This is a genomic window from Prevotella aurantiaca (assembly GCF_015262605.1).
Lineage (GTDB): Bacteria > Bacteroidota > Bacteroidia > Bacteroidales > Bacteroidaceae > Prevotella > Prevotella aurantiaca.
Map to the genome: position 1 here is coordinate 1 of NZ_JABZSJ010000013.1, position 46,738 is coordinate 46,738.

At 38.7% G+C, this 46,738-nt stretch carries 37 protein-coding genes, 1 tRNA gene and 2 pseudogenes; 19 read left to right on the plus strand and 21 right to left on the minus strand.

Annotation, left to right across the window (positions count from 1 at the left end; all coding sequences use genetic code 11):
• Window positions 1–76 precede the first annotated feature (76 nt).
• Together glsB and glsA are read right to left on the minus strand one after the other, a co-directional pair.
• On the minus strand, window positions 77–1,075 hold the full coding sequence (gene glsB / locus HXN26_RS03815; RefSeq protein ID WP_025000608.1) for a glycine N(alpha)-acyltransferase GlsB: 999 nt from the start codon (window positions 1,073–1,075) through the stop codon (window positions 77–79).
• Window positions 1,076–1,132: 57 nt separating this feature from the next.
• The gene (glsA, locus tag HXN26_RS03820) at window positions 1,133–1,948 is read right to left on the minus strand and encodes a lyso-glycine lipid O-acyltransferase GlsA (protein ID WP_273158837.1); all 816 of its coding nucleotides are present in this window, start codon (window positions 1,946–1,948) and stop codon (window positions 1,133–1,135) included.
• Window positions 1,949–2,239: 291 nt separating this feature from the next.
• Between glsA and mraZ the strand changes: the two genes are divergently transcribed.
• The 14 genes from mraZ to HXN26_RS03890 all read left to right on the plus strand — a co-directional run bounded on the left by mraZ (window position 2,240) and on the right by HXN26_RS03890 (window position 20,198).
• A complete protein-coding gene (gene mraZ, locus HXN26_RS03825; protein ID WP_025000609.1) occupies window positions 2,240–2,713 on the plus strand; it encodes a division/cell wall cluster transcriptional repressor MraZ in 474 nt (157 codons plus the stop codon).
• 14 nt (window positions 2,714–2,727) lie between these two features.
• Window positions 2,728–3,663 (plus strand): 16S rRNA (cytosine(1402)-N(4))-methyltransferase RsmH, encoded by a 936-nt coding sequence (gene rsmH, locus HXN26_RS03830; protein WP_025000610.1) that lies wholly within the window; start codon window positions 2,728–2,730, stop codon window positions 3,661–3,663.
• Window positions 3,664–4,332, plus strand: coding sequence for an FtsL-like putative cell division protein (locus HXN26_RS03835; protein ID WP_273158839.1), 669 nt, complete (start codon window positions 3,664–3,666; stop codon window positions 4,330–4,332). It begins immediately after the preceding gene.
• Window positions 4,333–4,337: 5 nt separating this feature from the next.
• Window positions 4,338–6,491, plus strand: coding sequence for a penicillin-binding protein (locus HXN26_RS03840; protein ID WP_273158841.1), 2,154 nt, complete (start codon window positions 4,338–4,340; stop codon window positions 6,489–6,491).
• 53 nt (window positions 6,492–6,544) lie between these two features.
• Window positions 6,545–8,005, plus strand: a complete 1,461-nt coding sequence (locus HXN26_RS03845; protein WP_025000612.1) for a UDP-N-acetylmuramoyl-L-alanyl-D-glutamate--2,6-diaminopimelate ligase — start codon at window positions 6,545–6,547, stop codon at window positions 8,003–8,005.
• A 53-nt stretch (window positions 8,006–8,058) separates the two neighbouring features.
• Complete coding sequence (locus tag HXN26_RS03850) at window positions 8,059–9,330, plus strand: phospho-N-acetylmuramoyl-pentapeptide-transferase (RefSeq protein ID WP_025000613.1); 1,272 nt, start codon at window positions 8,059–8,061, stop codon at window positions 9,328–9,330.
• Between the two features lie 77 nt (window positions 9,331–9,407).
• Window positions 9,408–10,739, plus strand: coding sequence for a UDP-N-acetylmuramoyl-L-alanine--D-glutamate ligase (murD, locus tag HXN26_RS03855; protein WP_273158843.1), 1,332 nt, complete (start codon window positions 9,408–9,410; stop codon window positions 10,737–10,739).
• A gap of 60 nt (window positions 10,740–10,799) precedes the next feature.
• Window positions 10,800–12,080 carry an FtsW/RodA/SpoVE family cell cycle protein gene (locus HXN26_RS03860; protein WP_273158845.1) on the plus strand — a complete coding sequence of 427 codons (1,281 nt, stop codon included), beginning with the start codon at window positions 10,800–10,802 and terminating at the stop codon, window positions 12,078–12,080.
• A 430-nt stretch (window positions 12,081–12,510) separates the two neighbouring features.
• Entirely contained in the window at window positions 12,511–13,614 is a 1,104-nt protein-coding gene (gene murG, locus HXN26_RS03865; RefSeq protein ID WP_273158847.1) for an undecaprenyldiphospho-muramoylpentapeptide beta-N-acetylglucosaminyltransferase, read from the plus strand.
• A gap of 56 nt (window positions 13,615–13,670) precedes the next feature.
• Window positions 13,671–15,056 carry a UDP-N-acetylmuramate--L-alanine ligase gene (gene murC / locus HXN26_RS03870; RefSeq protein WP_273158848.1) on the plus strand — a complete coding sequence of 462 codons (1,386 nt, stop codon included), beginning with the start codon at window positions 13,671–13,673 and terminating at the stop codon, window positions 15,054–15,056.
• Between the two features lie 4 nt (window positions 15,057–15,060).
• On the plus strand, window positions 15,061–15,921 hold the full coding sequence (locus HXN26_RS03875) for a hypothetical protein (protein WP_025000617.1): 861 nt from the start codon (window positions 15,061–15,063) through the stop codon (window positions 15,919–15,921).
• Window positions 15,922–15,954: 33 nt separating this feature from the next.
• Window positions 15,955–17,403 carry a cell division protein FtsA gene (gene ftsA, locus HXN26_RS03880; RefSeq protein ID WP_273158851.1) on the plus strand — a complete coding sequence of 483 codons (1,449 nt, stop codon included), beginning with the start codon at window positions 15,955–15,957 and terminating at the stop codon, window positions 17,401–17,403.
• An 86-nt stretch (window positions 17,404–17,489) separates the two neighbouring features.
• Window positions 17,490–18,800: a cell division protein FtsZ gene (gene ftsZ / locus HXN26_RS03885; protein WP_273158853.1), complete on the plus strand. Its 1,311-nt coding sequence runs from the start codon at window positions 17,490–17,492 to the stop codon at window positions 18,798–18,800.
• Between the two features lie 30 nt (window positions 18,801–18,830).
• On the plus strand, window positions 18,831–20,198 hold the full coding sequence (locus tag HXN26_RS03890; protein ID WP_273158855.1) for an Ig-like domain-containing protein: 1,368 nt from the start codon (window positions 18,831–18,833) through the stop codon (window positions 20,196–20,198).
• Window positions 20,199–20,545: 347 nt separating this feature from the next.
• Here the strand turns inward: HXN26_RS03890 and HXN26_RS03895 are convergent, their stop codons facing one another.
• The 4 genes from HXN26_RS03895 to HXN26_RS03910 form a co-directional block, all read right to left on the minus strand.
• Window positions 20,546–21,415 (minus strand): helix-turn-helix domain-containing protein, encoded by an 870-nt coding sequence (locus HXN26_RS03895; RefSeq protein WP_273158857.1) that lies wholly within the window; start codon window positions 21,413–21,415, stop codon window positions 20,546–20,548.
• Window positions 21,416–21,511: 96 nt separating this feature from the next.
• The gene (gyrB, locus tag HXN26_RS03900) at window positions 21,512–23,482 is read right to left on the minus strand and encodes a DNA topoisomerase (ATP-hydrolyzing) subunit B (RefSeq protein ID WP_025000621.1); all 1,971 of its coding nucleotides are present in this window, start codon (window positions 23,480–23,482) and stop codon (window positions 21,512–21,514) included.
• A 291-nt stretch (window positions 23,483–23,773) separates the two neighbouring features.
• On the minus strand, window positions 23,774–24,028 hold the full coding sequence (gene rpsT / locus HXN26_RS03905) for a 30S ribosomal protein S20 (RefSeq protein ID WP_025000622.1): 255 nt from the start codon (window positions 24,026–24,028) through the stop codon (window positions 23,774–23,776).
• 20 nt (window positions 24,029–24,048) lie between these two features.
• A tRNA-Glu gene (locus HXN26_RS03910) sits at window positions 24,049–24,123 on the minus strand.
• A gap of 114 nt (window positions 24,124–24,237) precedes the next feature.
• Between HXN26_RS03910 and recO the strand changes: the two genes are divergently transcribed.
• The gene (gene recO, locus HXN26_RS03915) at window positions 24,238–24,963 is read left to right on the plus strand and encodes a DNA repair protein RecO (protein WP_025000623.1); all 726 of its coding nucleotides are present in this window, start codon (window positions 24,238–24,240) and stop codon (window positions 24,961–24,963) included.
• Window positions 24,964–25,238: 275 nt separating this feature from the next.
• On the plus strand, window positions 25,239–25,679 hold the full coding sequence (locus HXN26_RS03920; RefSeq protein ID WP_025000624.1) for a hypothetical protein: 441 nt from the start codon (window positions 25,239–25,241) through the stop codon (window positions 25,677–25,679).
• Between the two features lie 208 nt (window positions 25,680–25,887).
• On the opposite strand, the gene HXN26_RS03925 is transcribed toward HXN26_RS03920, so the two are convergent.
• The 7 genes from HXN26_RS03925 to HXN26_RS03955 all read right to left on the minus strand — a co-directional run bounded on the left by HXN26_RS03925 (window position 25,888) and on the right by HXN26_RS03955 (window position 32,923).
• Window positions 25,888–26,484 (minus strand): DUF3109 family protein, encoded by a 597-nt coding sequence (locus HXN26_RS03925; RefSeq protein ID WP_273158861.1) that lies wholly within the window; start codon window positions 26,482–26,484, stop codon window positions 25,888–25,890.
• A gap of 31 nt (window positions 26,485–26,515) precedes the next feature.
• Complete coding sequence (ung, locus tag HXN26_RS03930; protein WP_273158863.1) at window positions 26,516–27,178, minus strand: uracil-DNA glycosylase; 663 nt, start codon at window positions 27,176–27,178, stop codon at window positions 26,516–26,518.
• Window positions 27,179–27,249: 71 nt separating this feature from the next.
• Window positions 27,250–28,770: a 2,3-bisphosphoglycerate-independent phosphoglycerate mutase gene (gpmI, locus tag HXN26_RS03935; protein ID WP_273158865.1), complete on the minus strand. Its 1,521-nt coding sequence runs from the start codon at window positions 28,768–28,770 to the stop codon at window positions 27,250–27,252.
• Between the two features lie 118 nt (window positions 28,771–28,888).
• Entirely contained in the window at window positions 28,889–30,061 is a 1,173-nt protein-coding gene (locus HXN26_RS03940; RefSeq protein ID WP_273158866.1) for a nucleoside recognition domain-containing protein, read from the minus strand.
• Window positions 30,062–30,626: 565 nt separating this feature from the next.
• Window positions 30,627–30,827, minus strand: coding sequence for a DUF4250 domain-containing protein (locus tag HXN26_RS03945; protein ID WP_025000629.1), 201 nt, complete (start codon window positions 30,825–30,827; stop codon window positions 30,627–30,629).
• A gap of 136 nt (window positions 30,828–30,963) precedes the next feature.
• Window positions 30,964–31,443 (minus strand): cytidine deaminase, encoded by a 480-nt coding sequence (gene cdd, locus HXN26_RS03950; RefSeq protein ID WP_273158869.1) that lies wholly within the window; start codon window positions 31,441–31,443, stop codon window positions 30,964–30,966.
• A gap of 22 nt (window positions 31,444–31,465) precedes the next feature.
• Window positions 31,466–32,923: a right-handed parallel beta-helix repeat-containing protein gene (locus HXN26_RS03955; protein WP_273158871.1), complete on the minus strand. Its 1,458-nt coding sequence runs from the start codon at window positions 32,921–32,923 to the stop codon at window positions 31,466–31,468.
• Window positions 32,924–33,182: 259 nt separating this feature from the next.
• On the opposite strand from HXN26_RS03955, the gene HXN26_RS03960 reads away from it, so the two are divergent.
• Both HXN26_RS03960 and HXN26_RS03965 read left to right on the plus strand, forming a co-directional pair.
• Complete coding sequence (locus tag HXN26_RS03960; protein WP_273158873.1) at window positions 33,183–35,969, plus strand: peptidase associated domain and porin domain-containing protein; 2,787 nt, start codon at window positions 33,183–33,185, stop codon at window positions 35,967–35,969.
• 147 nt (window positions 35,970–36,116) lie between these two features.
• Window positions 36,117–36,362, plus strand: coding sequence for a hypothetical protein (locus HXN26_RS03965; protein WP_273158875.1), 246 nt, complete (start codon window positions 36,117–36,119; stop codon window positions 36,360–36,362).
• A 184-nt stretch (window positions 36,363–36,546) separates the two neighbouring features.
• Here the strand turns inward: HXN26_RS03965 and hemG are convergent, their stop codons facing one another.
• The 5 genes and pseudogenes from hemG to HXN26_RS03990 form a co-directional block, all read right to left on the minus strand.
• Window positions 36,547–37,947, minus strand: coding sequence for a protoporphyrinogen oxidase (gene hemG / locus HXN26_RS03970; protein WP_273158876.1), 1,401 nt, complete (start codon window positions 37,945–37,947; stop codon window positions 36,547–36,549).
• A gap of 19 nt (window positions 37,948–37,966) precedes the next feature.
• Window positions 37,967–39,331, minus strand: coding sequence for an oxygen-independent coproporphyrinogen III oxidase (hemN, locus tag HXN26_RS03975; RefSeq protein WP_273158877.1), 1,365 nt, complete (start codon window positions 39,329–39,331; stop codon window positions 37,967–37,969).
• A 2-nt stretch (window positions 39,332–39,333) separates the two neighbouring features.
• Entirely contained in the window at window positions 39,334–40,557 is a 1,224-nt protein-coding gene (locus HXN26_RS03980) for an MFS transporter (protein ID WP_273158878.1), read from the minus strand.
• 20 nt (window positions 40,558–40,577) lie between these two features.
• Entirely contained in the window at window positions 40,578–42,650 is a 2,073-nt protein-coding gene (locus HXN26_RS03985; RefSeq protein WP_273158880.1) for a TonB-dependent receptor, read from the minus strand.
• Between the two features lie 270 nt (window positions 42,651–42,920).
• Window positions 42,921–43,181: pseudogene (locus tag HXN26_RS03990) on the minus strand (transposase); the annotation flags it as partial.
• A 20-nt stretch (window positions 43,182–43,201) separates the two neighbouring features.
• Between HXN26_RS03990 and HXN26_RS03995 the strand changes: the two are divergent.
• Window positions 43,202–43,501: an integrase core domain-containing protein gene (locus tag HXN26_RS03995; RefSeq protein WP_276655789.1), complete on the plus strand. Its 300-nt coding sequence runs from the start codon at window positions 43,202–43,204 to the stop codon at window positions 43,499–43,501.
• Window positions 43,502–44,228: 727 nt separating this feature from the next.
• On the opposite strand, the pseudogene HXN26_RS04000 reads toward HXN26_RS03995, so the two are convergent.
• From HXN26_RS04000 to HXN26_RS04010, 3 genes and pseudogenes are all read right to left on the minus strand, one after another.
• Window positions 44,229–44,927 (minus strand): annotated as a pseudogene (locus tag HXN26_RS04000) (transposase); the annotation flags it as partial.
• Between the two features lie 403 nt (window positions 44,928–45,330).
• On the minus strand, window positions 45,331–46,170 hold the full coding sequence (locus HXN26_RS04005; RefSeq protein ID WP_273158884.1) for a DUF5991 domain-containing protein: 840 nt from the start codon (window positions 46,168–46,170) through the stop codon (window positions 45,331–45,333).
• Window positions 46,171–46,307: 137 nt separating this feature from the next.
• Window positions 46,308–46,738: integrase core domain-containing protein (locus HXN26_RS04010; RefSeq protein WP_337954475.1), on the minus strand; the 431-nt coding region annotated here is incomplete at its 5' end.

A 46,738-nucleotide genomic window follows, 5' to 3' on the forward strand; every position in this document is an offset into this window, starting at 1 on the left:
AAATAATTTACAGGATAATATACTATGAATCAGAGGAATATTAGGTTTTTAAGGGAGGACTATTTAGTTATGTTCCTTAGTTTTCTTTCTCTTCGTAAATCAAGTTATTAGCGCCACTGGTAATATTCAGAGCCTCTGGATGGTCGTTTACAAAGCTTTCTATATGACGAATACGCTTTTCTTCGAATATTTCGTCCACAGCAATGAGGATTCCAGTTTCCTCTACATCGCCAAAACCATTATTAATACCCGTTCCGAAGAGTTTCATTGTTGGAGAAAGATTCATATAAGCATTCACTAATGGTGGAATATTGTATCCTAACTTGCGAATCTCTCTATTTAAAATACGATAGTTTTCTTTAAATGAAGCAGCATTGAACAACGACTCAAACTCAGAAGCTGGAGTATCAATTTTAAGCGGTTTAATCGGTATAATCAAGTTTTCCTTATCATCAAAGAACTTCTTAAGAAAATAAAGGATCATATCACGGCCACGACGAATATACGAAGGATACATTGTTACCTTACCAAAGAAGTATTTGCAGCTTGGATTTAACACTGTGAGAGCACCCAAACCATCCCAAAGATTATCCAACGCAAATATGCTTTTTGAGTTTTCACGAACATTTTGGTATCCCAAAGATACAAATGAACGTCCTAACTCAACGGTATAGGGTGCATATTCCTTCAAGAACTTATCAGAGAAATGGAACATATGACTTGTGGCCAATATAGGTTGTCCATTGCTACCTAACTTCCAATCGTCGCCAAACACATAACGATAGCCTCCTATAATCTCTTCACTATCAGGATTCCAAACTATCAACTGCTTGCAACAATTTGGCATAAGGTCGAACTCATCAATATCCTTTGCCTTTCCCGTGCCACCACCTGCGCTGCGAAAAGCCTCCTCGCGCAGTCGTCCAATCTCATCCATCAAATGCGGAGCCTCATTTGCTGAGAATACATAGATATCATTATGACTCTTATTTGTACCTCTCAGCAACCTATCGGGAGTAAGTTCGCTTCTTAAAAGTTCTTTACTGACTGGTTGAATTATCTCTTCTTCCTTCATATTATAGCTTTTTGTCGCATCGCATTGTTTCGCATTACCTCATAAATCTAAGACTTTCTAAAGTTCATACACCTTATTTTGGACGAATTCAGCCCATTCCATCGGTGTTTTACTATTATCAAATGTCTGCCACGGAATAGGTTTTCCAAAGCTAACACGAAAGGTTTTACCAACATTCTTGTACATTTCATCAACTAAGAAGAACATCGCAAGATTTACTTTCTTCATATATTTATCGCTGAAATGGGCAATTCTGTAAAACCATTCCGAATTTTGCCCGCTGAAATGAATGGGAACAACATCACGTTGATACTCCACACTCTTCGTAATAAAAGTCTTTTTCCAAGCTAAATCGCGAATTATTCCATTTTGCTTTCTGCTATTCAAACCTGCAGGAAACATCAGCATATGGTTATCACTGCTAAATCCTGCCTCCACCATACGGGGAAAATCTCGACTCTGTTTACCAGTTTTGTTAATTCCAATGCTTACAGGCGCTAAACCTGGTAAGTTCAACAACAAGTCGTTTACAAGATAACGAAACTTTCCATCATAATGTTTGCCTATGATGGAACCTAACGCAACACCATCTTGACCGCCGAGTGGGTGATTAGAAACAAATGTGTAAAGTTTACCATCGTTTTTATCTGGCAAGTTTTCCAAGCCCTCTATCTCAAGTGTCATACGCAGATACTTGACACATTCAGAGAGCCATTCCGTTCCTGTTTTATCACGACTTTCCCACAAGAACTTGTTAACCTCATCTTCGTGAATAATACTTCTAATCCAATTAATCACAAAACGAGGGACAAACTTTGTTTTCAAGCCCATCTTACCGTACAGTATCCTTTGGATATCAATGGTCTTCTCCATGTTGCTTTGTGCTATTTCGTTCTAATTTTTCCAAGTTCTCAAATTAGAGTGCAAATGTAATTAAAGCTTTTGAAATATTCAACTGTTTTATAAAAAAATTGCTCAATTATTGTCGTTTTACATACGGAAGATAGCAAAAAAAAATCTTTGTCACTCCTCCTCACCCTCCCATCTTACGTTAAATATATTAAAAAAGCAAGAAGAATGCAAACTTTGTGGAGAAAAGAGGTGAAATGTGGGGAATTTTCCTTAACTTTGAAGCGAAATTTCAATTATAAAAAAGAAGTACGCATGCGATTTTTAGGAAGCATAGAAGCCAAGACTGACGTTAAAGGAAGGGCCTTTTTCCCTGCCACATTCCGCAAGATATTAAATACATCTGGCGAGGAATCACTTATCATGAAAAAGGATGTTTTCCAACCTTGCTTGGTTATTTACCCTTTATTTGTGTGGAACAAAATGCTTGATAATCTTCGCAATCATCTCAATCGATGGAATAAACGTGACCAAATGGTCTATCGACAGTTTGTTTCAGACGTCGAAACCATAGTACTCGATGGAAATGGACGTTTCTTAATACCAAAGCGATACTTAAAGATGGCTAACATTGACCAGCAAATAAAGTTTATTGGTATGGACGATTGCATTGAGATTTGGAACAACGAGAACGAGGACGCATATCTTGACCCAGACGACTTCAGTGAAACACTAGAGGCTATAATGGGAAAATCAGGAGATACGAAAGCACTCACCACAGACATATAACCCAGGTAGAAGTTATGGTTAAAACCGTAGAAACATATCATGTTCCGGTATTACTTCGCGAGAGTGTAGATGGCTTGAACATTGACCCCAACGGAATTTATGTAGACGTTACCTTTGGTGGTGGCGGACATAGCAAAGAGATTTTTTCACGTCTCAGTAATAAAGGGCACTTATATAGTTTTGACCAAGATGCCGATGCAGAACAAAACATATATGAATTTGGCACCAATGGAAACAAACTGAAGAACTTTACGTTCGTACGTTCTAACTTCAGATACTTATTGAATTGGATGCGTTACTATGGTGTAGAGCAAATTGACGGACTATTAGGTGATTTAGGAGTAAGCAGTCATCATTTCGATGATGAACAAAGAGGATTCTCTTTTCGCTTCGATGCTCCGCTTGATATGCGTATGAATAAACGAGCAGGTAAAACTGCTGCGGCTATTTTACATGAATATGACGAAGAGCAACTTGCTAATATATTCTATCTTTACGGAGAATTAAAGAACTCGCGCAAAATTGCCGCTGCCATTGTTAATAGCAGAGCCAAGGCGCCGATACTTACAACGAAAGGCTTTCAAAATGTAGTAGAGTCACTTTTCAAGCGAGAACGCGAGAAAAAAGAAATGGCAAAGCTTTTTCAAGCTCTACGCATAGAAGTAAATCAAGAGATGGCTGCGCTAAAAGAATTACTAAATAGTGCTTCTAAAATATTGAAGCCAGGTGGTAGGCTATCTATAATTACTTACCATTCTTTAGAAGACCGAATCGTCAAGAATATAATGAAATCAGGTAATATTGAAGGAAAAGTTGAACAAGACTTCTTTGGACGAATCAATTCCCCTTTTAAGTTGATAAACAACAAGGTAATTGTACCAAACAGCAACGAACAGGAAAACAATCCAAGAAGTCGCAGCGCAAAACTTAGAATAGCAGAAAAGAAATAAATGGACGACAAGCTTACAGAAAACGAAGAAGTACATGAAGTAGTAGCGAAACCCATTTTCAATGTAAGGGAACGTGAAATTAAGGAGACTGGAGAGATAGCTAGCTTATCAGATCAGTCTACTGATTCTGTAGCTATGGGCGGTACAGAGGTAGAATTAGAAGTAGAAAAGCCTCAGTTTACTAAAAACATACAAGACTCTAAACAAAGAAAGGAAGAAGGAAAGGAGGAAAAAAATAATAAACGACATGTAGAAGAAGCAAGTACAATTGAACAAACAGAAGAAGAACAGGCACTGAGAAATGCAATTGAAGAACAAGCGCGAGAAGATGAACAACCATTTTCAAGCAACTTCACATTAAAGAAAATACTCGGAGGAGATATTTTCTCAGCACATTTTTTGAGAAACAACGTTGGGCTTATTCTACTCATCGTAGGCTTCATTATTATATATATATCGAATCGTTATAGTGTTCAAAAAGACTTGATTGAAATTGATAAACTTGAAACAGAACTATCAGATGCAAAATACAGAGCTTTATCAAGCAGCAGTCAACTAACTGAACGCTCAAGAGAAAGCCACGTATTAGAAATTCTGAAAACAAATAAAGATAGTGTATTAAAGATTTCTTCACGTCCTCCTTTCATCATCAATCTGCCGTCTAAATAAGAATTATGAGTAAATTCAATAGTAAAAATATCATGCCGCGCTATTCGCTCATAGCGCTTATTATGAGCCTTATAGCTATTGCTGTCGTTGCGAAATCGGCTTATATAATGATTGCGCAAAAGGATTATTGGTTGGAGGTTGCTGCAAAACAAAAAAAAGATAATGTCCCTATCCTACCTGCACGTGGCAATATTCTAAGCTCAGATGGTGAACTAATGGCAAGTTCGTTACCCGAGTTTAAGGTTTATATAGATTTCAAAACGCTCAAGGAAACAGGTAAAGATACAGCTTTTATTGATAGTATTGACTACATCTGCAAAGGGTTAAATGAGCTATTCCCCGAAAAAACAGCAGGTGAATTTAAACGATACTTATTAAATGGATTAAAAGAAGAGAAACGTCATTTCCCAATTTGGAAGAACCGCATAGACTACAATACATATAAAGAGGTAAAGAAACTGCCGATTTTCAAATATGCCAAATTTAAGAGTGGCTTCCATGAAGAAGAGTTTAACGCGCGCCGCCGTCCGTTCGGTTCTCTAGCACAACGCACCGTTGGCGATTTATATGGTGCTAAAGACGTTGCTCGATGTGGCTTAGAATTGTCATTTGATAGCATTTTGCGAGGCACAAATGGTATTGAGAATCGCCGAAAAATCCGCGATAAATATCTCAGCATTACCGAAATACCTCCTATTGATGGTTCCGATATCGTTACAACAATAGATGTTAGTATGCAAGACCTTGCCGAAAGAGCCTTACTTGAAGAATTGCAAGAGATCAATGGCAACGTTGGCGTGGCCATTGTTATGGAAGTTACAACAGGAGATATTAAAGCTATTGTAAACCTTGACAAGTGCGAAGACGGTCAATATCGCGAAATAAAGAACCATGCGGTAAGTGATTTACTCGAACCAGGTTCTGTTTTCAAGACAGCATCTATGATGGTTGCACTCGATGACAATGTTGTTGACACTATGTATACCATTGCCACAGGTGGTGGTGTATGGAATATGTATGGCCGAGATATGAAGGATCATAACTGGCGACGTGGAGGTTACGGAAACCTAACATTACCTTGGTGTCTCAAATATAGTTCGAATATTGGCATTAGTCGCATTGTTGACAACTTCTATCACAAGAATCCAGAAAAGTTTGTCCAAGGAATCTACAACTTAGGTTTAGCCGATGACCTTCAAATCCCTATCACAGGTTATTCTCCTGCGAAGATTCGTATGCCTAAAAGAAACAAGAGAGGTCAATATACAAACTGGAGTAATACTGCTTTAGCATGGATGAGTATTGGTTACGAGACACAAGTACCACCTATTTCAACATTAACATTTTACAATGCAATTGCAAATGGTGGAAAAATGATGCGACCACGCTTTGTTAAGAAGATTGTAAAGAATGGAACTGTATTAGCAGAATACCCTCCTATTGTCCAACGTGAGCAGATTGCAAAAGAGTCCACCATAACTCAGATGCGACGCATTCTTACAGAAGTAGTATCAGAAGGATTAGGGAAAAAAGCTGGTTCTGATAAATTTTTAGTTGCAGGTAAGACAGGTACAGCTCAGATGTCAAAAGGTGTTGCTGGTTATAAAACAGGCGTTACAGACTATTTATTGAGCTTTGCAGGCTTCTTCCCTGCCGACGCGCCAAGATATAGCTGTATTGTCTGTATACAAAAATCTGGATTACCAGCATCAGGTGGTGGCATGAGTGGCGTTGTTTTCCACCAAATTGCAGAAGGAATTATGGCACAAAACCTTAAACTTAGTGTTACTGATGCAAAGGATTCTACCAAGCCACTTGTTCCTATGGTGAAGAATGGAAACCTTTTGGCGACTGATTACGTGCTCTCTGCTCTCGGTTTCAACGTTAAAAATGGCTGGAACGGGGCTTATCCATTTGGAAATAACGTCTGGGGAACTGTTGAAACGAATAAGAGAGACATTACATTCTCGGAGAAAAAGAATATTAACAAGCAGCTCGTACCTGACGTACACAATATGGGAGCACGCGACGCAATCTACCTATTAGAGAATTGCGGGATTAAAGTTGTCATGTTTGGACGTGGAAAAGTTGTAGAACAATCGCTTGCACCAGGCGAAAGAATTAAGCAAGGAATGGTTTGTAAACTACGATTTGCATAACTCCCTTTACCGAGAATTCCGACAAGAATAAATAATTAAGGAAGAAGCAAGATATGAAATTAAACGATTTGCTTAAAAATGTGAAGCCTTTAAACATAGAAGGCGATGCGGATAAAGATATTAAAGGCATTAACATTGACAGCCGTAAAATTGAATTGGGACATTTGTTTATTGCCATAAAAGGTACACAAACAGATGGTCATAAATATATTGAAAAGGCAATAGAATTAGGTGCTACGGCAATTTTATTGGAAGAAATGCCAACAGAACCCATCAATAAATGCATTACTTATATACAAGTTAAATCTACAGAAGAGGCTGTTGGTAACGTTGCAACAACTTTCTATGGCAACCCCTCACACCATTTAAAACTTGTTGGAGTAACAGGAACAAATGGCAAAACGACTGTAGCCACCTTATTATATAATATGTTTCGAAAGTTTGGACATAAAGTTGGCTTGCTTTCTACAGTCTGCAATTATATTGATGATGAAGTTATTCCAGCTGACCACACAACCCCAGATCCAATAGCATTAAACGAATTACTCGCAAAGATGGTAGCAGAAGGCTGCGAATATGCCTTCATGGAATGTTCAAGCCACGCCATTCAACAACGTCGTATTGGTGGTTTGAAGTTTGCAGGAGGTTTATTCACAAACCTCACACGCGACCACTTAGACTACCATAAGACCTTTGATAATTATCGTAATGCGAAGAAAATGTTCTTTGACGATTTGGATAAAGACGCTTTCGCCATTATCAATGCTGACGATAAAAATGGAATGGTAATGGTTCAAAACTGTAAAGCACAGATAAAAACCTATTCCATCAAACGCATGGCTGACTTCCGTGCACGCATTTTGGAATGTCATTTTGAAGGAATGTACCTTGAAATAGATGGTAAAGAAGTGGGTGTTCAATTTATTGGTAAGTTCAATGTAAGCAATTTATTAGCAGTTTATGGCACAGCTATTATGCTTGGCAAGAAGTCTGAAGATATTTTAGTAGCACTCAGCACGCTGAAGAGTGTAAACGGACGTTTGGAGCCAATCACTTCTCCAGAAGGTTATACTGCCATTGTAGATTATGCTCACACACCAGATGCACTTGAAAATGTTTTGATGGCAATACATGAAGTACTTGATGGAAAGGGCGGACATGTGTTCACTGTATGTGGAGCAGGTGGTAATCGTGATAAAGGCAAACGTCCGCTTATGGCTATTGAAGCCGTAAAGCGTAGCGACAAAGTTATACTTACCAGCGATAATCCTCGCAACGAGGAGCCTCAAGCTATTATAGACGATATGTTAGCAGGACTAGACACTACTCAAAAGAAAAAAGTTCTTTCTATATCTGATCGAAAAGAAGCAATTCGTACTGCTTGTATGATGGCACAGAAAGGCGATGTTATTCTGATTGCAGGTAAAGGACACGAAACCTATCAAGAAATAAATGGCATTAAACATCACTTTGACGACCATGAAGTGGTACGTGAAATCTTTGGATTGAAGTAAAGAAAATCATAAGAAGTAGAGATATTAAAAGCCGGTTATAAAATAAAGACATTATGTTATATTACATCTTCCGTTGGCTTGATCAGTTTGGCATTAGTGGCTCACACTTATGGGGCTACATTAGTTTCCGAGCCATTATGGCAATGATTCTTGCATTGATAATTTCTGCTTGGTTCGGCGAAAAGTTTATAAAATACCTTAAGAAGAAGCAAATTACTGAGGTGCAGCGTGATGCAAGCATCGACCCGTTCGGTGTTAAGAAGATTGGTGTACCATCTATGGGCGGCATCATTATTATCGTTGCACTGCTTATACCTATATTATTATTAGGCCGTTTGCGCAATATCTATCTCATCTTAATGATCATTACCACTATTTGGCTCGGATTTCTCGGTGGAATGGACGATTTTATTAAGATATTCAAACATAATAAAGACGGATTAAAAGGTAAATATAAGATTGTTGGACAGTTCACCATTGGGCTTATTGTAGGTTTAGTTTTATGGGCATCACCCGATGTTAAGTCAAACATTAACTTGGAAATGCATAACGAAAATGGGAAAGAAATTGTGGTGAAACATGGCAAAGAAGCTGAGAAAACTCTCAAAACAACAATCCCATTTATAAAGAATCACAATCTCGACTACTCTGAAATCATGTCCTTCTGTGGTAAATATAAAACAGCAGCAGGTTGGATCTTGTTTGTCATTATGACAATCATAGTTGTTACAGCAGTCTCAAATGGTGCTAATTTGAACGATGGAATGGATGGAATGTGTGCTGGAAACTCCGCCATTATAGGTGTAGCACTAGGCATTTTAGCCTATGTTAGTAGTCATATCGAATATGCAGCCTATCTAAACATCATGTATATTCCAGGTTCTGAAGAACTTGTAGTTTTCTTTATGGCCTTCATTGGTGCGCTGATAGGTTTCCTTTGGTACAACGCTTACCCTGCACAAGTCTTTATGGGCGACACAGGCAGTCTCACGATTGGTGGTATTATCGCTGTCGGTGCGATTATCATCCACAAAGAATTGTTGCTTCCTATCTTGTGTGGAATATTCTTTGTTGAGAGCTTAAGTGTAATTTTGCAAGTCTACTACTTCAAGTTGGGCAAGCGCAAAGGCATAAAACAACGTATCTTCAAGCGTGCACCAATCCACGATAGCTTCCGAACACAAGATAGCCAGTTAGAGGTTGATTGTAAATATCTCATCAAAACACCCCACACTCCAGTACACGAAAGCAAGATCACAATTCGTTTTTGGATTGTAACCATTATTTTGGTGGCACTGACTATCATTACGTTGAAGATTAGATAAAACGAAAAAAGCAATTTCAGAACAAAATAAACGCAGGGAAGTAACCTTGCAAAAACGACGATAAAAGACAAATAAAGATGAAAAGAATTGTAATATTGGGAGCAGGCGAAAGCGGTGCAGGAGCAGCCGTATTGGCAAAAGCAAAAGGCTTCGACGTGTTTGTTTCGGATATGTCTGCTATCAAAGATAAGTACAAAAAGCTACTCAACGACCACAACATAGAGTGGGAAGAGGGTCAACACACAGAGGAAAAGATTCTGAATGCCGATGAAATCATAAAAAGTCCAGGCATTCCGAAGGAGGCACCGATGGTTAAAAAACTTATCGAACAGGGCACACACATCATCAACGAAATAGAGTTTGCTGGCCGATATACCAATTCTAAAATGGTTTGCATTACAGGAAGTAACGGCAAGACCACTACTACAAGCCTCATCTACCATATTTTTAAAGATGCTGGATACGATGTTGGTTTGGCTGGAAACATCGGTAAAAGTCTTGCTTTGCAGATTGCTGAAGAGCCACACGAGTACTACGTAATTGAACTAAGTAGTTTTCAACTTGACGATATGTACGATTTCCGTGCAAATATTGCTATCTTGCTGAACATTACACCCGATCATTTAGACCGTTACGACTATCAGTTTGAGAAGTATGCTGACTCTAAAATGCGCATTATTCAGAACCAAACGCACGAAGATAGCTTTATATACTGGAACGACGATCCCGTTATTAAGAAAGAATTGGAGAAGTTTGATGTAAAGGCAGTGCAATATCCATTCTCTGAACTCAAGGAGAAGGGCAGCATCGGTTACATAGAAGAAGGACATTATACCCTTGAACAGCCTACCCCATTCAATATGGAGCAAGAAGATTTGTCGCTTACAGGCAAACATAACATATACAATTCTTTAGCAGCAGGGCTTGCATCGAATATCAGCGGTATCAAGAAAGAAAATATTCGTAAAAGTTTGAGCGATTTTCCAGGAGTGGAACACCGTTTAGAAAAGGTTTGCAAGGTAGCTGGTGTGCAATATATCAACGACTCAAAGGCAACGAATGTAGACGCTTGTTGGTATGCTTTAGAAAGTATGCGTACGCCAACTATACTTATTATTGGCGGTAAGGATAAAGGTAACGACTACAATGCCATTAAAGAACTGGTAAAAGAGAAGTGTGTAGGCTTAGTTTATCTGGGAGCAGACAACAAGAAATTGCACGAAAACTTCGATGAATTGGGCATTCCTGTACGCGATACTCATTCTATGAAAGAGTGCATTGAAGCATGCTACGCTATGGCAAAGCCAGGAGATACCGTACTTTTAAGTCCATGTTGTGCAAGTTTTGACCTGTTTAAAAACATGGAAGATCGTGGTGAACAATTCAAGACACTTGTGCGTGCGTTATAAAATCAAGAGACAAAAGAACAATTTAACATTTACATTCTTTAAACTTCTAAACGACAAAAAATGAGCCTAAAGTCTCTTAACAACATATTCAAAGGCGACAAAGTAATTTGGATGGTCTTCTTTATTCTTTGTATGATTAGCATTGTAGAAGTATATTCGGCATCGAGCACACTTTCGTACAAGGGAGGAAACTATTGGGCACCACTTGTAAAACATAGTGGAATGCTATTTATAGGCTTCATACTTATGATTGTCGTTATGAATATAAAATGCCGCTATTTTAAGATTGCGACACTGCCAGCACTGGTAGGTTCGTTTCTATTACTGATTGTAGTACTACTTACTGGTGGTGTTACCAATGGTGCGAGTCGTTGGATTGAGGTGATGGGTATTCAATTTCAGCCTTCCGAATTTGGTAAAGGTGCATTAGTTTTGGCAGTTGCACAGATTCTAAGCGCTATGCAAACAGAAACAGGCGCAGCCAAAAAAGCATTCAAATACATCCTTATTTTATCAGCATTTATCATTCTTCCGATAAGTTTTGAAAACCTTTCTACAGCATTATTGGCAAGTTTAACAGTATTGTTAATGATGATTGTCGGACGTGTTTCTTCAAAACAAATAGGTAAGCTTTTGGGTGTGGTCGCTCTAATGGTGGTCTTCGCCCTTGTGTTGGTTATGGCTGTAGGACACGATAAGGAAGAGAATACAACCAAACAGAGCCTCACGGAGCAAACTGCTTCATCTGAAGAAGAAACTGAGTCTAGTTATATTGGAAAAATATTCCACCGTGCCGATACATGGAAAGCGCGTATCAATAAGTTCTTAGATAACAAATACGTAGCACCAAAAGACTACGACCTTGATAAAGACGGACAGGTGGGGCACGCCAATATCGCCATTGCTTCGTCGAACGTAATAGGCAAAGGACCAGGAAACTCTAACGAACGAGACTTCCTTTCTCAAGCTTTCTCCGACTTTATCTACGCCATCATCATTGAGGAAATGGGTATTGGAGGAGCCATTTTCGTAGCTTTCCTCTACATTGTCATACTCATGAGAGCTGGAAAAATAGCAAGTCGGTGCGAAAACTCATTCCCTGCATTCCTCTCTATGGGCATTGCGTTCTTGCTTGTAACGCAAGCTCTCTTTAATATGGCAGTTGCAGTAGGCTTAGCCCCAGTTACTGGTCAACCGTTACCGCTTATCAGTAAGGGTGGAACTTCTACTATTATCAATTGCGTTTACATCGGTATGCTACTAAGTATCAGTCGCTTTGCAAAGAAAAAAGACCGTGGAGCACCTATCGAAGTAAAGCCCATCAAAGCGCAAACAAAGTAATTCAAGAATGGAATAAAGATGTAAATATTTTTACACATAGATTTTATTATATAACTAACTAATCATCAACGTTTTACAAAACAGGCTCTTTTGCATTGCAAAAGAGCCTGTTTTGCGTCGTAATAGTGCCTGTTTTGCGTTGTAAAATAGGCACTATTACAAAGCGAAAGTGATATTACCACTTTCCCATATCCGTTATTTTTACAAAAGAAAGAACTTTTTATACCGTAGTAAACCAACAATAAAACTATCAATAAGTAGTTCATAAAAACAACCGGACTATATATCTTGTAAATCGAACGATAATGAACTGAAACACAGTATCAATCTTTGAGCAAAATGACATTTGCGATATTTCACATTTTTAATAGGTTAAATTTATGACAAAAGAAAAAAAATGATTAACTTTGTATGTTGATATTTAGAGACTATGAACGAAGAGTTAAGAATCATCATAAGCGGTGGCGGAACAGGAGGACACATCTTTCCCGCTGTGTCTATAGCCAATGCTATCAAAGCAAAACACCCCGACGCAAAGATATTGTTCGTTGGAGCGGAAGGGAGAATGGAGATGCAACGTGTTCCCGCTGCAGGTTACGAGATTAAAGGCTTGCCGATTAAAGGGTTCAATCGCGCAAATAAGCTGAAAAATTTCAGCGTTCTTTATAAGCTTTGGAAGAGTTTGCGCTTGGCTCGCAAGATTATAAAAGACTTTCAACCACAGGTGGCTGTAGGCGTAGGTGGCTATGCAAGCGGCGCAACGCTTTATGAATGTTCGAAAATGGGCATACCCTGCTTAATTCAAGAACAAAACTCTTACGCAGGAGTAACCAACAAATTGCTGTCTAAAAAGGCTAAGAAGATTTGTGTAGCATACGAAGGTATGGAACGCTTTTTCCCAGCCGACAGAATCATAATGACAGGAAACCCTGTACGACAGAATGTGCTTGAAACACCGCTTTCGCAAGAAGAGGCAAGAAAAACATTCGGACTTAATCCTACAAAGAAAACTATTTTGCTCGTAGGAGGTAGTCTTGGCGCACGCACTATCAACCGCGCTGTATTGGAACACTTAGAACTTGTAGAGGCTTCCGATGTGCAGTTTATATGGCAAACAGGCAAATATTATCACCAAACTATCCTTGATACAATGAAAGGAAAGGAACTTCCAAACCTAAAAATCATGGATTTCATCGGTGATATGGGCGCGGCTTACAAAGCAGCAGACTTGGTAATAAGTCGCGCAGGCGCAAGTTCTATTAGCGAGTTCCAACTCATCGGCAAACCTGTTATACTCGTACCAAGTCCAAATGTAGCAGAAGACCACCAAACAAAGAACGCTATGGCACTTGTACACAAAGGCGCAGCGCTCTTTGTAAAAGACATAGAAGCTCCCGAAACACTCTTACAATTAGCAATAAAGACTGTTAATGACGAGCAAAAACTTGCAAACTTGAGCGAGAATGTGAAGAAAATGGGACTTCATAAGTCTGCAGAAGTTATTGCAGAGGAAGTGATGAAACTTATCAAATAAACAAAGAATAAACGATTAAAAAGTGGTTTTTGTAATACCACACGACAATAAATAAAATGGAATTTAAGGATATTCAGGCTGTATATTTCGTAGGAGCAGGCGGCATCGGAATGAGTGCTGTGGCTCGATATTTCCGTCAAAAAGGACTTGTTGTAGCAGGTTACGACAAGACTCCGTCTGATTTAACACGCAAGTTAGAGCAAGAAGAAATACAATTACACTACGAAGAGAACGTCGACTTGATTCCATCAGCGTGCAAAAATCCTGCGACAACATTGGTGGTTTATACACCTGCCATTCCGGAAACACATAAAGAGTTGGCTTTCTTCCGTAAAAACGGATTCGAAATAGAAAAGCGTGCACAGGTATTGGGTAGATTAACGCAAACGCACAAAGGTCTTTGCTTCGCTGGAACACACGGAAAGACGAGTACATCGACCATGTGTGCCCACATCATGCACCAAAGTCACTTGGATTGTAATGCCTTTCTTGGAGGAATTTCGAAGAACTATGGCACAAACTACATACTATCCGACAAAAGCGATTATGTAGTTATTGAAGCCGATGAATTCGACCGTTCTTTCCATTGGTTACGTCCATATATGAGCGTTATCACATCAACAGACCCCGACCACTTGGATATTTACGGCACAAAAGAAGCCTACTTGGAAAGCTTCAGACATTATACTGAACTTATACAAACTGATGGTGTTCTCGTAATCCATAAGGATTTGGAGATGAAACAAAACGTTCAAGCTGGCGTTAAGGTATATGAATATAGCAGAGAAGCTGGCGACTTCCACACAGAAAATATACGAGTAGAAAATGGAACCATAGTTTTCGATATGGTTTCGCCCATCGAAAACGTTACGAACATAGAGTTAGGACAACCTGTTCCTATCAATATAGAAAACGGAATTGCTGCAATGGCTTTAGCACAACTAAGTGGTTGCACTGCGGAAGAACTTCGCAGAGGCATGAAAACCTACGAAGGTGTAGACCGTCGCTTCGACTTTAAGATTAAGAACGACCAACATGTGCTACTCTCCGACTATGCACATCATCCAAAAGAAATACTGCAAAGCGCAAAAAGTCTGAAGGAAATTTATCCTAATCGTAAGATTACAGTTATTTTCCAACCCCATCTTTATTCACGCACACGCGACTTCTATATGGACTTTGCCGAAGCTCTTAGTCATTTCGACGAGGTAATTCTCACAGAAATTTACCCTGCAAGAGAAGAGCCTATACCAGGTGTTACTTCGGAACTTATCTACAATAATCTTGATAACAAGGTTGAAAGGCAGATGATTAAGAAAGACGATGTATTGGAATTTGCAAATGACAGAGACTTTGATGTACTTGTAGTACTTGGTGCTGGAAACCTTGATAACTACATGGGACAGCTCAGTGAAAAAATAAAAGAAAAAGAACAGAACTAAAGGAATGTACACAAACTGGAAAAAGATAACTTTTTGTGTGTTAGACATCATACTAGCTGTCTATCTTGTTATGGCTATTACATCTTGGAATACGCCTGACAAGAACCATCGTGTATGCACGAAAGTGAACATCAATATTTCTGATTCCAACAACGCTGGATTCCTTAGTGCAAAGGAAATTAAATCTATTCTTGAAAAGAAAAAGCTCTATCCACTTAACAAACAAATAAGTTCTGTAGAGCCGAGAAAAATAGAAGAAGCTTTGAAAGTGGGACCATTCGTAGATAGTGCACAATGTTACATAACGGAAAATGGGCATGTAAATATCATGATTTCACAACGTATGCCTATCATTCGTATTAAGAATCTAAAAGGCGAAGACTACTATTTGGACGATAACGGAGGAATTCTTCCGAACTCGAAATATACTAGCGATTTAATAATTGCATCGGGAAATATAAGCCGTTGGTTTGCTCATTATGGCATAGCACCATTGGCAAAGGCTATCAACAAATCGGAATTCTGGGTTAATCAGATAGAACAAATCTACGTTTGTGACGACCGCGGTATAGAACTTGTACCACGAGTAGGCGACCATATTATTTTTATTGGCTACTTACCGATAAAGAAAAATAAGGTAGCAAACGAGAAAAGCATAGCTGAATTTACGGCTAAGAAACTTGAACGAACCGAGAAATTCTATCGTTATGGGCTATCGCAAGCTGGTTGGAATAAATACTCATACATTAATGTAGAATTTGACAACCAGATTATTTGTAAGAAAAAAGGTGCACAACAAGAACAAACAATTGCTCCAGAACAACCCAAACAAGAAGAGAAAATTCCGACAGAAGTAACAGAATAAGAATAAAACATAAGTTATAAAGTATTTTAGTGTATGGCAGAATTTATTGTAGCCATTGAACTGGGCTCATCAAAAATTATGGGTATAGCTGGCAAGAAGAACCTTGACGGCAGTATCTCTGTGAACGCTGTTGTTAAGGAAGACGCTTCACAATGCATCCGCAAGGGCGTAGTCTATAACATCGACAAAACTGGACAGTGCTTAACCAATATCATAAATAAGTTAAAGAAGCAACTAAAGCATGAAATTACACATGTCTATGTAGGCGTAGGGGGACAATCTATCCGTAGTGTAAAGAATGTTATTGTTAAGGAGCTTCCTGCCGACACCATTATATCAAGCAATATGATAAATGAGTTGATGGACGCAAACCGCGACATGACTTATCCAGAACAAGAAATTCTTGATGCTGCCACACAAGAATATAAGGTAGACAACCAAGACCCTATCGATCCTGTTGGAATTAAAGCTAGCCATTTGGAAGGTAACTTCCTCAATATACTTTGGCGTAAATCGTTCTATGACAACTTAAATAGTTGTTTCGAAAAAGCAGGCATCGCCATTGCAGAAATGTATCTTGCACCATTGGCTTTGGCTGATAGCGTACTTACAGACAACGAAAAACGTGGAGGTTGCGTACTTGTAGACCTTGGCGCAGAAACCACAACCGTATCAGTATATTACAAGAGTATACTCCGTCATTTGGCAGTATTACCACTTGGTGGTGCAAATATCACAAAAGATATCGCCAGCTTGCAGATGGAAGAAAAAGACGCAGAGAAGTTGAAACTAACATACGGCAGTGCGTATACAGATGATAATGACATCGACAATAATCTATCTTACACAGTAACAGACGATTTCACAGTAGAAAGTAGAAAACTCGTTGACATTATTGAGGCACGTGTTGAAGAAATCATAGAGAATGTCATCTATCAGATTCCAGCAGAATTTGCAGACAAACTATTAGGCGGTTTCATTCTTACTGGTGGTGGCTCGAATATGAAAAATATTGAGCGCGCTTTCCGCACCTACTCGCATGTAGATAAAATCAGAGTTGCCAAGTTTGTTACACCGACTATTAACGCAAGCAATGCTGATATCAACGCAAAGAATGGAACTATGAATACCATTCTCGGCTTATTGGCAAAGGGCGATATAAATTGTGCAGGTGCTCCTATCAATCCCGACCAAAAGTTATTTGAGGACACCACAAAACCCACAACAAATACCACAAGCGACCTTCACAAGGAACCAAGAAAACCAACTGAAATTGGTCAAGGCGTTGTACTAACAGCTGCAGAAAAAGAAAAAGCTGAAGCAGAACGTCGACGCATTGAAGAAGAAGAACGTAAAAGAAGAGAAGAGGAAGAAGAATTACAGAGGCAAGAAGAAGAAGAGAAACGCAAAAACAGCTTATGGGGAAAATTCTCACGCAAGTTAAAAGAGATTGGCGGTTCTATCTTAGAGGCTGAGGAATAAAGATCTCTGAGTAGGAAGAAGAAACCAAGAAGTAAGAATACCTTTAAAGGCGTTAAATAAAAAATTAAGACAAAGGAAATACGGCTATGGCAGATAATAATATGAAAAGAGAAATACTCGACTTCGGCGAAGCTGAACAAAACAGCATTATAAAGGTTATCGGTGTTGGTGGCGGCGGTGGCAACGCTGTAAATCATATGTACCGCGAAGGTATACATGATGTAACTTTCGTTTTGTGTAATACCGATGCACAAGCACTTAACGATTCACCTGTTCCAATTCATTTGCAACTTGGTAAAGAAGGTTTAGGAGCTGGAAATAAGCCAACAAAGGCGAAAGAGGCTGCTGAAGAAACTCTTGATGACATAAAGAAAATGCTAAGCGACGGCACCAAGATGGCATTCATTACTGCTGGTATGGGTGGCGGAACTGGTACTGGTGCAGCCCCCGTTATTGCGAAAGTAAGTAAGGAAATGGATATTCTTACCGTAGGTATTGTTACAATTCCATTCCGATTTGAAGGTGATAAGAAGATTAATCAGGCGCTCGACGGCGTAGAAGAGATGTCGAAACACGTAGATGCGTTATTGGTAATCAACAACGAACGTTTACGCGAAATATACCCAGAAATGAGCGTACTCAACGCTTTTGGTAAAGCCGACGATACTCTTAGCGTTGCAGCAAAGAGCATTGCAGAGATAATTACTGTACATGGACTTATCAATCTCGACTTCAACGACGTTAAAACTGTACTGAAAGATGGTGGAGTTGCCATTATGAGTACGGGCTATGGAGAAGGAGAAGGCCGTGTAAAGCAAGCTATTGATGATGCTTTAAACTCTCCTTTACTTAACGACAACGATATTTACAATTCTAAGAAAATACTTCTCTCTATCAATTTCAGCAGCGATAATAACGAAAATCAAGGCCTGACTATGGAAGAGATGAGCGATGTAAACGAGTTTATGAGCCATTTCGGTAATGGCTTCGAACTGAAATGGGGTTTAGCGCTCGACCCTGAACTTGATAAAAAGGTAAAGGTTACTATCCTCGCAACTGGTTTTGGCATTAAGGATGTAGAAGGTATGGGCAGCCATATCAAAAAACACTCATTGGAAGAAGCAGCACGTCTTGCTGAAGAAGCAGAGCGCGAAGCGGAACTAAAAGAACGCATAGAACGCATATATGGTGGAAGCAAGTCTACAAAATCGAAACGTCGCCCTCATATTTACATCTTCTCTCAAGATGATTTGGACAACGAAGATATCATCCTCGCTATTGAGAATACACCAACTTATAAGCGTACAAAGCAAATGCTTAAAGACCTGAAGGCTGCACCAGAAAAGAAAGAGGATACACAGGTAGAGGAAATTCAAGGAGTTATTAGATTTAAATAAAAAATAAGACATTTGCAAACAGCAAAAACGATGAAAAAGGAAAGAATAACATTCTTCTTAATGCTCGTTAGCATTATTTTCCTCTCTTCTTGTTCAAACAAAGAAGATGTAGAAAACTCGTTTAAAATTACTGTTACTCCTACAACCTTAACGATGAAAATGGGAGAAACAGCAATAATAACTGTCAATAATGCTCCCGAAGATGCTGAGATATTATGGAAATCGTCTGACGAGAAGGTTGCTAAAATAGATAATGGTAAAGTAGAAGCTTTAGAAAAAGGAACTGCCGTAATAACTGTTATTGCGAAAAAAGGCGATATTTCTTCTGATGCTCAATGCAATATAACGATAGAAGAAAATCCTCAGTATAATTCAATCAACTTTACCGATGCATATCTAAAACAACGCTTATTAGATATTCCTGGTTTAGATGCAAACAAAGATGGCAATATTTCAGTTAAGGAAGCACAGACTATTCATAAACTGAATTTCAGCTATGCAGTAGGGGAAAATACTACCGATGCAAACACAATAAAGAGTTTAGAAGGATTGCAATATTTTGTAAATCTTGATACGCTTACTTTGAATTATCATAAAGTAAGTGATACTACGCCTATTAGTAAGTTAGACAAATTATCTCAATTGCATATAGGTGGCAATCTAATCAAGTCTATTGATGTTTCAAATCTCAAAGAATTAAGAGATTTACGTGTCTTCAAATGTGAAATAGAAGAACTAAATCTTGCAAACAATTCTAAATTGCAGATATTAGACATTCATAATACGAATATAAAGAAGTTAGACTTTACTCCTTTAAAAGAACTCGTTACAATTGTTGCACGTACGACTAAGCTTACAAGTGTGAACTTAACAGACATGCCAAAACTTACTGGCATCGATCTTCGTCAAGGTGTTTTAGAGGAATTCATTGCTCACAATCTTCCACAGATAGAAAAGTTGTATATTGAGCAAAACCAAATCAGTAGACTTGAACTTAGCAATCTACCGGAGCTACAACATCTTGTAGCATACGAAAATAAGATAACTAAGATCGATTTCGATTTGCCTAAGCTAATGTTCCTTACTGTCTACGATAATAGAATTAGTTATGCCGACTTCAGTAAGATGCCTATGCTCTTCCGTTGCTATATTAGCAACAACCTACTCAATAAAATAGATTTCAGTAGCAATAAACTTATTGCACAATTAGAAATCCTCCAAATGCCAAATCTGGAAGTTATCAACTTAAAGAACGATAACTTTATGGACGCTCATGAATATGATATTCTATACAACAACCCAAAATTAAGTAGAATACACGTAGACGCTGGAGAAGAAGAAACATATGTTAGAGAACTAACAACAAATTTCCCTAACATTAATATCGATACAAATTAAACGAAATAATAAGATTTATCAAAACAACAAAACGATGTACACCTATTCTAAAGTGTACATCGTTTTATTTGTTTAAGAGAGGCTACGAGAAACTCTTTATTAGGTTTGATTTTTATAATAAGAAATTCTGAAAATATAATTATAAATTTTGAAATTGTAATTATAAATTTTAAAAACATAATTAAAAAATAAATAAGAAGAAATATCCTTTGATACACAACCAGATACGAAGAAAAAAATGAACTTGTACCAAGAAAACAAATTAAACTTGTAGGTAGAAATATAAAAAAAGGAGTTGAGAAATTAGATCTATTCTCAACTCCTTTTTTATAATTCTACTATTTGTTTTATAGTCCCCTCCTAAACTGCGATGGGCTCTTTCCGTAGCGATCTTTGAAATACTTTCCTAAGAAACTTTGATTAGGGAAATGCATTTCTTCTGCTATCTGCTTAATACTCATCTTGCTATTTTTAAGCAACACGCGAATTTCCATCATCACATAATAATCAATCCATTCGCTTGGCGTACGCTTGCTAACATGCTTAATTGTTTCTGAAAGATACTTGGGTGAGATATAAAGCTGTTCAGCATACCAACTAACACGACGTTCTGAACGATATTCCTTTTCTACCAATCTAATAAAGTCAGCAAAAATGGTTTCTCCTCTCGACTTACCTGTCTTTTCTACTTGTTGTACACGATAGATGACATTACACATATCGTATATAAGCACTTTTAACATAGTTGCCACCAATTCGCGACGGAATTCATGGTCAAGGTCAAGAATTTTAAGCTTTACAGCTTGTATATAGTTCAGCAATTCTTTTGCCATGTGGCCTTCCGTATGGAATACAGGATGACGACGAGCAAAGAGGAAAAGTGTTGTAAGTTCTCTGACATTACTTACTACTTCCTGGAAGAAGTCGTATGATAGGAATAGACAAACACCCTTTGCATCTGCCGACATCTTATAATCGCCCACAACCTGTCCTTCACTGACAATGATAATATCGTTAGTAGAAACCTTGTGCACTACTGTATCAACAGTATATTCAACCTCTCCTTCAGTACAAATTGCCAATAACAGACACTTCATTTTTGAAGGCTCAGTGAGAGTAGGCAAACCCGTAGTTTGGTCGTACAGCAATAAATCGCTCTCTATGCTGAAACCATAAGGATATTTAGCCTTAATGAAATCAATATTAAGTTCTCGCATATAGCACTATTTAAATTGAGCATTCACTTCTTCTGCAGAAGCAAAAAATAGTGAAAGTTCGTAGATTAAGCAATTCCTTTAAGCTGAATAACAATACTAAGCATCAATATTTGCATAGGTTGCATTCTGTTCTATGAACTCACGACGTGGCTCTACATCATCACCCATCAACATAGAGAACATCTCGTCTGCAGTAGAAGCATTCTCGATAGTTACTTGTTTTAGGAGACGTGTTTTGGGGTCCATTGTTGTTTCCCAAAGCTGTTCAGGGTTCATTTCACCCAAACCTTTGTATCGTTGTGTATGAACAGCCTTATTATCTTCATCACCTCCAGCGTATTTCTGAAGGAATTGGAGGCGTTGCTGCTCGGTATAGCAATATTCGCTCACCTTCTTATAAGTACACTTATACAAAGGCGGAGTAGCAATATATAAATGTCCTTCTTCAATAACGCGTGGCATATAACGATAGAAAAGTGTCATGATAAGAGTGTCGATATGAGAACCATCGACATCAGCGTCGGTCATGATGATAATCTTATCGTAGCGTAACTTATCTGTATTAGCTTCGAAATCTGATTCACCTTCAACTCCAAAACGAACACCAATCGATTGAATAATGTTCATTACAGATTCTGCTTCAAACACTCTGTGACGCTGAACTTTCTCTACATTTAAGATTTTTCCTCGTAAAGGAAGAATAGCTTGTGTATATCTATCACGTCCTTGTTTAGCAGAACCTCCTGCAGAGTCACCCTCAACAAGGAATATTTCACATTCCTTCGGGTCTTTATTAGAACAGTCTGCTAACTTTCCAGGTAATCCACCACCTGTCATAACATTCTTGCGCTGAACACTTTCACGTGCCTTTCGAGCTGCAATACGAGCCGTAGCTGCAAGAATAACCTTATCGCAAATAAGTTTTGCCTCTGCAGGATTTTCCTCCAAATAATATGAAAGCGCTTCACCTACGGCTTGTTGAACTGCACCAGACACTTCGCTATTTCCAAGCTTTGTCTTTGTTTGTCCTTCAAATTGTGGTTCAGCAACCTTGATAGAAATAACTGCAGTAAGACCTTCGCGGAAGTCTTCACCTGTAATTTCTATTTTTGCTTTCTCTATTTGCTTTGCGATTTGTGGTTCATTATCAGCATACGATTTCAATGTACGTGTCAATGCCGCACGGAATCCAGTAAGGTGAGTTCCTCCTTCAATCGTATTGATATTGTTTACATACGAGTGTATGTTCTCGTTGTAATCCGTATTATACATAACAGCAACCTCAATAGGAATGCCTTGTTTTTCAGTTTTCAAGTATATAACATCATCGAAAAGATGTGTACGATGACGATCTACGTATCTTACAAACTCTTTTAATCCATCTTTTGCATGGAAAACTTCTTGTCGAGTCTTTCCATTTTCATCTGGACGCAAATCGGTTAATGTTATTTTTATACCTGCATTCAAAAATGCAAGTTCTCGCATACGACGCGCTACTATATCCCATTGATAGACTGTTGTTGTGAAAATTGTAGGATCGGGCCAAAATTGTTGACGCGTACCTGTCTTATCAGTGTCGCCAACAATCTTCACAGAATATAGTGGTTTTCCTTGCTTGTATTCTTGCTGGTAGATTTTTCCATCACGGAACACTTGAGATTTCATGTGTGAAGATAATGCATTCACACAACTAACACCTACTCCATGCAGACCACCGCTGACTTTATATGAGCCTTTATCGAACTTACCACCAGCGTGAAGCACTGTCATAACTACTTCGAGCGCACTCTTGTGCAATTTCTCGTGTTCGTCTACAGGAATACCACGACCATCATCTTCAACTGTTACTGAGTTATCTTCGTTAATTGTTACTTCTATATGGCTACAATAGCCAGCCATAGCTTCATCAATAGAGTTATCTACTGTCTCATTGATGAGATGATGAAGTCCTTTTTCACTTATATCGCCAATATACATTGCAGGGCGCTTACGCACTGCTTCAAGTCCTTCAAGAACTTGAATATTACTGGCCGAGTAGTTGTTCTCGTTTCCTAAGTTATCTGCCATTTTATTTTTTGAATCTGCTTATTCTTTTTTGATAGCCTAAAAGCGTATTAACGCTATTTGGGATATTATATAGCCTAAAGGCTATCTACTTGCAAAGATACAAAAAATACCTTATTTAAAGTAACGTTTTATACGAAAAAAAGTTTAATTAGGGGTATTTGTATAGTATTAGAAACGAAGAAATAAATAATTGTTTCTTAGATACCATAAGCTTATAAAACGCAAAAGGTTACAATCTTTAGCAGATTGTAACCTTTCATTATTCTTTATTTGCTATGACTTTACAATGTCTTATCCGAGCGCAGCGATATGCTGGCAAAGACCAGATTTCAAGTTTGCAGCCTTATTCTTATGAATAATATTTGTTTTAGCAAGTTTATCAAGCATCTTCTGTAGGGTTGGATACAACTTAACAGCCTCTTCCTTATCAGAGATGTTACGGAACTTGCGAACAGCGTTACGCATTGTCTTAGCGTAATATCTATTGTGCAAAGTCTTCACCTTGTCTTGGCGGATTCTTTTAAGTGATGATTTGTGATTTGCCATCTTTACTTCTTATTTTTATTTGGTAGTCTCTAGGGGAATCGAACCCCTCTTACAAGAATGAAAATCTTGTGTCCTAACCGATAGACGAAGAGACCATCTTTTGTTTTGCGGGTGCAAAGGTAGCAGTTTTATTTTAATCGTCCAAATTTTCTTGAATATATTTTTCTTTCTATTGCGTTTTTTGTATCTTTGTATTAAGAAATAGGTTTATGGTAACGAAAACAAGAGGAATAGTACTGCGTAGCATTCGTTTTGGCGAATCATCATTAATTGTTGATGTTCTAACAGAACTATCGGGACGTGTTTCTTTTGTTGTACGCATTCCTAAAACATCGAAAGGAAAAATTAAGAAACAATATTTCCAACCCATGACCTTGCTTGAGTTTGAATACGATTTCAGGCAAAAAAGTAGCTTGCAGCATATTAAAGATGTGAGAATAGCGCAACCTTATTCGTCTATTCCTTTTGAACCTATAAAGTCGAGCGTACTGCTTTTCCTTGCAGAATTCTTATTTTATACGACACGCGATGAGCAAGAGAACTCTACATTATTTAATTATATAAGTACAAGCTTGGAATGGTATGACAGCGCTTGTGTTGATTTTGCAAACTTCCATCTTGTTTTTATGATGCGCTTGAGTAGATTTCTTGGCTTTCAACCCTTCCTTGAAGAATTCACGGAGGGTTGTTTCTTCGACCTTCGCAATGGTTGTTTTACTATATCAGCACCTCTTCATTCTGACTTTTTAAACGCAAAAGATGCTGAACACATGTATACACTAATGCGAATGAACTTTGAAACAATGAAACTTTTCAAACTCTCGCACAACGAACGTAATCGAATTACGGAGCTTGCCTTACATTATTATCGTCTCCACATCCCTAATATGCCTGAGCTACAAAGCTTCGATATCCTACGAGAAGTTTTTTCTTAATAAGCTTCTTCAATTCTAAAGATTACATTTTCTGTATTTCCAATGCACCATTGAGAGATTTTCTTACATTCATTTCATGTTGATTTTACTCCGACTAAGTAGATTCTAATACTACTTTTAAAATTGGCTTTGAGCGTCATTCCATTTTTCTCTATCCTCTTCCATCGTCTTAACAAACTGCATTTAAATTATTCCTATTTAACAAGACAAATACAATTGTACGAAAAAAAGTCGTATCTTTGCTTTAAAATTAGACTTAGTAAATATCAAGCGATATGAAGAAAATTATATTTATCGTCATTTCATGCCTTACAATAATGGCAAGTTCATGCTCAACAGAAAAGGATATCATACAATTCACAGTACTCCAAAATTATTTTTATAAGAATGATGCGCCAGAAGGCGACCAATTACTGAAGCTAACAACACAAGAAGAATTTAACCATTACTTTGGTGAAAGTGCCTTTATGGGCAAAGATGGTGAACCTACAAAGATTGATTTTAGCAAAGATTTCGTCGTTGCAAAAGTCTTATCAGAAAGCAACAAATCACCAGAAATTATCAACATATCACTAAAGAAGAATGGTACCGGCGAGCTTATCTTAGGTTATGAAGTAAAAGAAAAGAAACCCCAAAGCTTTACAACCCGCCCAACTATCCAACTTGCAGTTAGTCGTGAATACTTAAATGCAGAAATAAAGGAAACTAAGAAATAAGAAAAAAGTCTTTTCAACTATTTTACTTTTATCCGAGAAAAGGTGTTTTACATAACAACTGCGATAACAGCACATAAAAGAACAACTACCACCTTTGAAAAGAGATAGCTATAAAATAAAGACAACACATTTACGTTCTACACAAAATGTAATTGCGTTTTCTTCTTTAAAAACTACTTTCTTAAAAAGCGAGAAGCAATTTCGAGCGTTAGTCTTTTAACAATTGTTCAGCAACTGCCTCTAATTCAGCATACCATTCTTCGCCAAAACGACGAATAAGCGGACCTTTTAAAAATTTATAAATAGGCAAATTGAGCTCCCTACCCTTCTTTACGGCATCTTTGCAAATGTCCCAACGATGATAATTCAGACCTACAAGATTATTACCAAACTCTTTTACGCGAATTGGATAAAGGGCGCACGAAATAGGTTTTACAAAGTTTGTCTTCCCTTCACGATACGAACGTTCCAGCGCACATAGGCAACATTCTTTATCATAAAAGGTAAAAACGCAGTCTTTTCCATGCACAATGCTGGTTACTAACTCTCCTTCTCTATCGTTATAAGCAACACCTTGCTTATCGATTACAGCTTGAGCAGAAGCACTTAGATCGCACCAAACAGTATCAACAACATCTTCTATGGCTGCAATTTCCTCCATAGAAACTGGCGCACCAGCATCTCCTTCCACACAACAGATACCTTTACAAGCGTCCAGATCGCAACAGAACTTCTCCGTTATAATGTCTGGTGAAACCAAAACATCGCCAACCTGCAAGATAGGTATCATCTTCTTATCGCTCATTTCTTTCCTTTTCTCTTTCCCAAATATGGATTTACCAATCTATTTCGTCCAATCCCAGTTGTTTTAAATAAGCATTGCAACGTGAGAATTGGTGCTGACCGAACCAGCCTCCTCTATTTGCTGACAGCGGAGAAGGATGCACTGACTCTATAATAAAATGGCGATTGGTATCTATCAAGCGCTTTTTTGAACGGGCAAAACCACCCCAAAGCATAAACACAACATGCTCACGACGATTACTTAATGCTGCTATTGCAGCATCGGTAAAGTTCTGCCAACCCAATGCTTGATGACTATTGGCTGCATGAGCACGCACCGTTAATGTTGCATTGAGTAACAACACTCCTTGTTTTGCCCAACGTGTCAAGTCGCCCGATGTAGGTATAGGTTTCCCAAGGTCGCTTTGTATCTCTTTATAAATGTTTTGGAGAGATGGCGGAAGCATTATTCCTTCAGGCACAGAAAAGCTCAAACCCATTGCTTGTCCCTGCTCATGATAAGGATCTTGACCAAGAATAACCACCTTCACCTTATCGAACGGACAAAGATTAAAAGCATTGAAAACCAGTTTAGCTGGCGGAAAGCACAAGCCATTCTTATATTCATTGCGTACACTTTCGGTGAGTTGAGCAAAGTAAGGCTTTACAAACTCACCCTCCAAATGCTGTTTCCAAGAAGCTTCAATATCTACCATAAACATATTCTTAGATACAATTCAGCCCTATCAAGCATAAGTTTGATAGGGCTAAACCATTGTTTTTATCTTTATTTATCTTCTATCAAGCATTCGCCTGTCATCTCTTCAGGCTGTTCTAAGCCCATAATATGAAGAATAGAAGGCGCAACATCAGCCAAACGTCCAGACTTTACACGTGCAGAATTATTATCAGTAACGTAGATAAATGGTACTGGATTCAATGAGTGTGCCGTATTTGGCGATCCATCTTCGTTTAGTGCATTATCTGCATTACCATGATCTGCGATGATGATAGCCTCATAATCGTTTGCCTTTGCAGCTTCGATAACGTCCTTAACACAATTGTCTACAGCATGAACAGCCTTTGCAATCGCATTCATAACGCCTGTATGACCAACCATATCGCCGTTAGCAAAGTTCACAACAATGAAGTCGTACTTCCCTGTATTGATGGCTTCAACCAGTTTATCCTTTACAACATAAGCACTCATCTCTGGCTTTAGGTCGTAAGTAGCCACCTTTGGCGATGCCACCAAGATACGATCTTCGCTTTCATAAGGTTCTTCTCTACCACCATTAAAGAAGAATGTAACGTGCGCATACTTTTCTGTTTCAGCCGTATGTAACTGCTTTTTGCCTTTCACACTTAGGTATTCACCAAGTGTCATGGTAACATTCTCTTTTGGGAATAGTATGTGAACACCTTCAAAGCTTGCATCGTATGGGGTCATACAATAGTATTGCAAATCCTTTATGGTGTGCATACCCTGCTCAGACAAGTCTTCTTGTGTAAGAACATAGGTAAGTTCCTTTGCGCGGTCGTTACGATAGTTGAAGAAAATAACAACATCGCCTTCACCAATAGTTCCGTTTACGTTTGCATTTGTAATTGGTTTGATGAACTCATCGGTTACTCCTTCTGCATAACTTTCTTCTACTGCTTTCACCATATCGGTAGCTTGCTTTCCTTTTGCGTCAACAATTAGGTCGTAAGCTTCTTTTACACGCTCCCAACGCTTATCGCGATCCATTGCATAAAAGCGTCCAACAACAGATGCTATATGCGCTCCGTTGGCATCACATACCTTCTGTATGTCTGCAACAAAGCCTGCACCGCTCTTCGGATCGGTATCGCGGCCGTCCATAAAGCAATGTACGTAAACGTCCTTCAGACCGTATTCCTTACCAATTTCGATTAGTTTATGAAGATGTTCCAATGATGAGTGTACGCCACCGTTAGATGTTAAACCCATCAAATGGAGCTTTTTACCAGTCTTTTGTGCATAACTGTAAGCGTTAATGATTTCTTGATTCTTCAAAATATCACCGCTTTGGCACGCTTTATTTATCTTTACTAAGTCTTGATATACTATTCGTCCTGCACCAATATTAAGGTGCCCTACCTCCGAGTTACCCATTTGTCCATCTGGCAGACCTACGTTTTCACCCGAAGCTTCTAACTGTGAGTGAGAAGAAACTGCATTTAGATAGTCCAAATAAGGTGTTGGTGTATTGTAAATAACATCTCCTCTACCATGTTTTCCGAGACCCCAACCATCGAGAATCATCAGAAGTGCTTTTTTTGCCATAATGATTTTTATTCCTTAAATACCTATTTTTACTTGATGCAAAGGTAAGAAAAAACTTAGAAAGCACAAAACAATCTCAGCATTCTACTCACTTTTTTGGATATTCAGTGCTACTATTTTAGACAACAACAGTATAGAGCAAATAGCCCCAGTGTGCTACTAATGCTGCAACCAGACCTCCAATTGTATGAGAAAGTATGGCCTTTGAGGTAAGTTCGCGGTATCCAATTGTATCAAGCATCGCTGTATGGGTGCTTAAGAAACCGCTCCAGCACATACCGATACCTGTAAATACAGCGATTGCATTACCATCTATCCAACCTTGAGATAGGAAATTTGGAACAAGACTTAGGGCTGCTCCTACTGCACCCAGCGCTGTAATAGGGAATGCTATCTGGTGTGGGTCAGAGAAACCGAATAATGGTTCCAACAGCCAACCGAGGTAATTGGCGGCCTTTGGCAATACCGCAATACCTTCATAAGCAGCTCCGGTGAACTCGCCAGTCTTGCTTGGACCGAACGTAAGTATCATTACAAGAGTAGAAATGATAAGCACACCAGGAATGATAGCCATACCTACCTCTACTCCCGACTTTCCTCCGTCAAGCAAAGAGTTAAGTGTACGCAAGAAGACAGACTTCTCTTCTTCGTGCTGCGGGCGTTCTACTTGATTTTCAAACTTCTCTGAATCGAGTGCATTTTCAATACGATACTGTGGATAAGACTTCAATACGAAGTGCTGCATGCAACGTGTTGATACAACACAACCAAAGCAAGCGCCTATAAAACCAATCAATGGTTCAGCGAAATAGCCTTGTCCAAGCATGAACACAATTACGATAAGGCCCATACCGAAGGCTGTTCCGAAGTTGGTAAGTGATATGTATTGGAACTTCTTGAAGTAGCCACTGAAGTGCTTATCCTGCGCTAACGTAATGATAGCAGGGTTGTCTGAGAGAAAAGTAAGTATAGCTCCCAGCGAAGCAACACCAGGAAGGTTGAACAACGGACGCATAAGTGGACGCAAAACCTTCTCGATTAGGTCTACAACACCAAACTCTACAAGGAGCTTTCCTAATGCTCCTGTTAGCACACAGATAGCCATTAGGTAGAAACAAGTGTTTAATAACAAATCGTGTGCCGTATGCATAATGGTGTTAAGCATAGGCGCTACTCCCATTACCCAGCCGATGCCGCCGAATAAAGCAAAAATAATTAGCAGACATACTATACCTTTTGGCAATATCTGCTTCGACTTTTTAGTCGTGTTGTTCTGTTGGTTTTGTTCCATTTTCGTTTAGGATTATATCACAGGTTTAAAATTTCGGGCGTAAAATTACTATATTTTTCACAATTACAAAACTAAAAATTGAAAAATATTTAAAGTACGATTAACTTATGCTATAAGCCTCGTAAGAATACGCTCATAAGGTTATCCTAATGCCTGCCATTTACAACAATCTTATCTTATGGTTTAAACAAAAAAATCGCATTATAGGTTATTAAGTGTTGAAAATATAGAAGAACAGAGGACAATATAAATGTAAAGATTTCGCCAAACCTGCCAAACGGTGCAACAAATTGGTTATCAACGAATTGCAATACCCATTGTTTTACATTGCAAAAGAGCCTGTTTTACACGATAAAAGTGCCTATATTGCAACGCAAAACAGGCTCTTTTGCAACATAAAACCGCAAGCATCGTTTTTTACTTGCAGTTTTCTTGACAAATCAAAGCGGTTTTATATACCTATTAGATCTATTATATGAGGACAAAATATGTATTACCTGTCATACGTATAGAGCTATTTTAACGATGTAGGCTACACGAAAAGAAAATCCTCAGCACCTACTTTTTATTCATCAAAGCCGATGGGCCTGATTTGCTTTTGCGTTTCGCTATAAACAAAACCAGCTGCGTGTAGCCGCTTTTTCAGGTCTTCTATATTTTCATTGAAACTATTGCAGAGCGATGATAATGTATCAAATTCTCCATCGCGCAACAGCATATTCACTGCACTAACGAGGATTGCAGGGTCGTTGGGTAACTTTTCCATAAAACAAAATAATATATTGTGGATTTTAAAAGAAAGGCAACAAAATAGTCTAAAGTCTGATTTTGCAGCCTTCGTATAATATAAGGGTATTGAAAAATGCCCCAACTGGCAATGCCAGATTTAGGGCATTATAGGGTTATTTCATCGATTCGCTAACGAACTGCAGGGGCAGTAGGTCTTTAATCGTATTGATTACATAAACTCCTTCTGTACCATAAAGCAAGATACGAACAGGCTTTTTGTATCGGTCTTCTACCTCTAACACCACCTGTCGGCACGATCCGCAAGGCACAATAGGTAGTTTCATCAGTCCTCCTCCATTGCGTGCAGCAATGGCTAATGCCTTTATGGGTTGGTCTGGGTGTGTGCTTTGCGCTGCAAATATAGCCGACCGCTCTGCACAGAGTCCTGATGGATAGGCCGCATTTTCTTGATTTGCCCCTATCACAACTTCGTCATTTTCTAACAATAAGGCTGCTCCTACACAAAAATGGCTGTATGGCGAATAACTATTTTTGGTGGCTTCGATGGCCGATTTTATAAGCGCTTGCTCGTCAGCCGACAATTCTTCTGGTTGGCAAACACTTATTTGTATGTTGATATTGATTTGCTTCATACGTTATTTTATGTTCTTTCGCTTATTCGGGTCTGTACTCATAGCACCCAACATCGGGTTTTGCATCTCGTGTAAACCCATCATGATCGGTAGTACTAAGCCCATTGGGGAGTGTAATTCCTATATCACGAGCCTTCGATTTTTCTGAAAGATGGAAATCGTATGCCTGCTTATCACCATCGATCTTGCGGAAATGCTTCTCTCCCGACTGCACAGTGTCGGTGGCTTCTTCCCACACTACGTCGATGTATTTGGTTGCATCGATTTCCGTTGGCTTTATTGTGCGCAAGATACTATGGTCAAATTTGAAGTTATAAGCGGTTTCATCGGTAAATGCTCCCATAATTACGTCGGCGGCATAACCCGTTATCAAGGTGTTGAAAACATGGAATTGATGGAGTGTATACTGCTTTCCATCGCTGCTATTTCCAAACCTTAGGGCTGCCCCACGATTTCCATCGAATGGATAAAACTGCGCAAGGGTGCAATGACTCAGTGTTATAATACCGCCAAAGAAAGCTGCACAGTCTTTCAATGTATTTGTTATCTGGCTATTGCTGACATCTATTTTGCAGTTGGTAGCCAGCAAACCATATCCTTGACAGTTATGAATCGTGCTTCGACGAAGCGAAAGTGTAGTACGATCGACACTTGAAGAGTCGCATACAATACCATTATAAGTAGAATGGATATCTGCAAACTCTATTTCATTGTCGTAACTTGATGTGTTGAAATGTATGCCTTGCCACTGTCCGCTAACGCGATCGTAAGGCAAATAGTCGAACATATAATCGAGACGATCGCCTCTTAGCGTAACTATTTTGTCTTTTGTACCTGCTATTTTCAGCTGTCCGTGCACGTCAATGCCTGCTTTATTTGCAAAGTAAAGGGTTGTTCCAGCGCCTATTGTAAGCGTTGCGCCTTCATAAACCTTGATACCTCCCTTCACCACAATGGGCTTTGTGCTTTGTATTATTGTATCATGCTTCACTTCAATATTCTGCAATAGTTCGGCATCCCAGCTATAAGCTCTTAGGTTTACCTTCTGTTGCACCGAACTTTCGAGTGTAAACACAAGGTCGTCCTCCACCAGTTGCGGATCGTTTTTACCATTCTTAGGCGTCGTAAGTTCTACGAACACACGAATGCTATCCTTATTTCGCACTTCAAGTCCGTTTACCTGATAACCATTTGTCTGCCCCAAGTAGATACCATCTACATTTACACGGAAACCTGTTTGATTGCCTTGTGCCAACCGAACATTGGAAAGACGAATGCCATCTCCTGACTTATTGTAGACCCAAAAGGTCTTTGTAGGGGTTGGAACCTTCGAAAATGTAGTATCAAGACGTACCGTATCTGCTGAAAATGCCAGCCTATTATTTACCGACGTTGTAAATGTATCGTCGTCGTTGCAAGCCGTTACCAATCCGACAACAGCCAACAGCAACATATATGCAAGTATTCTAAACTTCTCCATCGGTATTATAACGCTGAAAAACACTACTTATTACATTATTATAATAAAAATACAAGCAAACGTGCGATAGTCTGTACTCACGGTGCAAAAGTGCTTTTAAAAATCTGTACTGCTGCTTTCGCTCTCCAAAAGCGCAGCTCAAGAGTTAAAATATTTTAATAAATAGGGGGGGGTAAATGCTTTAATGTCAAAATAAAGTATTACATTTGCAACATATTATAACGATAAAACCAATCTAATAATAAACAACGCAGCATCTATGAAACAAAAGAAATGTTTATTTAGCCTTATACTTACCTTATTGGTGAGCATACCAATGATGGTAAGTGCAGATATTGTTACGGGTAAAGCTGTAGACGACAAGACGGGCGAACCGTTGGCAATGGCGTCAGTACGGATGGAGTGCAAGATGGGTGGATCCATTCATACCATCACTACCACTACCGACTCGTTGGGCAATTTCAGCAATCAGTGCTCCTCTGAAGGGAGACTAACGGTTACGGTGAGTCTCTTAGGCTACCACGATACCAAGAAGAGAGGTTACTGTGGAAGCGGTTCGACTGCCGATACCATAAAGTTAGGGGAGTTCAGACTGCAACCGTCAGACGTTGTACTCGATGAAGTGATGGTGTCGGCAAAGGCAAAACGTTTCACCATACAAGGCGATACGATTGTGTTTAACCCTGCTGCATTCAAGCTAACCGAAGGTGCACGACTGAAAGAACTCATAGAAAAGCTGCCAGGCGTAACGAAAAAGGACGGCAAACTCTACTGGAACGACAAACCTTTGCGCCTCCAAATGAACGGACACGATATATTCGGAGGAAGCGGAATCGTTGCCGACCTGCCTGCAGAAGCTGTTCAGAACATTAAAAGCTACAACAAAGCGAGCGACTTTGCCAAACATTCGGGCAAAGACGACGGGAAGGAAGACCAAGTGTTGGACATTAAAATAAAGGCGGGCTTTATGGATAAATGGTATGGCGACATAAAGGCAAAGCTACAATCGCCCAAGAACTACGAGGCCTCCATAAGTTCTTCAAAGCTCAGCGATAAAAATCCTATTATGTTCCAATTCGATGCTAACAATGTAAACCGATATCAGAAAGTAGGTACAAGCTGGTGGGAAAGTGGCGACTTCGACTATTTCGGCAAGGCACAGAATGCAGCCTTAGGCTATCAGCACAACTGGAAAGCAATAGCCAACGAATATCACTTTGTTGCACTTTCTTCTAACTTCAATCACAAAGATGGTTGGGGAACCGACTACGAAGCCGCACAATACTTCTCGCCAAACAATGTAACAACGTGGAGCCTCAACCGAAAGAAACACTATAACCATGAAATAGCGCCCGAAGTGCGTGCCGAATTGCTGTCGTTTGTAGATAGAAATAACATCGCTGCAGCACACTTAATTTTCAATTACACATTGCAACGAAACAATACAGAGACAGGTAGCGCACGCTTCGACACCGATACGAAACCTTACGGAGACTTTCCTTTAGACTTAGCACTAAGCGCAGGGCACGGCGATGCAGTCTATCGGCACATTATAAACCGAGAACGTTCGTACCAGCAACAAATAAACGAAGGTGGAGGAATTAAACTCGAAGGTATCTGGAAACACTTCATTGCCAAGAAAGCACAGTTGGAAATCAATGCCGAAATGGAATACCAGAACGGCAACAACCGCTTCGATGCTCATCGCGAGCTGGAGTATATAAACAAAGGAACATCTTCGCCACTCTATCAATACAGCCGCGCGCCCTATCATAACATAGAGGCAAGCGGAAAGGCTGCATTGGAATACCACATAAACGATGCTCTTATGCTAACCGCAGCAGAGCAATTTAAGGCTAGTAACAATAACATTCGGCAGAGCTTTTACAGTTCGCCCATTGCTTCGAAAATAGAAAGCGACCCTGAGAGTGTGCTCGATGTAGCCAACAGCTATCGAAGTAAACACTTAGAAACCAATGCCACAAGTACGCTTGGTATAACTTACAAGGTGGGCAATTGGCAGTTTATTCCTACCGTAGACTATAATTTCGATTGGGAACAACTGAACTATCAGCGTGGTAGATTAGACACTGTGGCACACCGCAATAGTAATACCTTTATGCCGGGAATGGCTGTTAAATGGAAGTTGAACAAGAATAATCGCTTCGATATTGCATTCAACTACACAACAAAGCTGCCCGACCTGCTGGCTACATTGGGCTATCGCGACGACACCGACCCATTCTGGATAGTAGAAGGAAACCCTCTATTGCATCGCAGTCATCAGCATACAACCTCGTTAAACTATGCTGCCACAGCGACAAAACAGCAAGCTATGTTCCTCTTTAAAGTGGGATACACACACATTATCAATCCTATTGCTACTGTATATAACTTCGACCCACAAACAGGCGTGTACCGTAGCCACAGCGAAAACGTGCGAAGCGGCAACGATTGGTTCGCTGAAGTAACCTACGACCGAAGCTTTGGCGACTACATACACTTCTCCAACAAGGCAGAAGCGCATTTCAAGAAAGCGTATGGCTATCTTGCCGATTTCAACGGACACGCTGCACAAGAGCAAAACCAACTGAAAATGTTTACTTTCGTATCAAATCCCGAACTGTCGTACGAAAGCGATTGGCTGAAGGCTGGCATCTTCGGAGAAATTAATTTGCAACGAAACAGATACTCGCTGGCGAGCCAATACAACAACACACCTATTGAATATGTCTACGGATTGCGCGCAACACTGAAGTGGAAAGGCTGGGAGATAAACAACGAAATACAAGACAAAGCCACAACAGGCTATTTATCGCAGACTCTGAACCGCCACCGCATAATATGGGAGGGCTACATTCGTTATGTTTGGAAGAAGAGTAAGAACTGGATTGGATTAAGTTTCGACGATATTCTGAACCAAAACCGCTATTATGAACTTAACGTAAACTCAACAAATCGTACCGAAAAGTGGAACGAATTTCTGCACCACTACGTTAGCTTAACCTTCAATTACCACTTCGACGCAAAAGGCAATAAAAAGTAAATATCCGCTCTCCGCTCTGTACCACTATTGCCTTCTGTTGGCAGCACTATGGTTTGCTGCCAACAACACTATGGCTTATGCTCTATTTATCGTTAGATAAATGGTTTTACCAGTGTATATACACTATACTGAAACGAATGTACATCTATGGATCTACGAATGTATATCTATGGATCTACGAATGTGCATCTATGGATCTACGAATGTACATCTATGGATCTACGAATGCGCATCTATGGATCTACGAATGTACATCTATGGATCTACGAATGTGCAATTGTTGATGAACAAACACTACGCCATAGAAATAACGGAGCAATTCCATTGTGTAGAGCAAAAAAACAGCAGACATCTAACTTATTAGATGCCTGTTGTTTTGTTGTTTCGTCTTAATTGGGCGTTACGTCGCACCCATATTGTTTTATCTTTATACCATTAACCTTTGGTAACTTTCGTATTCTTGCTAAAAGGTGGTTTGCTGCATTTTGGTTATGAAATATATAGGTATGCTTAGCAATAAAACAAAATAAGCCGAGCTTCTAACGGCTACTTTTGTTTTTAACAATATAAACTCTCACTATTTAGCATCTGCCCTTACAAGTTGCATTGCTATATTAACAGCTTGCCTAATACGGTCTGCCATACCAATGCCGTTGCGCAGATTGCCACCTATTATTAAGCCCTTATAGTTCTGTTCAATGCGTGTAATGGCTGCAAAACGCTCTCCACTCGATAGCTCATACTGTGGAATGGCACGCTCGTGTCGGAATATTCGTATCATCTCAGGGCGTATATTGTGTGGAAACCGAAGCATAGTAGGCAATGCTTTGGTTACTATTTCGCACAATTCGTTATCGTTCTTCGTAAGCATTTCAGCGTGTTTCACCCCACCGAGGAAGAACGAAAAGAGTGCGCCCTGTGTAGGACAACGATGCGAAAAGCAAGCCGATGGGAAAAGAATACCCAACAATTGTTGCTGCTCGCAAGTAGGAATAAGTCCGCCGAAGGCTTTATTTTCAACACCTTGCGCATTGGTTAATCCCACGCTAACTTGCACAATGGGTGCGTAGTGTAGGGCAGAGATAGGCATAATGTCGGCGTTATCAACAAAGGGCAACATAGTTTTTAGCTCGTAAGCCCCCACAGTTGTAACCACGTGCCTACTATGCAAACTTATTTTTTCGCCACTTGTATTGGTATAGTTCACCTGCCATATTCCTTCCAGCGGTGTAACAACAACATTGTTGGCTTGTAAAACTATATTCTGAAATCCTACCGATTGTGCCAGAGCGTCCACCAAATGTTGCAATCCGCCTACCGCCGAGAACACCTTTTTAGTAGCCAATCGGTCGCGTTCAGTCTTCCTTTCCCTTCCTTTGGCTATGCCTCCACGAATAAAACTTCCATAGTTCTGTTCCAAGTTGTAGAGCTTTGGCAGTGCATATCGTGTAATGAGCGAGTGCGGATCGCCAGCATATACACCCGAAATAAATGGGTCTACAGCATAGTTTAAATAGCTTTTACCCAGTCGTCGAACAACCATTGATGCCACATCTTCGTTTGGATTGGTACCCTTTGCACGGAAAGGTTCGAGCAATATTCCAAACTTATCTGTCCAACTGAATAGCGGTGTGCGTATCGCAGTAATCAAGTTAGATGGTAAGGCATAAAACTTTTTACCTTTCCATATCCACCGTTGCTTAGCTTCGTTGTGTGCCTCCTCGAGTGTGCAGCCTTCTTTTTCCAAATCTTTAAATAGTTCAGCCACTTCAGGATAGCTTACAACACCCGTGTTTGGTCCGCTTTCGAACGTGAAACCATCTTGTCGATGAGTTTGAATTTGTCCGCCAAACCTATTTGTTTTCTCTAACACAACCACCTCTTTACCGTGCTTTCGCAACGTGTGTGCAGTAGTTAGTCCTGTAAGTCCGGCACCTATAACAATAGTGTCTATAATATGTTGTGTTTCGTTTTGCATTGTGCAAAGAATAAAGAGTTTATACTGGTTTTGAAAATAGTTTATGATTGTTGCGCATCATGGGGTCGAAAGTAGCAGCAACATTACGCACAAAGGTCATACCATCGTTAGTTAGTTTCACCGAATTGGTATCGAATGTAATCAAACCATCAGTCTGAAGTTCTTTCAGTTGCGTCTCATCGTAGTGTACAGCTTGCTTAATATCATCAACCGAGCAATGCAACCTTTTAGCCATATCGTTCCAATTCACAGAGTTGTTGCACATAATACATTCTATTACTTCGCGTGTTATGCGCTGCCACGACGCCAAAGCGTAACCTTTTGTAATGGGCAATTGGTTTGCATTTACTTGCGAAATGTAGGCAGAAATATCTTTCGTGTTTTGTGCATACGCCTCGTCTAACTGACTGATGCCCGACACGCCAAAGGCATAAACTTGTGCTGTAATGCGACGTGGACAATAGCCTTGAAAGTTTCTATGCAAAGTTTGGTGCTGTAAAGCCACATTCAAATCATCGTCGGGCAACACAAAGTGGTCCATACCAATAGCACAATAGCCCTCCTCCTGAAGAAGTTTAGAAGCCTCTTCAAACATTTTTAGTTTTTCGGTTTGTGGGGGCAAGCCAGCTTTCTCCAATATCATTTGTCGTTTAAAAATACTTGGCAGGTGTGCATAACTAAAGGTTACTAAGCGGTTAGGATGTAGTTTTATGGCAGCTTCTATAGTAGAAACAAACTCTGCTACAGTTTGTCCGGGCAAACCATAAATAAAATCGAAGTTCACCTTTGCACCGCCCTTACGCAATATATTCATAATATCTTCAACAGGCAAAATAGATGGTCGACGATTTACGGTGTTCAAAACATTCGCATTAAAATCTTGAATGCCTAAGCTGAAACGATTAAATCCACTGTCGAGCAAGTATTGCCAATCGGTTGTGTCGAGATATCCAGGGTGGCATTCAATAGCAATCTCTGGTTGTTCAATGGTGTCGAAAGCCTCCAATAGGTGTTCGTTGAGCGAACGAATAAAGTGTAAAGGCATTGACGATGGACTTCCTCCTCCATAATGTATCTGACTTATCTTGCGATTTTTGTGCAAATGAGGTAGCAGTAAATCAATCTCTTTGTGTAGTGTGTTGAAATATTCTTCCACCCGTGAAGGTTTCGCCATCGCAACAGAGTTACAGCCGCAATAGTGGCAAAGATGTCTGCAGAAAGGCACATGTATATAAAAGGAAATATTGTCGGCAATTGCATTGTTCGATGCTTCTACAGCTTTCAGATAACGTTGTGCATCGAAAGCTTCAAACTCGTTTGCCGTCGGATAGCTTGTATAACGAGGAACAGGTACATTATATTTCTTAAAAAGAGCTTCGTTCATTATTATTTCACTGTTTTATTCATTTGTAAAGTGTATAAGAAAGATGCCAATGCAATGGCGCTTTGTGTAGCAAACATTCCAGCATAGCCCACATAATGTGCAATGACACCGCCTATAACTGCTATTATAATTCCCATCAAGTGAGTTATAACGGTTTGAACTGTAAAATCGGTACCTTCTCTTCCCACTCGTACATGTTTCATAGATGAAGTGTAAACCACAACAGTTCCCATACCATAACTGCCCCATAACACAACAATAGCAATGGTTAAGGTTAGAGTTGTTGTGAAATTTTGGTTTATAGATAGGAATACAAAAATGAGTGTTGCCAGGAACATTATGAATGCAAATACAGACCGCATACGCTGATAGCCATAACGACGCACCAAAATTCCTGCTGGATATGCCATAACGAAGGCTGCACCAATGCCAATAATGCCACATAGGAAACCTATTTCTTTCATAGAGTAACCCAAATCTACCATAAAAGGTTTAAGTATAGACATAATGCCAATGATACCTGTATAGTAGAGAACTAAGAAAACTATTTGTCGTGCTATGCCTTTTTGCGTGAAAAATAGTACAAAGTCTTTCCACGTAGCACGCTGTTTTGTTTGTGTTTCTTGTTGGAAACTAAGTTTCTTATGTAGTAATAGTGGAACAAGTGCTATAAGAACAAAAATACTGAGACATTGTGTTACACTATTCCAACCATACGAATGGAGCACCATAAGTAATACACCACTTCCTAAAAGACTTCCGCCAAAACTACCCATCGATTGCATACTGTTAAGTAATCCACGTTGTTTGGTTGTTGATGTGCGTATAGCTAAAGCATCAGTTGCAATATCTTGTGTGGCTGAAGCTGCCAAAGCCAAAAGTATTATTGCTATTAGAATATGGAAATAAGAGGGCAGAATTGTATGTAAATCGAAGAGGCTTGTTATAAAAATAAGTAGTGCATAAGTAATTTCAGCACCAATAATAGCTCGTTTATAGTTGCGCACTGTATTACAATAACGGTCTATTGCTGGCGACCAAAACACTTTTAATATCCATGGCAGTTTTATTATTTGTAGCAATCCAATAACGGATAGCGACACTGCTTGTTCGCGCATAATAACTTGCAGTGCCGTAGTAAAAAAACTCATAGGCACTGCTTGAGCTATATATAGACTAAAGAAGGTAGACAGATAAGCTACCTTCTGTGTTTGTTTTTTGTTCATAGAGAAAAGATAATCTGATACTATGGATTAAGTTTAAACACCAAAGAGGTGCCTATCATAAAAGGTTTACCTTGTTGAGCAAATGCTGCAGACGAAACAAAAGCATAGCTCATATAATGTGTATTGGTTGTATTCTTTGTCCAAACTTCCCATGTGAAACGTCCCTTTGTTGCTGCAATCTTCAGATTGAGAAGCGCATAAAAAGGTTGTTTTAACTTGTTATCTTCTGTCCAATATATTTTTCCAGTACCTGTAAGTGCAGCATTAAACATAAGTTTATCTAATCCTGCTACATTAGAAAGTGTATAATTAGCTACAAACGACATAGTTTGTTTTGGCACCATTGGTAACATATTGCCAGTAAAATCTACGGTTGCACTTTTCTTATAATATAGGAATTGCGCATAAGTATAACCATAATTTGCTTGCAATTCTAAGCTTGTGATAGGACGATAAGTTGCCGAAAGCTCGAAACCTTTACTGTTAGAATGTCCTGCATTATTAATAATATTTCCTACACCAGGTACGGTAGTTGTTACTTGTTGATGTTTCCAATCTATGTAGAATAAACTCATTTCTGTTTGAAGAGTTCCATTAAGGAAAGCCAACTTTGCTCCAATTTCGTAATTCCAATTGTATTCTGGATCGTAAGCTGGAAGTTTCTGTGTAGTAGAAGTAACATTATAACCACCAGCTTTATAACCACGTGCTATAGAAGCATACACCATTTTGTTGGCAGAAATTTGCTGACTGAGTGTAAATTTTGGTGTTATCTGACTAAAGTGCATGCGGTCTTTATACGTTGCTGTTTGTACATTACTTGCAAGTCCTGTGCTTAGATTATATTTGTTTGCTGTATAGTTTTCGCCTACTCGTTCATAATCGTATCTCAATCCTATTGATGCATGTAGTGTTTTTGTTATATCATAAGTAGACTGATGGTAAATAGCTCCTCCCCAAGTAGGATTATTATAGAACTTAGGAGTAGCAAAGTCTTTTGTTATGAACTGTGTTTCAACACTATTATTTAATTTTTGGTAGAAGCCGAAAGCACCTATAATCCAATGATAGCGATTATTATTGTTTGCCGAACGTAATGTAAGCTCTTGGCTTACGAGAGTTTGTTTCAGTCCTGTTATAACAAAGTAGAGGTCTTTTGGTGTAAAATCTTGGTCTATATATTGTTTATCTTTACTGTATTGGAATGATGTTTGTGAATTGAAGTGGAGTTTATCTCCTTTATAAAGCCAATTTAAGCCAGCCGAAAGAACATTTCGTCTATAGCTACTGTAACGATTGTAGTTTACAGATTCTACCGTGTTATTGGTTGCGTTATATTTTCCGTAAGGATAACCACCTTGTGTAGAATGATCGAAAAGAACATTCAAACGCATTGTCCAAAGTGGAGCTGCTTGCCATGCTAATCCCATTTCTGCATTGGCACTTTTCAAATTATCTGCTTTTTCTCCCGTTGCTATATTGCGAAAAAATCCATCGTTTCTATGATAATTTCCTGCTACGTGAAGTCCTAAACGTTGTGTAAGTTTCTGATAATGCGATAAGCCTAAACGTAAATCGTTGCGCGAACCATAACTCAATTTGGCTATAGTGTTTTGATATTCTAATGGTGAATAGGTATAAATATTGATAAGTCCGCCTGTAGAATTTCGTCCATATAATGTACCTTGTGGTCCGCGTAGAATTTCTATTCCGTTGATTCCTGCTATATCTAAATCAACAACTGACCGTTCAAAATAGGGCATTCCATCAACATATAGTCCAACAGAAGGGGCATTTGTTTTAGAACCAATACCTCTAATGTAGATAGGTGTATTTTGTCGTGCACCATAATCTGCTATAAAAATATTTGGAAACACACTACTTACATCGCGTAAGCCATTTAATTCGTTGTGGTTAATAAACTGACTCCCTGCCACAGATACTGACATTGGAGCTTTACTAATGTTGTCTTGTTTAAACCCATTCACTACAACCTCTTTTAATATGTGATGTTGTGTGGTTGTTGAATCGGTTACTTCTGCCATTGCACAAAGTGGAAAGAGTGCTGTACATAGTAAGAAAGAAAATTTCATAACTCTTGTTCTTTTTAATGTGGGTGCAAAGTTACGTCTTTCTTTTTTTACATACAATCATCATTTATAAGGAAATTTATAAGGAATATTGCTGAAAATGTGAGATTATAACTATGTGCTCAACTTTCGGTTGTTATATTCTTACCAATGGTTTTGTTATATTCTTATTAATACTTTTCTATGTTTTATTGCTCACTTGCAAAATGCCAACAACTATAGAATGTAGATGCCTATATATAATAAGGTGTAAACAATTAGAATAGTCGTCCCTTAAAAACAATATTTCAGCATAAATCTTGTATTGACAAGCTCTATGCTGATTCTTTTTATAAGGTCCAAAAGAACTCTCATAGCTCTTTTGAAGTTATATGCTGCTGCAGCTAATAATACATTGATAGCATCTCCTTTCACACCTTTATAAAAGTTGCGAGATAATCGGTGGTCTGCTTTAAGATGTCCTATCGTTGGCTCTATACCAGCTCGTTTACAAAATAACTTGTGTTTCTTTCTCTTTTGGTAGTAGCTGTCTTTAGGAATATAATATCAAGCATATCCATGGCAAACCCTTGCATCCTCAGACGCAGGGAAAGATAGAACGATATCACAGATCGATGAAAAATGTGATTAAGCTAAATCATTATTTTTGTCCCTCTGAATTGGAAAATGCTATCGATGGGTGGGTGAAATATTATAATGAGAGAAGGTTTCATGAATCGTTAGATAATCTTACACCCAAAGACGTATATTTAGGGCAAGGGGAGAAAATCAAAAAGATAAGAGAAATAATAAAGCAAAATTCAATCAACAAAAGAATTTTTGATAATAAAACAATGAAATATCAGAGTAAATAACTACATTTGCAGTTGTGCACTTTTGTTTGACAACGTACAAGTAGTGGTAATAAAACAACTGTTGGTTTATGAAAAATATCATGTTTTTACTGTTCTCTACAATCGTTTTTGTTGGTTGTGCAAATAAAAACAACTATACTAACGAAGTTTTCTCAACTACACTCCAATGCAATGACAGTGTTATAAATATTGATCTGTTTTGGATTGAGAATAAACGAACTCCTTTGACCGGTGGAATAGTGGTAGAGGTTAGTAATGCCGTTGGTATTATAGACATACAGAAATATATATTTATCCAGAAAGACTGTCAAATTATATTGAGTAGTGAATCTGAAGCGGATATCTGTACGCTTAACTTAACGCCGTATTCAGAGAATTCCATAAGAATTAGTAATATCAACGCACCAATATTCTATGTAAAATCTGACAGTCTCGTGCTTTATAAAAAGAAGTGAAGTGAAATATAATATATGAAGTTATTAAAAACAAATGCGGCACGCAAACGCAAGCCACAATAATGATAAATAACAGAATGTATAACATTAAAACTGCAAGTCTATAGTAAACCACATATAGATTGTTTGAACTTACCCATACAAGGGTATGTCCCAACACCCTTATAAGGGTAACGGGCAATACCCTTATAAGGGTGTTCCTCATTACCCATATAAGGGTATTAAAAGCCGTAAGCAATAAACAGAAAAAAATAACGTTACATAGTCGTTCCTTAAAAACAATATTTCAGCATAAAGCTTGTATTGACAAGCTCTATGCTGATTCTTTTTATAAGGTACAAAAGAACTCTCATAGCTCTTTTGAAGTTATATGCTGCTGCAGCTAATAATACATTGATAGCATCTCCTTTGACACCTTTATAAAAGTTGCGAGATAATCGGTGGTCTGCTTTAAGATGTCCTATTGTTGGTTCTATACCTGCTCGTTTACAAAATAGTTTGTGTTTCTTTCTCTTTTGGTAGTAGCTGTCTTTAGCTTTAGGAACGTCTGGAATGAGTATCTTTGTCTGCCCAATCTGCTTTATACCTCTATACCCTCTATCTCCTGCTAACTTATCAACCTGCTTTCCTGTCATCCTTTGGGTTTGTTCCAATGTCTTTTCGATAGTATGCCCATCATATTCATTCCTAAAAGAACATGCACCAATAATAAGTCCTGACCATGAGCGAAGAATAGATACTTTATTGCCAAACTCATATTGCTTATGTTCCTTACCCTTGCTGATGCAAACTACATCTGGTTCGTGCAGAGAATATACTTTGTTCTTTGACTTCCTATTCTGAGAAAGAACTCTGTAATATAGCTCAAACATCTTCTCATATCCTTTCCTTCCCCCAAGATTACGCTCTAGCTCTCTTACTAATCTACCTGCTATGGTCTTCAGTTGCCTATCTGCCTTAAGAGCTTTCTCTTGAAGTCTCCTCTGTCGGCTGAAAGACAGTCTTGCTCTGGGGAAGAAGAGGAAGAATTGCAGTCTGTTGTCTTTGAAAGCAAATATAGAAAAATGGATTCAAAAGTCAAAGGAATACAGATTAAAAGACTTACAGATTATGGATATTTAACGGTTCTTTCCTGTCTGCTGGCTTTCATCATTCAGACTGTCTTGTAATCTCATTCATATTACCTCGCAAAGTGACTCATTTTACCGCGTGATTAGAGTCACTTTACAAGGTGATATGAGGCATATTGCAAGGCTATAAGAAGAGATTTGTTATCTGTTTGATACTCAGGGTTTTATTAACAGTGATAGACTAATGCGCGTTTGGCGAAGTCAAGATGTAGAGAGCGGAGTATCAATGAAGATTATCAAGAATCTATTTTATTTTTCTACATTCTATTTTTACATTTTCCTTGCCTTCAGAATTGCTGATATAAGGACTTTCCAAATAGTATTTTCCTTTCTTGTGATATAAATTCACTGTGGGTGAAACGCTTCTGTCAATATTGGGCATCGGTGTGTCTTCCGAGAGCGATTTGACAAAATCAAGGGAGAGTTTGTCTTCCGTTTCGTTTTTTACACTACATTGGATTTCAAAGGCAGTCATTTGCCCATTACCGCTGAATACACACCGGTCAGCCGCGATGCTCAATGTGTACTCTATGAAAGGCGAGGGAACAACGGTGGTATCTGAAATGAAATATTCATAGTCACCGAACCATTTGGGATTTTGGACGGCTACGATAGGTGTGGGGCTTTCTTCGGTTTCTTGATCATCACACTTTTCCTTTATTTCTTTGAAATATCCTTTCTTGTTGGTAAAGTAATTGTGGTATACTTCGCCATCTTCCATATACTTATATGTCCATAAAGCTTTATTCTGGTCAATTATCTTACATCTGAAGGGTATGAAAATATTATTGACAAAAGATATGATGAACTCATTATCTTCTAAATGTACTGTGTCTATGGGATAATGTGTGTCTTCCATATCATACTGCACAAAGAGTTCTTTTTTTATTGTATCGACATATATTTTATGTGCTACATCAAAGCAAGCATGGTATATTATGGTATCCCCATGGTCTGTAATTGTCAATTGCTCCCAATTTCCAACAAAGGAATTGTTGTTGCTGTCTTTTATGTCATACCATTTTTGTGCATTGCTGCATGAGTAGAAGAATAAAAGGAAAAATAAGATATTTAATAATTTCATAATTAATTCCTCCTAATTTGTGTTACTACATATTTTTTTGTTGTATTATATTTTGTTGTACCTCGTAAAGAGTAGTCAACTTGATTGAGAGTTAAAATTGTACGTTGTCAAATAAAAGTGCACAACTGCAAATGTAGTTATTTACTCTGATATTTCATTGTTTTATTATCAAAAATTCTTTTGTTAATTGAATTTTGCTTTATTATTTCTCTTATCTTTTTGATTTTCTCCCCTTGCCCTAAATATACGTCTTTGGGTGTAAGATTATCCAACGATTCATGAAACCTTCTCTCATTATAATATTTCACCCACCCATCAATAGCATTTTCCAATTCAGAGGGACAAAAATAATGATTTAGCTTAATCACATTTTTCATCGATCTGTGATATCGTTCTATCTTTCCCTGCGTCTGAGGATGCAAGGGTTTGCCATGGATATGCTTGATATTATATTCCTTACAGAGATACTGTTTGAGAGAGGAAGCAATATAACATGGTCCATTATCTGATAACAGACAAGGAGGATTCTGGAATGTAACTCCTGCCTTCTTAATTGCTTTATCTATTG

Excerpts from the sequence above, each read along its gene's own strand:
- glsB (WP_025000608.1), bottom strand. The coding sequence starts at position 1,075 with ATGAAGGAAGAAGAGATAATTCAACCAGTCAGTAAAGAACTTTTAAGA.
- glsA (WP_273158837.1), bottom strand. The coding sequence starts at position 1,948 with ATGGAGAAGACCATTGATATCCAAAGGATACTGTACGGTAAGATGGGC.
- mraZ (WP_025000609.1), top strand. The coding sequence starts at position 2,240 with ATGCGATTTTTAGGAAGCATAGAAGCCAAGACTGACGTTAAAGGAAGG.
- rsmH (WP_025000610.1), top strand. The coding sequence starts at position 2,728 with ATGGTTAAAACCGTAGAAACATATCATGTTCCGGTATTACTTCGCGAG.
- HXN26_RS03835 (WP_273158839.1), top strand. The coding sequence starts at position 3,664 with ATGGACGACAAGCTTACAGAAAACGAAGAAGTACATGAAGTAGTAGCG.
- HXN26_RS03840 (WP_273158841.1), top strand. The coding sequence starts at position 4,338 with ATGAGTAAATTCAATAGTAAAAATATCATGCCGCGCTATTCGCTCATA.
- HXN26_RS03845 (WP_025000612.1), top strand. The coding sequence starts at position 6,545 with ATGAAATTAAACGATTTGCTTAAAAATGTGAAGCCTTTAAACATAGAA.
- HXN26_RS03850 (WP_025000613.1), top strand. The coding sequence starts at position 8,059 with ATGTTATATTACATCTTCCGTTGGCTTGATCAGTTTGGCATTAGTGGC.
- murD (WP_273158843.1), top strand. The coding sequence starts at position 9,408 with ATGAAAAGAATTGTAATATTGGGAGCAGGCGAAAGCGGTGCAGGAGCA.
- HXN26_RS03860 (WP_273158845.1), top strand. The coding sequence starts at position 10,800 with ATGAGCCTAAAGTCTCTTAACAACATATTCAAAGGCGACAAAGTAATT.
- murG (WP_273158847.1), top strand. The coding sequence starts at position 12,511 with ATGAACGAAGAGTTAAGAATCATCATAAGCGGTGGCGGAACAGGAGGA.
- murC (WP_273158848.1), top strand. The coding sequence starts at position 13,671 with ATGGAATTTAAGGATATTCAGGCTGTATATTTCGTAGGAGCAGGCGGC.
- HXN26_RS03875 (WP_025000617.1), top strand. The coding sequence starts at position 15,061 with ATGTACACAAACTGGAAAAAGATAACTTTTTGTGTGTTAGACATCATA.
- ftsA (WP_273158851.1), top strand. The coding sequence starts at position 15,955 with ATGGCAGAATTTATTGTAGCCATTGAACTGGGCTCATCAAAAATTATG.
- ftsZ (WP_273158853.1), top strand. The coding sequence starts at position 17,490 with ATGGCAGATAATAATATGAAAAGAGAAATACTCGACTTCGGCGAAGCT.
- HXN26_RS03890 (WP_273158855.1), top strand. The coding sequence starts at position 18,831 with ATGAAAAAGGAAAGAATAACATTCTTCTTAATGCTCGTTAGCATTATT.
- HXN26_RS03895 (WP_273158857.1), bottom strand. The coding sequence starts at position 21,415 with ATGCGAGAACTTAATATTGATTTCATTAAGGCTAAATATCCTTATGGT.
- gyrB (WP_025000621.1), bottom strand. The coding sequence starts at position 23,482 with ATGGCAGATAACTTAGGAAACGAGAACAACTACTCGGCCAGTAATATT.
- rpsT (WP_025000622.1), bottom strand. The coding sequence starts at position 24,028 with ATGGCAAATCACAAATCATCACTTAAAAGAATCCGCCAAGACAAGGTG.
- recO (WP_025000623.1), top strand. The coding sequence starts at position 24,238 with ATGGTAACGAAAACAAGAGGAATAGTACTGCGTAGCATTCGTTTTGGC.
- HXN26_RS03920 (WP_025000624.1), top strand. The coding sequence starts at position 25,239 with ATGAAGAAAATTATATTTATCGTCATTTCATGCCTTACAATAATGGCA.
- HXN26_RS03925 (WP_273158861.1), bottom strand. The coding sequence starts at position 26,484 with ATGAGCGATAAGAAGATGATACCTATCTTGCAGGTTGGCGATGTTTTG.
- ung (WP_273158863.1), bottom strand. The coding sequence starts at position 27,178 with ATGGTAGATATTGAAGCTTCTTGGAAACAGCATTTGGAGGGTGAGTTT.
- gpmI (WP_273158865.1), bottom strand. The coding sequence starts at position 28,770 with ATGGCAAAAAAAGCACTTCTGATGATTCTCGATGGTTGGGGTCTCGGA.
- HXN26_RS03940 (WP_273158866.1), bottom strand. The coding sequence starts at position 30,061 with ATGGAACAAAACCAACAGAACAACACGACTAAAAAGTCGAAGCAGATA.
- HXN26_RS03945 (WP_025000629.1), bottom strand. The coding sequence starts at position 30,827 with ATGGAAAAGTTACCCAACGACCCTGCAATCCTCGTTAGTGCAGTGAAT.
- cdd (WP_273158869.1), bottom strand. The coding sequence starts at position 31,443 with ATGAAGCAAATCAATATCAACATACAAATAAGTGTTTGCCAACCAGAA.
- HXN26_RS03955 (WP_273158871.1), bottom strand. The coding sequence starts at position 32,923 with ATGGAGAAGTTTAGAATACTTGCATATATGTTGCTGTTGGCTGTTGTC.
- HXN26_RS03960 (WP_273158873.1), top strand. The coding sequence starts at position 33,183 with ATGAAACAAAAGAAATGTTTATTTAGCCTTATACTTACCTTATTGGTG.
- HXN26_RS03965 (WP_273158875.1), top strand. The coding sequence starts at position 36,117 with ATGGATCTACGAATGTATATCTATGGATCTACGAATGTGCATCTATGG.
- hemG (WP_273158876.1), bottom strand. The coding sequence starts at position 37,947 with ATGCAAAACGAAACACAACATATTATAGACACTATTGTTATAGGTGCC.
- hemN (WP_273158877.1), bottom strand. The coding sequence starts at position 39,331 with ATGAACGAAGCTCTTTTTAAGAAATATAATGTACCTGTTCCTCGTTAT.
- HXN26_RS03980 (WP_273158878.1), bottom strand. The coding sequence starts at position 40,557 with ATGAACAAAAAACAAACACAGAAGGTAGCTTATCTGTCTACCTTCTTT.
- HXN26_RS03985 (WP_273158880.1), bottom strand. The coding sequence starts at position 42,650 with ATGAAATTTTCTTTCTTACTATGTACAGCACTCTTTCCACTTTGTGCA.
- HXN26_RS04005 (WP_273158884.1), bottom strand. The coding sequence starts at position 46,170 with ATGAAATTATTAAATATCTTATTTTTCCTTTTATTCTTCTACTCATGC.